A 57,671-nucleotide genomic window follows, 5' to 3' on the forward strand; every position below is an offset into this window, starting at 1 on the left:
CCCGCCGGGCGGCGGACAGGCCGCACCGGGAGCCGGGCGAAGGCGACCACAGCATCACCGGATCGTTCTCGCATTCGAGACAGGAGAGACCATGACCGCAAGCGGCGGATTCCCCTTCCTGACCACCTTGATGGTTTTGCCCCTGGCGGCGGCCCTGGCCGCGCTCCTCCTGCGGCGCGAGGCCGCCGTCAGGTGGTTCACCCTGGCGGTGGGGCTTTTGGAGATGGGCCTGGCGATCCCGCTGCTCAGCTTCCAGCCCTCCCTGCCGGGCTTCCAGTTCGTGGAACTGGCGGACTGGGTGCCCCAGTGGGGCATGCACTACCACCTGGGCCTGGACGGGCTGAGCCTGATCATGGTGCTGCTCTCGGTGTTCCTGCTGCCGCTGTGCGTGCTGTGCTCCTGGACGTACATCACCAAGCGCATCAAGGAGTTCCACATCTGCCTGCTGGTGATGACCGCGGCCTGCGTGGGCGTGTTCTCCGCCCTGGACTTCGTGCTCTTCTACGTGTTCTGGGAGGCCATGCTGGTGCCCATGTTCCTGCTCATCGCCGTGTGGGGCGGGCCGGAGCGGCGCTACGCATCGCTGAAATTCTTCCTGTACACCCTGGCGGGCAGCACGCTCCTGCTGGTGGCCATCATCGCCTTCAGGGCCGTGGGGGGCAGCTTCTCCATCCCCGACCTGCTGGGCCGCGAGTTCCCGGTCTCCTTCCAGCGCTGGGCGTTTCTGGCGATGGCCCTGGCCTTCGCCATCAAGGTGCCCATGTTCCCCTTCCACACCTGGCTGCCGGCCGCGCACGTGCAGGCCCCCAGCGCGGGCAGCGTGATCCTGGCGGCGGTGCTGCTCAAGATGGGCACCTACGGATTCATGCGCTTCTGCCTGGGCCTGACCCCCGAGGCCAGCCACTTCTTCGCCCCGCTGATGATCGGGCTCTCGGTGATCTCCATCCTCTACGGGGGCTATACGGCGCTGGGCCAGACCGACCTCAAGCGCATGGTGGCCTATTCATCCGTGGGGCACATGGGCTTCGTGACCCTGGGCATCTTCATGTTCAACCAGCAGGGCCTCACCGGGGCGCTGATGCAGATGCTCAACCACGGCATCACCACGGGCGCGCTGTTCATGATGCTGGGTGCGGCCTACGAGCGCAGCCACAGCCGCGAGATGGCCGACCACATGGGCATGGGCAAATACCTGCCCGCGTTCATGGGCCTGTGGGGGCTGTTCGCGCTGTCCTCCCTGGGCTTTCCCGGCACCAACAGCTTCGTGGGCGAACTCCTGGTGCTGACCGGGGCCTTCAAGGCCAACCTGTGGGCCGGAGCGCTCTCCATTCCCGGGGCGCTCCTGGCGGCGGCCTACATGCTGCGCGCCACGCGGAGCATGGCCTGGGGCCAGCCATCCACGGCCAAGGCCTGGGCGGACCTGAACATCCGCGAATGGACGGCCCTGGCCCCGCTGGCCGTGCTGGTTATCTGGATCGGCTTCGCGCCCGGGCTGGCCATGCGCTCCATGGAGCCCACCGTGGCCCGTCTGCTCGAGCATGTGAACACCCGCACGGCCCTGGCCCACAAGGCCGAGCAACCCGAACGACCCATCCTGGCGGAGGTGACGCCGTGAGCGCCCTGGTGCAACTGGCCCCCGAGGCGGGCATGGCGGCCCTGGCCCTGCTGTTCCTGATCGAGTCCCTGGAATTCGCCAAACTTGGCGCGCTGCGGGCCTGGGCCTCCGCCGCGGTGGCGGCGCTGGCTGTGCTGGCCCTGGGCCAGCGGGGCGCGCTCTTCGGGGGCTGCTACAGCCTGGACGCGCTCTCGCAGTTCTTCAAGGCCGCCGTGGCCGTGGGCTTCTGCGTGGTGGTGGCCATCGGCTCCCGCCCGCGCGAGGTGGAGGAGGCCAAGCAGCCCGACTATTTCATGCTCCTGGCCATATCCTCCCTGGGGCTGATGCTCCTGGCCTCGGCCACGGAGCTGGTGACCATGTACCTGGCCCTGGAGCTGGCTTCGCTGAGCCTTTACGCCGTGGCACCCCTGCGCTCCGAGAGCCGCCCCGCCGCCGAGGCCGCCGTGAAGTACATCCTCTACGGGGCCATGGTCACGGCGCTCTCGCTCTACGGCCTGTCGCTGATCATGGCGGCGCAGCACACCACCTACGTGGCCGAGCTGGCCCAGAAGCCCTGGAGCGTCGCCGCCGCGCCCCTGGCCGTGATCGGGCTCGCGCTGTACCTGACGGGCTTCCTGTTCAAGCTGGCCCTGTTCCCGTTCCACTTCTGGTGCCCGGACGTGTACCAGGGCGTTGGCAACGAGACAGCGGCCTTCGTCTCCACGCTGCCCAAGCTGGGGGCCCTGGCCGTGCTGGTGCGCCTGGTGGGCGCCATCGGGCTGGACGCCCAGACCGCCGACGCGCTGGCCGCGCTGGCCGCGCTCTCCATGACGGCGGGCAACTTCTCGGCCCTGGTCCAGAAGGACTTGAAGCGCCTTCTGGGCTTTTCCAGCGTGTCCCATGCGGGGTACGCGGCCATGGGACTGGTGGCCGGAGGGCCGGACGGGCTGACCTCGGCCGCCTTCTACGGCGTGTGCTACCTGCTGATGAACCTGGCGGCCTTTTACGTGGTCTGCCGGGTACGCCAAGACGGGCAGAACCCCACGCTGTCGGACCTGGACGGCCTGTACCGCACCTCGCCGGGCATGGCCTTCGTGCTGCTGGCGGCGGCCTTCTCGCTGGTGGGCCTGCCGCCCACGGCGGGCTTCACGGGCAAGTTCTTCCTGCTGAGCTCCCTGTGGGGCCACGGGCACGACTGGCTGGTGATCGTGGCGGTGCTGAACACGGCCATTGCCATCTATTACTACCTGAACATGGTGCGCCACGCCTACACGGCCGAACCCGCCGCCGAAGGCGCGTCCCCCACGCCGGGAGGGCTGGCGCCGTTGCTGGGCGCCTCGCTGGCCGTCTGCCTGCTGGGCGTCGGGCTCTATCCAGCGCCGCTGCTGGGCCTGGCCCAGGCGGCAGCCAAGGTCGTTCTGCCGTAGCGGCCCGCTGAATAATCCCCGTCGGCTGCGTCGTCTCGAAAAAGCCAAACCCTCGCGTAGGCAAGATACGCGTCGGGCTTGGCTTTTTCTCGCTCCTTGCCGTCGTGTTTTTTGAGCAGGCCGCCCTTGAGAATCTCTTCGCAGGTGCGAAAGCTTTCCGCCCTCGACGCGAAACGGAATGGGAGTCGAGAGGGAGGAACTCCCTCTCGCGGGGTCCAGGGGCGGCGCCCCTGGCCGCCGGAGGCCACTGCCGTTCATCCCGGCTCCCGCATTGGCAATCGCTGGCACCCGCGCTATGGTGCGCATCCTATGACCTTCACCTCCGTTCTCCACAGTGTGGTGCTGCCCCTGGGCAAGCTGCTGCTGACGCTGAGCATCTCGCTGCTCGTGGCCAACCTCATCGAAACCCTGAACTGGACGCGCTACCTGGCTCGCTTCGCCAAGCCCCTGGTGCGCCTTGGCAACATGCAGGACGTGGTGGGGGCCAGCTTCTCCCTGGCCTTCTTCTCGGGCATGGCGGCCAACACCATGCTGGCCGAGGCCCACCAGCAGGGCAAACTCTCCGACCGGGAGCTGATCCTGGCCAACCTGTTCAATTCCCTGCCCACGTACTTTCTGCACATGCCGACCATGGTGCTGGTGGCCATGCCCTTCCTGGGCTCCACCGGTGCGGTCTACGTGGGGCTGACGCTGGGCGCGGCGCTGTTGCGCTCGCTGCTCATCGTGCTGGCGGGCCGCGCGGTGCTGCCCCCGCAGGAGGAGGGCTGCCTGGAGTGCCAGCTGCCCGAGAAGGGCCCCACCTTGCGCGAGGCCTTGCACAAGAGCTGGCGGCGCTTCAAGAAGCGCATCGTGAAGATCTGCCTGATCACCGCGCCGATCTACGCGGGCATGGTGGCGCTCAACAGCTGGGGGTTCTTCGCGGCGACGGAGCGTTTCATGGGCGAACACATGGCCTCGGTGCAGTGGCTCTCGCCCAAGGCGGCCTCCATCGTGGTCTTCGGCATGGCCGCGGAGTTCACCGCCGGCCTGGCCGCTGCGGGCGCGCTGCTCAACGCCGGGGAACTGCCCGTGAAGGAGATCGTGCTGGCCCTGCTGCTGGGCAACCTGCTCTCCACGCCCATGCGGGCCTTCCGGCACCAGTTCCCGTACTACGCGGGCATCTTCCGCCCGGCCCTGGCCATGAAGCTCATCGTGCACAACCAGGCCTTCCGGGCCGCCAGCCTGGTGCTGGTGGGCCTGGCCTACGCCGTGCTGGCATAACGGGATGGACGCGGCAGACATCCTGGCCCGCCTGGAGCCGCTCGGCAGCGAGCGCAACCGGCAGGGCATGGCCCGCTTCGGCATCAATACGGCGCGGGCCCTGGGGGTCGGCATGGTCCCGCTTCGGGCCATCGCCCGCGAGACAGGGCGCGACCACGCCCTGGCCCTGGCGCTCTGGGAGACAGGCGTGCATGAGGCGCGCATCCTGGCCTGCATGACCGCCGAGCCCGCCAGGACGGACCGGCCCCTGCTGGACGCCTGGGCGGCGGAGTGCGACTCCTGGGATCTGACGGACCAGCTCTGCAACAAGCTGGCGGTGAAGTGCGCCCTGGCCTGGGAGCTGGCCGACGCGTGGAGCTTGCGGGAGGAGGAGTTCGTGCGCCGGGCCGGGTTCTCGCTCATGGCCCAGCTGGCCGTGCACGACCGCACGGCTGCGGATGATGCCTTCGAGCCCTGCCTGGAGCGGATTCTGCTTATGTCGGACGACGAGCGAAATTTCGTGAAGAAGGCCGTGAACTGGGCCTTGCGCCAGATCGGCAAGCGCAGCCCGGGCCTCAGGCTGCGGGCCGAGGCCGTGGCCGTGGCACTGGCCGGGTCAGCCTCGCGGAGCGCCCGCTGGATCGGGCGCGACGCCCTGCGCGAGTTCGCGGTGCGGCCCGTGCGTCCGGTCCTGCCAGGGCGGAAGACTCGGGGCTAGTTCAGCTCCCGCAGCATGGGCGTGCGCCTGGGCTCCAGGGTGGATTTGACCACGTTGCGCCCTCCCGCGAAGCCCAGCAGCCCGAACGAACCATAGTGCATGATCTTGTTCGCCGCCTGGACCACGGCCTGCGCGTCGGCCCCCGTTGCGGCCTGGAACGCGGCCACGCAGCCGCCCTCGCGCTCCAGGGCCGCGAATGCGGTGTCCGCGCCGGGCGCATCGGGCAGCACGTCGCGCAGGCCCGGCAGCGGGAAGCGGGGCATGCCCAGCACCAGCACGTTGCCGCCCCCCAGGCTCCTCTTCTGCTCCGGGGTGAGCTTCCCCTCCTCCAACACGGTGGCCCGAACCTGCCCCAGTCCGCCCAGCAGCACGGGCAGGGCCGCGCGCAGGGCCTGCGGTGCGTCGGCGGCCACCAGCACGCGCAGATCCTTCGCGCCCTTGACCGTGTTCACCGAGGGCGGCACCTCGGACGGGTCCAGCAGCCGGAAGCAGTCCGCGTCCGGGTCCAGGCGCAGGCGCAGGGGCTTGCCCGGCGTGCGCACCTCGAAGCCCGCGCGTTCTCCCTCCATGACGAACTCCGCGCGCCGCGTCCCTCCCTCATGGTCCACCTGGGCCGTGAGCCTGAGCAGGTAGGGCTCGCCCTTCTGCACGGCCTCGGCCCGCACGACCCACCCCCCGGCGGGGTCGGGCTCGCTCGCGACCTGACCCAGCGCAAGTTGGGGGCCGCCCGTGCGGGTGAGCCACTGGTCCATGAAGCGGCGGCTGCGCTCCAGGCTGAAATCACCCTGCCCGGCGAAGACCTGGCGGAAGTCCTCCCAGGCGGCGGGGCGGAAGAGCTTTTCCGCGTAGAGGCGGCGCAGCCCGGCCCAGAAGGCGTCGGCTCCGGTGAAGCCGCGCAGCATGTGGAACACGAACATGGCCTTGCCGTAGCCCACGGCCTGGCTGGCGGCGGAGAAGCGCGAGCCGAAGCGCTCCAGGGGCATGTCCGCCGAGGGGGTCTGCGCCGTCAGGGCGGAGAAGGCCCGCAGCGTCCGGAGGCGGTAGGCCTTGCCGTCGGCGGGGGAGGCCAGCTCCTGGGAAAGATAGTCCGCCACATAGGTGGTCAGCCCTTCGCACCAGTTGCCGGAGTCGCCGGAGACCAGCACGCCGTTGCCCCACCAGCTGTGGGCGACCTCGTGGCGCAGGCTGGTCTCCGGGATGAAGGGCAGCGTCAGCACCTGGGAGCCCAGCAGCGTGTAGGAGGGGAAGCCGTAGCCCGTGGGCAGCGGGTTCTCCACCACGGCGAACTTCTCCAGGGGGTAGGGGCCGTGCAGTTCGGAATAGAAGCGCAGGTGGCGAGCGGCGGCCTCCAGGTAGACATCCGGTGAGGCTTTGGAATCGGGCAGGAAGAAGGTCTGCACGGCCACCGCGCTCCCGCCGGGGATCGTCTCCAGGCGCTCATGGAGCACGTAGCGGGCCAGGCACAGCCCCAGCCTGCCCACCGGCTTGCGCACGCTCCAGATGGAGACGGTGTTTCCGCCCTCCTGACTGAAGCCCTCCAGCCTGCCCTGGCTCACGGCCTTGATGCCGCCCGGGGCGCTCACCCGCAGGCGGTAGACATCCTGGCCCGGCAGGCCCGCCGGGTGCCAGAGGCTGCCGGGCATGAGCATGGCCCAGTCCGGACCGGCCACGGCGTCGTCCGCCAGGGCCCCGGGGTTGTCCGTGCCACCCGGCCCGGCCTGCGGCGGCTGGTCCAGGGCGAGGCTGTAGCGCAGGGTCACGGTTGTCGCGCCCTTGGGCACGTCCAGCCGCAGCAAAGCCCCGGAGCGGACGGGCCGCAGGGTCTTGCCCCCCGCGCTGGCGGCGAGGTCCGCGGCCGAGGGCGAGAGGGTCAGGGCCAGATCGGCGGGCGGCTGCTCGGGCAGGGCGATGGCGTCGGTCACCCGCAGCCGCCTGGCGGGGAGGTCCAGCACGGCGTCGATGGAGTGGGTCAGGGGCGCGGCCGCGAAGGCGGTCGCCGCACCGCAGGACAGGGCCAGCAACAGGAAAAGGGCGCGGAGGCTCCTGGCCGGGGGTAACCCGCCCCGCCCGGTTTAGGAAGGGGCGGCCAGGACGGCTCGCCCCGGCCTGCCTGGCCCGCCTGGCCCGGCCACCCGGCGTTGGCGATTCCGGGCTCGTTAGAACAGGCTACCGGCCAGGCTGCCCAACGTGCCCATGTTGCCGTTGATGGAGCGCAGCAGCCCGTTGGGGTTGCCGGTCTCCACGAGGCCGCCCACGCCGCCGCCCAGGGAACTGCCCAGGGAAGCACCCAGGCCGATGCCCGCGCCGCCCGTAAGCACGCCGCCCAGGATGCCGCCGCCGATGCCGCCCAGCACAGAGCCCAGCCCGGACCCCAGGCCAGAGCTGGAGGACTGGTTGGCCGCGTTCTTGAGCATCTTCTTCTCCCAGTGCTCCACGTCGGGGTCCACCTGGCCCCAGGTGCCGTAGATGCGGTTCCAGGCCGCGTCGTTCTGTCGGGCGTCCCAGTACATGCCTTGGGTGTCCCAGTCCTGCCGGCTCATGCTCAGCATGTTGTCGAAGTCGATCTGGCGCTGGGCCTGGTCGTCGGTCCAGTCGCGCTGGTCCTCGCTGGAGCGGTAGGCGTAGGCGTTGGCCGCGGCGTTGTTCTGGTACTGCAGGCTGTTCATGTACTGGTTCTCGCCCATGCGGTTCTGCCAGACGTTGTAGCGCTGCTGGTTGGCGGCCTGGTTCTCGTCCATGAGGGCGTTCCATGCCTGCATCCGCTGGCCGCTGGCGAACTGCTGGTCCTGCTGCTGCAGGGCGTAGCGCTTGGCCGTGGCCTGGGCCGCGTTGTCCACGAGGGAGTTGAGGTAGGTGGTGTCGGCCTGCTGGTCCATCTGGCGGGTGAACTGGCTGGAGCCGTAGAGCCCCCGGTTGGAGTAGGCGTCCACCATGTTCCGGCGGGTGTTGTCGTAGGCTGTTCTGGCCGCGGTCTCGCCACTTGAGCGCAGGGCGTTCTCATAGCGGTTGTAGTCGCCGCCCTCGAGCCCGGCGTAGACCGGGGCCTGGACGCCGTAGGCGCGGTAGGAGGGGTCGCCGCCCGGGGCCTGGTACGTGGAGTACTGGAAGTTCTGGTAGGCCGGGGGCGTCCACTGGGTCTGGGCGGGGCGCGCGGCGTTGTTGCCCCACCACTGGCTGTCGTCCAGGTAGGGGGCGGGGCGGTAGGGGGCCACGCCGTTCTGCTCGGCCAGGAGGTGGGCCTGGGTCAGGCCGAAGGTTGTGGGTCCGTCATAGCTCATGGTTGGTTCTCCTTGGTGGGTTATCCGTTGACGCGGGCGAATTCCGCCAGGCAACGGCGGAGGCGGATGCGGCCTCCGGTGGTTGTCAGTTGGAAGGACACGGCCCAGTCCCGGAAGCGCGTGCGCGAGACGCTCTTGGTCTGCGAGGAGGCTCCCAGGATCTGCACCGCATCGGCCAGGGGGCCGGTGGAGTCGTTCACTTTGCCCAGGCCCGGGTTGGCGTTCCAGGCGATGAGCTCCACGGGGCTGATCTGATCGGAGCCAAGGGCCTGGAGCGAACCGGAGCCGGGGGAGAGGGCTTCGAAGTCGAGCTTGGCGCTGCGCAGCACCAGCGCGCCCTGGGTGGTGAACACCCTGGAGCGCACGGTGGAGGCGATGTTGGCGTGGTCGCCGGGCTGGAGTTCGTCGCGGGATTCCTCCAGCCCCAGGCGGTAGACCGAGCCCCCGCGACCGGCCAGGTAGACCGTTCCGCCGGCCTGGCAGGCACCGGACATGATCCGGCCCTGGAAGTCGAAGCGGGTCCAGGCCTGGTTGTGGGGGTGGAAGGCCAGCACCTGGGGGTCGCCCTCGATGAAGACCAGCATGGCCCCCAGGGCGGGCACGAAGCGCATGGAGGAGACGTTGCGGCCGCCGAGCAGCGGGTTCACGGGCCGCCCCGCGACCCCCACCTGGATGTCGCCGTACTGCTGGACGCCGGCCAGATCCATGATGCCGCCGTGCCCGGCGAAGAACAGGTTGTTGCCCACGAATTCCACCGCGCGCGGCCCGGAGGCGCTCTGGTTGCGGGAGAGCTCCGTGATGGACCACTGGTCCACGGTGCCGCCTGTCTGCAGGCGCAGGATGCGCCTGGCCGAGTCGCCGGACTTGAAGACCACCAGGTCCTTGCCGATGACGCCGAAGGCGTTGACGCGCAGGCCGTCGCCGTACCCGGCGCGCAGGAACACCGCGCCAACGCCTATGTCCCAGTCCGTTTCGTCGAAGGGGCCGCTGAAGGCCACGCCGTCCAGATCCTGCGCGGAGTTGGCGGCCAGGCGGCCGTTCACCTCCACCAGGGCGGTGGCCGATGGGGAGGAGGCGATCGTGGCCACGCTGGCCCCGTCCCAGGTGCGCAGGTGCGGGCCGCCGTCCGCGATGACGAGTTTGCCGTGGAAGGTGACCAGGCTCGGGGTGACGCCGGGCTGGTCCAGGTCGGTGACGTGGTTCCAGGCCGGGGGCTGCACGGAGAGGTCCAGGCTGAAGAGCTTGCCGTCGGCGGTGGCGGCCACCAGGAAGCCGGAGTCCACATCCTGGGCGTACCAGTGCAGGGCCAGGATGTCCGGGCCGCCGGGCGGAGGGGCGGCCACATGCACGAGGCCGGGCCGCGTGGTGAGCACGCTGCGGCCTTCGGCGTAGTAGAGGTTCAGGGCTTCGGCCAGCTGGTTGTCTGGCAGCCCGGCCGGGTCGTCGGCTACGTTGAGGCCGCCGTCGAAGGCGACCACGGACGAGATGATGCTGCTTTGTTTCGTGGATGCGTGGGCCACGGGTGCTCCTTGCCAGGGCAGGGAGCGATTATCCGCAGCTCGAAACGAAAGTATACCCACATAGGGCTATGTGGGGAGAAAGTTGGCGGCAGGGTGAAAAAGTTTGGCGGTAGGGCGTGAACCGATATGGGAGTCGAGAGGGAGGAACTCCCTCTCGCGGGGTCCAGGGGCGGCGCCCCTGGCCGCCGGAGGCCTCCGGTTTGTCCAGGCTCCAGCCTTGGCCTCTCCAGGGCCGAGGCTGGCCCCGCCAAGACTCTCCGCGTCTGTTAATGGCAAACACACGAGACCTTTTCGGCTATTTCTCCAGATACAGCGCGGCCACCTGGTGCGAGTAATCCCTATCCGGCGATATCTCGGGACGCGGGGCGATGTTCCAGACCCAGGTGCGCTCGGGCGCGCCGGGCAGCTCCACGCCGTGGAGCAGGTCCATCGGCTTTTCCCCGCCCAGGCGCAGCGTATCGGTTATCAGGCAGGCCGGGGCGGTGGCGTCTTGGAGTGCCTGGAGGTGTTCCCGGACAAGACGGGCCCCCAGGCTGGCGCGGTCAACGCCGGGCAACAGCCCGAACGGAGCCAGGGGAAGCTGCGAGAGGATGTTGGCCGAGACGATGAAATCAGGCCGGAGAGCGTCGAGAAAGTCCGGCAGCGCACGCCCGGCCTGGGGGTTGGGCTCCCGCCCGGCCAGCGCGTCTTCGAGTGCGCCGCTCACGTCCAGATGCGAAAGGCTCACTCCAGGCAGGCCGCGCGCCTGCCAGCGGGCCGCCAGGGGGTGGACCATGTCCGCCAGGACGACGCGCCCGAACATGGCGGCCAGTTCGCGAAGGGGCACGTCCAGCAAGGCCCCGGAGCCGAGCACCACGGCCAGCCCGTTCTGGCCGCAGCGGCGCGCGCACGCCAGCATGAAAGCCTTGCTTGCCTCAAGGTGGGGCCGCCAGGCCCGCCGCTGCCGGGCGTGCCGGGCGCGGATGGCCACGGCCTCGCGCTTGAGCCCCGCCCGCCGGGCCAGGGCCGGGCATGGGGTGAGCAGGTATTCGCAAAACTCCAGCAGCACGTGCGAAGCCTACGCGGTTATCTCCCTGCCGCGCAGCTGGCCGATGACCCGATCCAGCGTGTCACCCTGGGCGGCCAGGTCGCGCAGGGCCTGCTCCGCGCGGGACATGGCCTGGGCGATGCGCCCGGCCAGCTCGCGCACCTCGTCCACGGAGCGGTTGATCTCCTCGCTGGCGGCGGACTGCTCCTCCGAGGCGGTGGCGATGGCCCTCACCTGGTCCGAGGCGGTCTCCACCAGGGAGACGATCTCCGCCAGGGAGCCGCCGGAGGTCCTGGCCAGGGAGCTGGCCTGGGAGGCGGCCTCGGCCATGCGCTCCACCTGGGCGGCGTTGTCCAGGGTGCCGGTCTGGATGGCGGTGATGGTCTGGCCCACCTCGCGGGTGGCGGTCATGGTCTTTTCGGCCAGCTTGCGCACCTCGTCGGCCACAACGGCGAAGCCGCGCCCGTGCTCGCCGGCGCGGGCGGCCTCGATGGCGGCGTTCAAGGCCAGGAGGTTGGTCTGGTCGGCGATGTCGGAGATGACGGTCATGACCTGGTCCACCGCGCGGGTCTGCTGGGCGAGGCCGTGCATGGCCTGCCTGATCTGTGTGGCCAGGGCGTCCACGCCGGAGATGGCGTCCACGGCCTGCTCCACCAGCCGCTTGCCCTCGTTGGCGCGCTCGCTGGCCCGCCCGGTCTGGCTGGCGGCGTCCTGCGCGCTCCTGGAGACCTCCATGATGGTGGCGGTCATCTGCTCCATGGCCGTGGCGGTCTGGACGGTGCGGTCCTGCTGGGAGCCGGTGTCGCTCAAGGCGCCGTCCATCTCCGACGTGAGCGCGTCGGAGGAGGCGTTGAACCCTTCCATGACTTCCTGGAGCATGTGCGCGGCCTCCCCAAGGGCCTCCTGTCGGGACGTGGCGGCCTTGGCGGAGGCCTCCTCGGCCTGGCGCAGGGCGTCCTGGGCGCGCAAGGCCTCCTCGTTGGCGCGGCACTCTTTCTCGGCCACGGAGCTGAGGCTGGTCTTGAGCGCGCCGACCATCTCGTCCAGGCTCTGGGAAAGTTCGGCCAGCTCGACGCAGCTGGTCTCCCGCTTCAGGTGCCGGTTCAGGTCCCCTCCGGCCACAGCCTTGGCGTAGGCCAGGCAGCGGGTCAGCGGGCTGGCCACCACCTTCACGGAGAGCAGCCAGATGGCCGCCGTGAGCACCAGGGTGACGGCCAGGGCCAGCAGGGCCTGCCTGTTCAGGGAGGAGCGCACCAGGGTATGCATGTCCTCCAGGGGCGGGATGATGCAGAAGACCCAGCCGGTGAAGGCGTCGCGGACCACGACGGCCATGGAGCCGTCGGGCAGGGTGACGGTCTCGGAATTCTTGACGGCCAGGGCGGCCTGGAACAGCGGGCTCTTGGAGACTTCGTTCTTGAGCAACTGCGTTTCGTCGGGGTGGGCCACGGCCATGCCGTCCGGCTCGAAAACCACCACGTGGCCCGTGGAGCCGATACGCGTGGCCGAGACATCGCCTGTGATGGTGTGCAGGTCCACGCCCGCGGTGATCACGCCCAGCAGCTCGCCCTGGGGCGACTTCACGGCCTGGGCCACGATGATCACGGCCTTGTTGGACACGCGGCTCAGGAGCGCCTTGGAGATGGCGTGATCCTTGCCGTTCGAGACGATGGCCTTGAAATAGTCGCGGTCGGCCACGTTGGCCTTGGCCAGGGGGCCGGGCAGGCTGGAGGCCACGAGGTCACCCTTGAGGGAGTACATGTTCGTGTAGCCGATGCCCAGGCTGGGCATGCCCTTCACGGTGGACTGCATGCGGGCCTGGAAGGCGCCGTCCTTGTCCTCGCCGCGCGCGGCTGCCTGCACCACGGCGATGGCCGTCCAGGTCTTGAGGGCCTCCGTCTTGAGGCGCATGGAGTCGGAGACGTCCTTGACGATGGCGCCCGCCAGGATGGGCATGTCAGCCCGGAGCATGGTCAGGGCGGAATCCCTGGTGGCGGCGGAGCCTTGCCAGACCAGGCCGGCCAGGCCGATGGTCACCACAAGAAGAACGGGGGCCAGAAACGCAGCCTTCAGCGAAAGCCTCATAGCGCGATACTCCCTCAAGCGTTATGCGTGCGGATGCCGTAAGGCGGCACCCTGGGGCCAAAGACCACGCGGCCGGCTGGCATGCCTGGTTGCGAACCGTACCGGGGAGTCGGCGCGGCGGATATGCGAAGCAGGAGCATCATAAGGGTTTCGCCCAATGCTTTCAACCATGTGAAGGAATTAACGCCTGATGGGTATGTCTGAGCGCATCACCCCCGTCGAGCGGGGAAAGGAGCCGGGAGGGGAAGGATTGGTGAACGGGCGCAGGCGGGGATGCCCTATGGCGCGGGGCTCCGCCCCGCATCCCGCCAGGGGATGCGCCCCCCTTGGGCCAACTGGGGGGCGTCGACCTACGCGAGGCTGTCGAGGGTGCAGGGGGATCATCCACCAGCACGAGGTTCTGGACGGCGGGGTCCGGGGAGGCGGGGCCTCCCCGGTGAACACGTCGGTCGCGGTGCGAGAGGCTAAAGCATGGCCCGCAGCTTGCGGATATGCAGGCGCTCCTCGTCCACGCAGCGCTGCACGGCGTCCTTCTCGGAGTCGGGCACCAGTTCCTTGAGCTCCACGAAGAAGAGCAGGGTGTCCTTCTCGAAGGAGAGGGCCACGCGCACCCCGGATTCGGCGTCCCCGGCCCCGGCCATCAGGGCCTCGGAGTGGGAGTCGAACAGGGTGTGCGAGCTGATGAGTGCGTCGATGTATTCGCCGTACTCCTCGGTGGTGCTCCAGGCGGGCAGCTCCACGGAGCCCAGGCGGGTGAGCAGGTTGCTGAAGATCAGCTCGTGCTTGTGCTCCTCCCCGGCCAGATGGATGAACAGGTCCCGCAGTTCCTCGTCCTTGGTCTGTTCGGCCATGTGCCGGTAGAAGGCCTCGCCCTTTTTCTCGATCTCGACCGCAGCCTTGGCCACGTCGGCCGCCTTGAAGAATGTCGCCATGTGCCTATCCTTCCGCGTTGGCTAGAGTTCGTTGGGCAGTTCCTTGAGCTGGGCGTAGGTGAACACCGGCCCGTCCATGCAGACGTACTTCGTGCCGATGTTGCAACGGCCGCATATGCCCACGCCGCACTTCATGCGCTTCTCCAGCGTGGTGACGATCTGGTCGTCCTCGAAGCCGAGCTTCTTGAGCGCCTGCAAGGTGAACTTGATCATGATCGGGGGGCCGCAGGTGATGGCCACGGTCTTCTTGGGGCTGGGGTTCATCTCCAGCAGCACGTTGGGGATCAGGCCCACCTTGTGCTCCCAGCCCGGGGCCTCGCGGTCGATGGTCAGCACGGTGGTCATGTCCTTGCGGCTGGACCAGTCGGGCAGGTCGTACTTGAAGGCCATGTCCTCGGGGCTGCGCGCACCGTACAGCAGGGAGATGTTCTTGTAGTCCTTGCGGTTGTCCAGCATGAACAGCAGCAGGGTGCGCAGCGGGGCCATGCCGATGCCGCCGCCGATGAACACCACGTTCTTGCCCTTCATGGACTCGTACGGGAACCAGTTGCCAAGCGGGGCGCGCACGCCGACCTGGTCGCCGGGGGAGAGCGTGTGCAGCATGGAGGTGACCTCGCCCGTCAGCATCACGGAGAACTGCAGGTACTCCATGCGCGTCGGCGGCGAGTTGATGACGAACGTGGCTTCGCCCACGCCGAACACCGAGAGCTGGCCCACCTGGCCGGGCTCGTACTTGAACTTGGCCATGCGGTCCTTGTTGTTGAGGACCACGCGGAAGGTCTTGATGTTGGGGGTCTCCTGGATGACCTCCAGCACCGTGGCGATCTCGGGGAGATAGGGATTCATCATAGTGGTCATGGCGGCTCCCCTACGGCTTGCCCGCGGTGGCCGTGGGCAGTTCCATGGCCAGCCGGACGATTTCACGGATGTCCACGCTCACGGGGCAGAGCTTGATGCACCGGCCGCAGCCGCAGCAGGCGATGGGCCCCTTGTGGATGTCGGGGTAGTAGCTGAACTTGTGCCCCACGCGGTTCTTCAGGCGGTACGCCTTGGTGGGCCTGGGGTTGTGGCCGCTGGCCTCCAGCGTGAACTGGAAGGACATGCAGGTGTCCCAGGTGCGGATGCGCTCGCCCTTCATGCCGGAGCGCTCGTCCGTCACGGTGAAGCAGTAGCAGGTGGGGCAGAGGTAGGTGCAGGCCCCGCAGCTGATGCACTTGGCGGAGACGTTGTCCCAGAAGCCCATGTCGTCGAACTTCTCGATGAGCTTGGCCGCGGCGGGGGCCGCGTCCCAGGCGGGGGGCATGGCGGCCACGGCGGCCTCCTGGGCGGCCTTGGCCTGCTCCTGCGCGGAGGCGGGGGCGTCCTTCAGGGCGGGGGCGTCCAGCAGGGCCTTGCCGCGCTCGCTCACGGCCTCCACCAGCCAGCCGCCCTCGACCGGGGTGAGCAGCACGTCGGAGCCGTCCGCGTCCACCGGGGAGCTGCCCACGGAGTTGCAGAAGCAGGTGGTCTCCGGGGCGTCGCAGGCCAGGGTCACGAACAGGGTGCTGGCCCGGCGCTCGGCGTAGTAGGGGTCGCGGATGGCCTTGGTGTCGTAGACGCGGTCGAACACGGTGAAGCCGCGGGCGTCGCAGGGGCGGCCGCCGAAGACCACCGTGGCCGGGGCGTTGACGGTCTCCTTGATGTCCAGGGCGACCTTGCCCAGGTTTTCCGGGTCCTTGGAGTAGCTGAACTCCATGAGCCGCTCGGTGGAGGGGAACACGCTCTCCTTGGGGGGCGAATCCGCCTGGCGGGAGAGCACGGGCGCCACGCCCGGGCCGTAGGGCCTGAAGACCACGGCGCCGTTCTCCCGCACGGGCACGAGCACCCTGCGGCCCTGAGCCAGGGCGCCAAGCCACGCCGACAGATCGCCTTGGGCTAAGTATTTGGCGGACATCACCAGCCCCTCTCGTTGATTTTTTCTTCCTCGACCTTGAACGCCAGCAGCGGCGGCTTGGCCTCGGGATCGATCCCGGCGCGGTAGTCGAACAGCTCCAGGACTTCCTTGTTGTTCTTGCGCTTGAGCAGCAGGATCGGAATGCCCACAGGGCATGCGCGCTCGCATTCGCCGCACTCGGTGCAGCGCCCGGCCAGGTGGGAGGCGTGGATCATCTGGAACATGAACTTCTCTTCCACGCCGGTGCGCTGGCTGACCCAGTTGGGCTCGCGCGTCTGGGCGATGCACTGGTCGCGGCAGACGCACAGCGGGCAGGCGTTGCGGCAGGCGTAGCAGCGGATGCAGCGGCTCATCTGCTCCTGCCAGAAGGCCTGGCGCTCGGCCAGGGGCTTGGCCTCGAAGGCGGCCACGTCGGCGTAGGCGTCCTCGGCCTTGCGATCCAGGCGTTGGCCCACGAATTCGTCGCTCATGACCGCGTCGTGGTATTGGCAGCGGTTGCACTTGTCCGCCCAGAGGTCGGCCATGGGCAGGGAGCCCGCCTTGCCGCCAGTGGTCAGGGTGCAGCGTTCGCCCTGGAAGGTTGCCTCGCTCACGCGGGCGATCTCCATGCCCTGGCCCTCGAGGGCGCGCTTGACCTTCTCCAGGTCCACCACGCCTTCGCAGGGGAAGCCGAAGACCACCACGTTCTCGCGGTTGATGAGCTTCTCCTGCAGCAGCTGCACCACGGAGCGGCTGTCGCAGCCCTTGACCACCACGCCGATCTTCTTGGTCTTGGGGTAGCGGGTCAGGTAAGTGGCCAGGTTCTGGACCGACAGCGGCCCGAGTTCCAGCTTGTCCAGGTCCGCCTCGCTGGTGATGAACACCGGGGTGTGGTGCAGGGCGTCGAAGCCCTTGCCCCAGCCGATGACCACGTCCAGTTCGGGCAGCCGCTTTGCGATGGCGGCCTTGAGTTCGTCGAGAATGGGCACGTCGAACCTCCTAAGCGTGCGAGGCCGCGAGTTGGGCGGCCGTTGCCGCTGCGTCCTTGCCGAAGCGCTGGATGGGGCCAAGCGCGTGGATCTGCTCGGTGAATCCCCTGACCACGGTCTGCCAGCGCTGGCCTTCCGAGGCGGAGACCCAGGTATACTCGAAGCGGCCGGGGTCGATGCCAATGACGGGCAGGAAGCGCTTGACCATCTCCAGGCGGCGCCGGGCGTAGAAGTTGCCCTCGGAGTAGTGGCAGTCGCGCGGGTGGCAGCCCGAGACCAGCACCCCGTCCGCGCCGCCGGTCAGGGTCTTGAGCACGAACAGCGGGTCGATGCGGCCGGAGCACGGCAGGCGCACGATGCGCAGGTCCGTGGGCTGGGTGAAGCGGCCCACGCCGGCGGTGTCCGCGCCGCCGTAGGAGCACCAGTTGCACAGAAAGCCTATGATGCGGAGTTCCTTGCTCATCCCTGGGTCTCCTCAAGTTCGCTAGCGAGCAGGGCGTTGACCTCGGCCAGGATCTGGTTGTCCGTGAAGTGCTGCAGCTGGATGGCCCCCTGCGGGCAGGTGGCGGTGCACAGGCCGCAGCCCTGGCACATGGTTTCGATCACCTGGGCCTTGATCTCGCCGCGCACCTCCTGCTCCTTGATGGCGCCGAAGGGGCAGGTCATCGCGCACTTCATGCAGCCCACGCAGCGCTTGAGGTCCACGGAGGAGACCTGCGGGTCGCTCTGCAGCTGGTCCTTCGAGAACAGCGCCAGCACCTTGGCGGCAGCCGCGCTGCCCTGGGCCACGGAGGTGGGGATGTCCTTGGGGCCCTGCACGCAGCCGGCCACGTAGACGCCCGCCGTGTTGGTCTCCACGGGTTTGAGCTTGGGGTGGCTCTCCATGTAGAAACCGTAGGCGTCGTAGGAGATGCGCAGCTTCTCGGCCAGGTGCGCCGCGCCGGTCGCGCCTTCCGCGCCCACCGCCAGGACCACCAGGTCCGCCTCGACCTCGACCTGCGTGCCCGCCAGGGTGTCCACGCCGCGCACGACGTAGCGCCCGCCGCTGGGGTAGACCATGGAGACGCGGCCGCGCACGTACTTGGCCCCGTATTCCTCCATGGCCCTGCGGGTGAACTCGTCGTACATCTTGCCTGGGGCGCGGATATCCATGTAGAATACATAGGATTCGCTGTCGGGGATGTGGTCCTTGGTCAGGATGGCCTGCTTGGCCGTGTACATGCAGCAGAAGCCGGAGCAGTAGGGCCGCCCGACGGACTTGTCGCGCGAACCCACGCACTGGATGAAGACCACGGTCTTGGGCTCCTTGCCGTCGGAGGGGCGCTTGATGTGCCCGCCCGTGGGGCCGGAGGCCGAGAGCAGCCGCTCGTACTGGAGGCTGGTGATCACGTCCTTGTAGCGGCCGCCGCCGTACTGCTCGTATACGGTCCAGTCCATGAGGTCGTAGCCGGTGGCCGCGATGACCGCGCCCACCTCCTCGGTGACGATCTCGGGCTCCATCTCGTAGTTGATGGCCTTGACCGGGCAGACCTTGGCGCAGATGCCGCACTTGCCGGTCTTGAATTTGATGCAGGAGCCCGCGTCGATGGAGGCCTTCTTGGGGATGGCCTGCGGGAACGGGATGTTGATGGCCGTGGTGGTGCCCACCAGCTCGTTGAAGAGGTCAGGGCTCTTCTTGCTGGGGCACTTTTCCAGGCAGGCCCCGCAGCCGGTGCAGAGCTTCCAGTCAACGTAGGTGGGCTTCTTGCGCACCTTGACCTGGAAGTTGCCCACGTAGCCGTTGACCTCGTCCACCTCGGCGCTGGCGTAGAGCGTGATGTTGGGGTGCTGGGCCACGTCCACCATCTTGGGGCCGAGGATGCAGCAGGAGCAGTCCACGGTGGGGAAGGTCTTGTCCAGCTTGGCCATCTTGCCGCCGATGGTGGTGGTCTTCTCCACCAGCACCACCTCAAGGCCGCCGTCGGCGCAGTCCAGCGCGGCCTGGATGCCCGCCACGCCGCCGCCGAGCACCAGCACGCGCTTGTTGATGGCGAAGCTCTTGGCGAAGAGCGGCTTGTTGCGGGCAAGCTTGGCCACGGCCATGCGCACGAGGTCGAGCGCCTTGGCGGTGTTGGCTTCCTTGTCCTTGCCGATCCAGGAGACATGCTCGCGGATGTTGGCCATCTCGAACATGTAGGGGTTCAAGCCCGCCCGCGCCACCGTGCGCATGAAGGTGGGGCCGTGCATGCGCGGGGTGCAGGAGGCGACCACCGCGCCGTCGAGGCCCATTTCCTTGATGGCGCCGATGATGCCTTCCTGGCCTGGTTCGGAACAGGCGTACATGGTGTCCGAAGCGAAGGCCACCTCGGGCAGGGACTTGGCCATTTCGGCCACTTTGGCCACGTCAACGGTACCGGCGATGTTGGAACCGCAGTGGCAGATGAAGACTCCGATTTTCATGGCCTTGCACTTCTCCTGGAGACGTTTGTATGCCTCGCCCGGATCATCCGGCTGCGCCGGCGAGAAGCTCCCGGGGGCTCACGACGAGTTTTTCCAACCCCATCTGGCTCTGCGAGAAGCCCAGCGCCAGCCCGATGAGCTGCGTGAAGTAGAAGATCGGCATGACGTGGTTGGTGCTGTTGGCGACGTTGATCTGGTTCTGGCGGGCGTCCAGGTTCATCTGGCACAGCGGGCAGGCCGTGACCATGGCCTGGGCGTTGTTCTCGGCCGCCAGGTTCAGGAGCTTGCCCGAGAGCCGCTCCACGATGTCGCGCCGGGCCACGCCGAAGGAAGCGCCGCAGCACTCCACCTTGAGGTTGAAGGGAGCCACCGTGGCGCCCAGGGCCTCCAGGATGTTGTCCAGGGCCATGGGGTTCTCGTGGCTGTCGAACTCCATGATTTTGGGCGGGCGGTTCATGATGCAGCCGTAGTAGGGGGCGATGGACATGCCCTTGAGGGGGGTGCGTACGCGGTAGCGCAGCTCCTCCATGCCCACGTCCTCCACGATGGCCTGCAGCACGGACTTCACCGGCAGGATGTCGCCGTGCACGGGGCGCTCCAGCAGCTTGTTCACCTCGGCGCGGAATTCGGGCTTCTGGAGCCTGTGGCGGGCGGTCTTGAGATTGGCCAGGCAGCTGGGGCAGGGGGTGATGATGGCGTCGACGCCCTCGATGTCCCCGGCCTGGACCAGGTTGCGGGCTGAGAGCGCGCCCGCCAGGCGGTCGTCCACGGTGTGGGCCGGGGAGGAGCCGCAGCAGCTCCAGTCGGTGATGTCGATGAGCTCCATGCCCAGGGCCTCGCACACGGCCCGCGTGGACATGTCGTATTCCTTGGACGTACCCAGGCCGGAGCAGCCGGGGTAGTAAGCGTAACGAAGGGTCGTCACTGGGCGAACTCCTCTCTGAACCGCTTGAAAATCTTTGAGATGGCTTCCTTGTTCTGCACGGGGTGCGGCTTGAACCCGAGCTTGCCCTTGGCGAGCATGGCCGGGGCCAGGTCGACGTCGGTCCAGAATTTGCCGGTCTTCATGGTGTAGAGCATCATGAGCCCCAGCTCGAAGGCCCGGCCGTGACGCTCAACGGACTCAAGGAAGCTGTCCGTGAAGGACTTGACCCCGTACTCGGTGGCGTAGCCGTCGCGCCGGGCCATGTGCCTGAGCGTGTCCATGATGTGGGCCACGTCGATGGAGTTGGGGCAGCGCGTCGTGCAGGATTGGCAGCTGGCGCACAGCCAGAGGGAGTGGCAGCCGAGCACGGCGTCCTTCTGGCCCGCCTGGCACAGCCGCACGATCTGGTGCACCGGGATGTCGTAGACGAAGGTCACGGGGCAGCCCGCCGTGCAGTTGCCGCACTGGTAGCACAGGCTCAGGTTCTGCCCGGACTCCTGCTCGACGCGGGAGATGAATTCCTGGTCGCGAGTCTTGCTCAAGTTGATGACGTGCATAGAAGCCAGCCCGCCTTGCGTAAAAGGTGTGATCGGGAAGGTGCCGTGAGAGGTAACTAGTGCGCCCGGAAGTTTTAGGCAAGTCTCTGAAGAGATAAATTACGTGATTTTAACGGTTTGTGTCAAAATAACACGAGTGTATCAAAATGACACTTTGCTGTCTATGCGAAGGATTACAGAGTGTTGACGGCCCCTCGGAAACGCCTGGCACAGACGGAAGTCACCAGGGCGGACCACCCGCCTTTCGCGACATTCGCGCTCGCCCGTTCGCCTGTGCGTCGGTGCCAGGCGGTTCCGAGGGGCCGTCCCTCAGGTCAATTTAGCCAAGAAGCCTCTTGGCGATTTCCTTGGCGGCCCTGCGTCCCGCGCCCATGGCCGAGATGACGGTCGCCGCGCCGGTGACGATGTCCCCGCCCGCGTACACGTTGGGGATGGAGGTCTCGCCGGTTTCCTCGTTGACCACGATGTAGCCCCACTTGTTCAACTCAAGGCCCGGCGTGGTCTGCCCGATGAGCGGGTTGGAGCCCGTGCCCACGGCGATGACGGCCATGTCGCAGGGGATCTCGCAGAACTGCCCGTCGCAGGCCACGGGGGAGCAGCGGCCCGACTCGTCGGGCTCGCCCAGCTGCATCTTCTGGAGCACGATGGACTTGAGCCAGCCCTTCTCGTCGCCCTTGAACTCGATGGGCGCGTGCAGGCAGAGCAGCTCCAGGCCCTCGTCCTTGGCGTGGTGCAGCTCCTCCAGGCGGGCGGGCATCTCGTTCTCGGTGCGGCGGTAGGCGATGGAGACCTTGTCCGCGCCCAGGCGCATGGCCGTGCGCGCGGCGTCCATGGCCACGTTGCCCGCGCCGAAGACCACCACGTTCTTGCCCGTGTAGGCCGGGGTGTCGCTCTTGGGGAACTCGTAGGCGCGGCCCAGGTTCACGCGGGTCAGGTATTCGTTGGCCGAGAACACGCCGATCAGGTTCTCGCCCGGCACGCGCAGGAACTTGGGCAGGCCGGCGCCCACGCCGATGAAGATGGCGTTGAAGCCCTGGGCCTTGAGGTCGTCCACGGTGATGGTCTTGCCGCCAACCCAGTTGGTGTGGAACTCCACGCCGAGCGCGCGCATGGCGTCGATCTCGCGGCGGACGATGGCCTTGGGCAGGCGGAACTCGGGGATGCCGTAGACCAGCACCCCGCCCACCTCGTGCAGGGCCTCGAACACGTGCACCTTGATGCCCAGGGCGGAGAGGTAGCCCGCAACGGTCAGGCTGGAGGGGCCGCCGCCGATGCAGGCGACCTTGAGGTCCTCGCGCTCCAGGGTGCATGCCTGGGTGCCGGTGATCTCCTCGCAGGCGTCCTTGGCCATGAAGGTGTCGGCCACGAAGCGCTCCAGCCGGCCGATGGCCACGGGCTCGCCCTTCTTGCCCAGGATGCACGCGCCTTCGCACTGCGTCTCCTGGGGGCAGACCCGGCCGCACACGGCGGGCAGGGAGTTGGTGTCGCGCAGCACCTTGTAGGCCTTGTCCAGGTCGCCCTCGAGGATGGGGGCGATGAAGCCCGGGATGTCGATCTCCACGGGGCAGCCCTTGCGGCACAGGGGCTTCTTGCACTGCAGGCAGCGCTGGGCCTCGGCCAGGGCCATTTCGGGGGTGTAGCCCGTGGTCACTTCGGAGAAGTTGCGCACGCGCTGGCGCGGGTCCTGCTCCGGCATGGCCGTGCGGGGGGCCTTGCTGCCTACCTTCTTATTTGTTGGAGCATGTGCACACATGGCTTTTCTTGAACTCCTCGTAGGAAATCTGTTCCATGGTCTTGAACGCCTGGAGCCTGCTGCCCAGTTCCTTGAAGTCGACTTCCTGGCCGTCGAATTCTGGGCCGTCCACGCAGGCGAACTTGGTCTTGCCGCCCACGGAGACGCGGCAGGCGCCGCACATGCCGATGCCGTCCACCATGATGGAGTTGAGGCTCACCGTGGTCTTCACGCCGAAGGGCTTGGTCACGCGGGCCACGGCCTCCATCATGGGCACGGGGCCCACGGCCACGACCTCGGCCACGGTGGTGTCGGACTCCAGACGGTCCTTGAGCAGGTCCGTGACCATGCCCTGCACGCCGAAGGAGCCGTCGTTGGTGGAGACGAGCACCTCGTCGGCGAACTTGCTCAGTTCGTCGTAGAAGAGCAGCAGGTCCTTGGAGCGGGCGCCGATGACGGTGATCACGCGGTTGCCGGCCATGTGGTGGCCCTTGGCGATGTGGTGCATGGCCGCGATGCCCGTGCCGCCGCCCACGCAGATCACCGGGCCATCCATCTTGTGGATGTCGGTGTCCTTGCCGAGGGGGCCGCAGAGGTCGACGATCTCGTCGCCCTCCTTGAGGGTTTCGAGGTGGGCGGTGGTCTTGCCCAGCACCAGGTAGACGATGGTGATGGTTCCGGCCTGCTTGTCGGTGTCCGCGATGGTCAGCGGGATGCGTTCCCCGTTCTCGCATACGCGCAGGATGACGAAATTTCCGGGTTTGGCTTTGGCCGCGATCTGCGGCGCATCAAGGACCAGTTCGCTGGTCTGGCCTGGGATCAGGCTTCTTTTCCTGACGATTTTAGAAGGCATGGCGCAACTCCTTGGGCGGTCTCTTCTCTGGGGCCGCCGGGAAAAAACCGGCGCTGCTTTCCTGCCGCATTACTTCACGGATGTGAAGCGGCGCAGGGCGGGAACCTGCCGTGCGTCCTGCCCCCCCGCCGGGCAGGATCGGGAGAGCGTCCGATCCTGCCGGGGGTGAATCCATGGAGGCCTGGAGGGGGCCGGTTCCGGGTGGCGGTGCGGGGGGGCGTCCTCCCAAACGCTTCCCCCGCGCGCGCCGTGGAAAAGCCTGGTGTCCCGTCCTGATTCGTTCCGAAGGCGTAAGAGCCTGCCAGCCAGCCTCGGCGTTCGGATGGGGCCTGGACCTTCCCGCAAGGGCGCGAGGCTCGCGCCCTTGCGGGAAGACCGGTCCGCCGGTTGGCGGAGGCGGACCGGTCCCCGTGGGTGTGGTCGGCTACCCGGCGAGGGCGGCCTCCAGGTTGGGCTTCGCATAGAGTTCGCCGCCGTGGCAGTCGTTGATGACCAGCAGGGGGAACTTTTCGACGGTCAGTTCACGGATGGCTTCGGGGCCCAGGTCGTCGTACGCGATGACCTTGGCGCCCTTGATGGCCAGGGAGAGCAGGGCGCCAGCGCCGCCGGTGGCGCCGAAGTAGGCGGCCTTGTTGGCGATCATGGCGTCCTTGACTTCCTGGGAGCGCTTGCCCTTGCCGATGGTGCCCTTGAGGCCCAGCGCGTGCAGGCGCGGGGCGTAGGTGTCCATGCGGTAGGAGGTGGTGGGCCCGGCCGAGCCGATGGGGCGTCCCGGGGGCGCGGGGCTGGGGCCCACGTAGTAGATCAGCGCGCCCTTGAGGTCGAAGGGCAGGGCCTCTCCCTTGTCCAGGGAGTCGACCAGGCGTTTGTGCGCGGCGTCGCGGCCGGTGTAGATGGTGCCTGTGATGAACACCACGTCGCCGCTCTTGAGCTGCTCGATGTCCGCGTCGGTCAGAGGGGTGGTCAGGGTGTATTCGGCCATTACAGCACGACCTCCTTGTGCCGGGCGGAGTGGCACTGGATGTTCACGGCCAGGGGCAGGCTTGCCAGGTGGCAGGGCGCCACCATGATCTTCACGCCCAGGCAGGTGGTGTCGCCGCCCAGGCCCATGGGGCCCACGCCCAGCTTGTTGATGGAGGCGAGCAGCTCGGCCTCCAGCTTGGCGACCTCGGGGTCGGGATGGGTGTCGTCGATTTCGCGCAGCAGGGCCTTCTTGGAGTTGATGGCCGCCAGCTCGAAGTTGCCGCCGATGCCCACGCCCACCAGGATCGGGGGGCAGGGGTTGGGGCCGGCTTCGGCCACGCGGTTGATGATGAACTCGCGCAGGCCCTTCCAGCCGGCGGCGGGGGGGAACATCATCACGCGGCTCATGTTCTCGGAGCCGCCGCCCTTGGCCATCATCCAGATCTTGATCTTGTCGCCGGGGACCAGGTCGAAGTGGATGATCGCCGGGGAGTTGTCGCCCGTGTTCTTGCGGGTGAAGGCGTCGCAGGAGGACTTGCGCAGGTAGCCTTCCTGGTAGCCCTTGATCATGCCCTCGTTGATGGCATGGCGGATGCCCATGCCTTCGACGCGGGCGTCCTCGCCCATTTCCACGAAGAACACGGCGAGGCCGCAGTCCTGGCAGAGGGGGAGGCCGGTCTCCTTGGAGAGGTCGGAGTTCTCCAGCAGCTGGCGGAAGGTCTCCTTGGCCGCGGGGTTGACCTCGGCCTCCATGCGGGCCTTGAAGGTCCGCACGACGTCCTCGGGTAGCTCCCGGTTGGCCGAGATGCACATCTGGGCCACCGAGTCGATTATCGTCTGCGCTTTGATCGTACGCATTTTTTCTCCTTGAGGGGGCTTGCGGTCATGTGCCCGCAAGGGTGGGGGAGAACGTCTCCCCCTTTCCCCCGGATGTTGTCCGCTTGCGGGCGGCGGCGGGGATGGAGCCGCCACCGCCCCGCGCCGTTACAGCTTCACATCCTTCCTGAGGAAGCTGGGCAGGATGTTGTTCACCGCGGCGAAGGCCATGCGCTGGCGCAGGCGGCCCAGCACGTCCTGCAGGGGCAGGTACTTGGGGCAGACGTCTTCGCAGGCCAGCAGGCCCATGCAGCCGAAGATGCCTTCGTCGGTGCCGACGATGTCGAAGTACTCCTGCTCGGTGCGCTCGTCGCGCGGGTCGAGCATGAAGCGGGCCACGCGGTTGAGCGCCGTGGCGCCGAGGAAGTCCTCGCGCATGAGCGCCGTGCCGCAGGCCGCCACGCAGCAGCCGCATTCGATGCAGCGGTCCAGTTCGTAGATCTTCTCGGCCAGGGCGTTGTCCATGCGCTCTTCCTGGGCGTTGGGATCGAAGACCTTCTTGGTCTCGCACCAGGATTTCACGCGCTGGTACATGCCCCTGAACCAGGTGCCGGTATCCACCGAGAGGTCGCCCACCAGCTTGAACACTGGCAGGGGCATCAGGGTGACTTCCTCGGGCAGGTCCTTGGTTTTGGTGTGGCAGGCAAGGCCGGGGCGGCCGTTGACCACCATGCCGCAGGCGCCGCAGATGCCGGCCCGGCAGCAGAAGTCGAACTGCAGGGAGGGGTCCTGCTCCTCGCGCAGGCGGTTCAGCACGATGAACAGGGTCATGGACTCCGTTTCGTCTATGGTGAACGACTGCATGTGCGGGACCGATTTCGGATCCTGCGGGTTATAGCGGAAGATGTTGAACTTGAGCATTCTGGCCATTGTAATCTCCTCGCGCCTTAGGCCTTCTTGCCCGCAGGGGTGGCCTGGGGGGGATTGTCCATGGGGATGATCTTGCCGCCGCCGTAGCCGCGCTCGCCGGGCGGAATTTCGAAGACCTTGGTGGCCGCTTCGTAATTGAGGGTCGGCAGATCGTCGGACGCATTAGCCCAGGTGGCCAGGGTGCGGTTGAGCCAGTCGCGGTCGTTGCGCTCGGGGAAGTCCTCGCGGGTGTGAGCGCCGCGCGACTCGGTGCGCTGCAACGCGGCGTAGCACACGCACTGGGCCAGCTTGACCATACCCTCGATCTTGAGGGCCAGGGCCAGTTCCTGGTTGGCGCCCAGGCCGTTGGAGCGCAGGCCCACCTTGCGGGCGCGCTGCAGGATCTCCTGGAGTTTGGTGACGCTTTCGGTGAGGTCCGTGCCGTTACGGAAGATGCCCGCACCCTTCATGATGGTGTCGAACATGGCGTTTCGCACGGCGTAGACGTTCTCGTTGCCGTTCTGGCCCTTGATCAGGGCCTGGATGCGCGCGGCCTGCTTCTCGTAGGCCTCGCGGATGGCGGCGGTGTTGAAGGTGGTGTCGGTTCCGGCGAGGAACTCGACCACCTTGCCGCCCACCCACATGCCGGCCACGATGGTCTCCGCCAGGGAGTTGCCGCCCAGGCGGTTGAAGCCGTGCATGTCCCAGCAGGCGGCTTCGCCGGCCGAGAACAGGCCCTTGAGGCCGTAGGCGGCCCCGTCCTTGTTGGTGCGCACGCCGCCCATGGAGTAGTGCTGCGTGGGACGCACGGGGATGAGCTGGTGCACCGGGTCCACGCCCAGGAAGGACTCGCAGATCTCCTGCACTTCGCGCAGCTTGGTGGTGATGTGCTTCTCGCCCAGGTGGCGGATGTCCAGCCAGAGGTGGTCACCGTAGGGGCTCTTGACGCCCAGGCCCTTGCGCATGTGCTCGGTCATGCGGCGCGAAACCACGTCGCGGGAGGCCAGCTCGGCCTTTTCGGGCTCGTAGTCCGGCATGAAACGGTACTGGTTGACGTCCAGCAGGGTGCCGCCGTCGCCGCGGCAGCCTTCGGTCACCAGGATGTCTGTGGGCACGATGCCCGTGGGGTGGAACTGGATGGCCTCGGGGTTGCCGAAGGGCACCACGCCGGTATCCAGGGCCGCGATCATGCCGCCGCCGTCGCAGATGACCGCGTTGGTGGACTCGCGGTAGATGCGCCCGTAGCCGCCGGTGGCGATCAGGGTCGCGCGGGAGAGGTAGGCCTTCAGCTCGCCGGTCTTGAGGTCGCGCACGATGGCGCCCATGCAGGTCTCGCCGTCGTGGATCAGGGCGATGGCCTCGGTCTTGTCGTGCACCTGGACGCCCATCTGCGCGGCGCGGTTGTCCAGGGTGTAGAGCACGGCGTGGCCGGTGCCGTCGGAGGTGTAGCAGGTGCGCCACTTGGCGGTGCCGCCGAAGCTGCGCGAGTGGATCAGGCCCTCGTTCTCGGGCTTCTCGTAGGCGGTGAACGGCTTGCCGCCCTTGTAGTAGGTCTGCTCGCCGGGGACCACGCGGTTCCAGGGCACGCCCCAGAAGGCCATCTGGCGCATGGCGATGGGCGCGGTGTCAACGAAGATGCGCGCGCATTCCTGGTCGGCGCCCCAGTCGGAGCCCTTCACCGTGTCGGCGAAGTGCACGTCCGGGCTGTCGCCCTCGCCCATGGCCGAGTTCCCCAGCGCCGCTTGCATTCCGCCCTGGGCCGCCGAGGAGTGGGACCGCCTGGCGGGGACCAGGGAGAGGCAGATGACGGAGAAACCATTCTCGGCGGCCTCGATGGCCACGCGCTCGCCGGCGAGGCCGGCGCCGATGCACAACAGGTCGGTTTGTATGATTTGCATGGCGTTATCCTTATTTGATGGCGAGGAACCAGAAGCGCAGCAAGGTGATCACGCCGATGCCGATCATGATGGCGGTGAGCATGTTCTCCTTCTTCTTGAAGCCGAACCTGCCCTTGCTGTCGATGATGCCCCACTTGATCATGATGCGGTAGAACCCGATGCCCACGTGCAGCTCCACCATGGGCAGCAGCACCAGGTAGAAGAGCATCCACAGCCCGTTCTGAATGCGCGCTGCGCTCTTCTGGGCGGTGATGGGAAGGTCCGAGAGAACCACCCACATGTGGATGGCGCCCATGATCAGGATGATCATCGCGGTGACGGCCTGGACGACCCACAGCCAGGTGTCCTGGTGGTGCATGCGCTTGGCGTTGGCCAGCATGACGCCCTGCTGCTTGGAGGTGAAGGGGATCTTGCGCGCCGCGAGCACGAAGTGCAGCAGGAAGACCATGAAGATCACAGGGCCGCCGAAATGCACCATCTTGGTGACTTCGAAGAACTCCGCGATGGCGTTCATGACGCCGGGGCCGATGATCACGCTGGAAACCAGACACAGGTGCGCCCACATGAACATGATCAGGCAGGCCCCGGAGAGCATCTGGAGCCAGTCCAGATACGCGGCGCACTTGCAGCTGACCACTGGCTTGTGGGTTGCAATGGACGGTATGGACATTTACTTTCTCCGCTTTTCTAATCGTTAGGCTTTTTCGGTGCTCTTGTTGCTGGAGTGCGCTTCGATCAGCGCATCCTCGGGATCGTCGGCCATGTCGTCGAGCACGTTGCCGTCAAGCACCCGGAGCAGCTTGGGCTTGTCCAGCGCGCCTTCCCAGCCGGCGACCACCAGGGTGGCGACGCCGTTGCCGATCAGGTTGGTGATGGCGCGGGCTTCGGACATGAAGCGGTCGACGCCCAGGAGCAGGGTCAGCGAGGCCAGGGGGATGTTGCCCACCGCGCCCAGCGTGGCCGCCAGGGTGATGAAGCCGCCGCCGGTGACCGCGGCCGCGCCCTTGGAGGTCAGCAGGAGCACGAACAGGACGTAGAGCTGATCGGCCATGGTCAGGGGCGTGTTGGTGGCCTGGGCCAGGAACACGGTGGCCATGGTCAGGTAGATGCAGGTTCCGTCAAGGTTGAAGGAGTAGCCCATGGGCAGGCACAGGCCCACCACGGACTGGTCCGCGCCGGCGTTCTCCATCTTGGCCATCATGCGGGGCAGCGCCGCCTCGGAGGAGGAGGTGCCGAGCACCAGCAGGATTTCTTCGGAGATGTACTTGAGGTACTTCCACAGCGAGAAGCCGGCCAGCTTGCAGACCGCCCAGAGGATCACGAAGATGAACAGCAGGCAGGTGGCGTAGACGTCTATCATCAGCCTGCCCAAGGCCAGCAAAGCGTCCACCCCCTGGGTGGAGACGACCACGGCCATGGCGCCGAAGGCGCCGAAGGGCGCGAAGTACATGACGTAGTGCACGACCTTGAACATGCCTTTGGCGAACTCGTCTATGAATTGCGCCACATGTCTGGTGCGTTCGCCCAGGGCGGAGAGGCCGGTTCCGAAGAGGATGGAGAAGAAGAGCACCTGCAGGATGTCGCCCTTGGAGAAGGCGCCAACCACGGAGTCAGGCACGATGTTGGTGAGGAATTCGACGGTGGTCAGTTTCTTGGTTTCGCCCGCGTAGGCTTCGACCTTCTTCATGCCCGCGGCGTCGGCCTGCATCTTCTGGGCGTACTCGTCCATGCCCACGCCGGGCTTGGTGATGTTGACCACGGCCAGGCCGATGGCCAGGGCGAAGAGGGTCATGGTCCAGAAGTAGAGCATGGCCTTGAGGCCCACGCGGCCGACCTTGCCCATGTCGCCCATCTTGGCGATGCCGGTGACGACCGTGCAGAAGATGATGGGGGCGATGACCATCTTGACCATTTTGATGAAGGTCTTGGCCAGAGGTTCAAGTTTGCTGGCGAATGCCTTGGTCTCGGGAATGAGACCGATGATGACACCCAAGGCGATGCCGAACAAGACCCAGAAATACAATGTCTTGTATATCTTTTTGCCTGCCATTGCTCCAATCCTCCTCTCGATCGCGCTACGATGGTTGATACACTCTATGCGGACCTTGCCGCCTTGGTCCGGTGCGGCTCCGGGGTGTAACGGTGCTGGCGTCCCGTTCGCCTCCTTTTGATGCACGGCCTGGGAGGAGGCCGGGTTAAAGATGGTGAGACTGGTCGAAGTGTAGCACACTTCTCAACTTAGGCCTATGGGCAATAACCATGCCAGAAGGATTGAAAGGAGGAATTCTTCCAAAAAACCCGTGATGACAGCACGTTGACTAAAACCCGTTGCCGGGACGAAGTGGAGACGATGCGACAATTCATGTGGCGGTGTGGCGGGTGTGGCGCCACACAAGTGTGGCATGTGCCACACATTACGACGGGGTCAGAACGAATGAGGAGGCGTTACGATCAACGAGGATGGATTCAGGACCGGAGCGGACAGCTGAAAATTGCTCCAAATACTCTATTACCCATACGATAGTCGCGCGCTGAAGTCAACGATGGCTCCCCAAAGGGCGGAATGACCCCTCAGGCCAGGATGCGCAGGAGCGCATCCATGATCCCAGGCGCGGCGGCCACGATCTGTGCTTCGCCTTGCGCGCCGGGCAGCGGCTCCACTTGGCCGCCCGCCTCGCGCACCAGCAGGCTGCCGGCGGCCACGTCCCAGAGGTGCAGGTTCATCACGAAGAAGCCGTCCAGGCGGCCCGCGGCCACCGCGGCCAGGTCCAGGGCGGCTGAGCCGCTACGGCGCACCCCGCCCACGTTGCGGGCCAGGGCGCAGAAGCGGCGCAGGTAGTCCTCCAGGCCGGGCCAGCGCGGCGGGGGCACAACGGTGCCCACCAGGGCCTCCAGGAGGGCGCGGGCTTGCGAAACGCGCAGCGGGCGTCCGTTCAGGAGCGCGCCGCCGCTCTTGACCGCCGAATAGACATCCCCGCGCGTGGGGTCGCTCACAACAGCCACGCTGACCTCGCCCTCCACCTCCAGAGCCAGGGAGACCGCAAACCAGGGCAGCCCGTGCACGAAGTTCATGGTGCCGTCGAGCGGGTCCACGATCCAGCGGCAGGGGGCGTTCCCGGTCTGGCCTCCCTCCTCGCCCAGCACGGCGTGGTCCGGGTAGGCTTTCAGCAGCACGCGCCGGATCGCCTGTTCCGCCAGGGCGTCGGTGGCCGTGGCCACGTCCCCGGGGCTTTTGTGCGTGCAGGCTTCGGGAGCGGCGTGAGGCGCGGCCTCGCGGATGATGGCGGCGGCGGCCGAGGCGGCCTCCAGGGCTACGGCCAGGGCCTGGTTCAGGTCGGGCATGGGCTTCCTCCGGTGGCGAACATACCCGGAAGGAGCCGTGCATGTAAGAGGCCGGGTGAGCGGTTCCGGCGAAGCGCCTTCACCGCCGTATGGATACGGAGTCGGGCGTGGGGAGGGGGCTGCCTGGAACGCTTTGCGGCCTGGGTGGGTGGGGAGCCTCAGCGCACCTGGAAGTACGCTTTGTAGGCCAGCCTTTGAAAGTGGTAGCTCTTGATGCTGTCGAGAGCTTTGCCCCAGGCCTGCATGACCTCCTGGTTCGAGGCCACCTGGGCCGAGCGGCTGAGCTGGATGAAGGCCAGGATCTGCGAGAGGGCCAGGGTCTCCACGTCGCTTCGCGTGCGGGCCAGCTTGGTCGGGGCGATGGCCAGGAATTCGCTGGCGTGCTTGGCGAAGTAGGCGAACTTCAGCTCCGAGGCGATTTTGGAGGAGGTGCTGTAGAGGCAGGCGAAGTACTCGTAATAGGTCTCCACGTCGGGGTCGGCGGCGGCGAAGTTGGCGTCGTAGCGGCCGTGGCTGTTGGTGCCGTTCCAGTCTTTGCAGCGCGGATCGAATTTCGCGTAGTCTATATGCGGGCCGCAGCCGGAGAGCGCCAGAAGGAAGATTGCGAGCAGTGCGGGGAGGAGGCGTTTCGGCGGCATAGGGGTGCCCACGGGTTTGAAATGGTTGGCGGTTATGGGGTTGAGGGTTTTTCAGCCTGTTTTGTAATTCTGTCGTAGAATCCATTCGACACTGAGTATGCCCAAGTGTACTTATTTTTTATGTTGTCAATCGCTGTTCTCCAGGTTTTTAGCAAAAACGTATCGTTATTTATCTCGTCCTTGTGATATTTTGCTATGTCCATGAGTAAGATAGATATGTGAAAAATTTCGTTGTCGGTGCGTGGCGACATGAGTTTTCTTGGTATGAAGGTTAAAAATTCCTGCCAATTCGTAACGAAGTATTCCTCCCCTCCCCAGGAGTGGTGGTATGGCATGTTTATGCACATATAATGCTCGTAATAATCTTCCATTGATGCGTTTGTGCGGTCAAAGCTTGGAGTTATCGATTTTGAGCATCCTTTCCCAAGCCAGTCTTTGCAGCGTGAATCGAGCTTGGTGTAATCCCTCGAAGGACCACAACTTGTTATTATCAAGGTGAATAGGCAGGCAAGGGTGACCGCGGAAGGGTAAAGCTTGGCGCTCATTTTGTTGCCCTGTGGTTATTGAATGGTTATGTATAATATTGTATATGTTACATGTTAATATTTCTGTAGCGTATGTTATTGATGGATGGCATGGCAAGTAAAAAGGCCAGAAGCCGGTAAGCTTCTGGCCTCCTTCATACGAGGCGGATCAGGCGCGGCTGTTAGCGCCGCTCCCAATCCTCACGTGCGGTGGCCCTCAATTGTTCTGTCCGAGTTTGTTGGTCCCTGAGACGGCCGTATAGTATTCCGTAGAGCGTTGGCGCGTCCAGTTGTGCCCCATTTTGCTGATAGCTTTTGCCCACGCTGAGAGAAGGGCGTCATTGTTTGAAATCATGTGTGGATTTGATTCGTGTATGCTAAGAAGGATATGGGAGATAAGCAGCGTTTCCTTGTCGCTTCGAGATGACAGCATTTTTCCGACGACAATGTGAGTGAATTTGTTTGGATTGTTCAAAAAATAGTCAATCCCGACTAATATTGCCGCGTGCTGGTATGACAGATTTATGCACATAAAGTACTCATAGTAGGTGTCAATGTCAGGGTTTGTTTTCATGAAGTCGCTCTTCGAGGGCATGATGCCTTTTTCCCCATTCCACTCACGGCACTTTGGGTCAAACTTGGTGTAGTCGATCCCCCTGTGGCATGCTGCCGGCGCAGCCATGAGGAATAATAGGCAGATTGTGAGAGATATTGGCGGCGAGGAGGGCATCGGGAAAAATCCTTTGGGTGAGGGCCATCTCGTGGTCATGACTCGTTCATGGGGCCTGATCCGTTCTCTAGTGCGAATGTGCCTTGTTTGTTTTTATATGAACATCAGGGCGCTGGTGGTGATGATGGATCTAGTTGCTTGGTGATGTGCGTGTAGTATCAGTTGGATACAGCATATGCAAAACTGTTTTTGTGCTTCATATTGTCTATTGCTGTTTTCCAGGATTTAAGCAAAAATGTATCTTTTCTAATTTCATCCCTGTGATAATTAGCTATATCATAGATTAGTATCGATATGTACAAAGTTTCATTGTCAGCACGTGGGGCCATTAGTTTCTTTGGTATGAATGCTAGAAATTCATTCCAATGTTCCATGAAGTATTTTTCGCCTCCAATTGCGTGTTGATATGGTATCATAATACAAATATAATGTTCATAATTATCCTCGAGAGACGCCTTGTCACTGTCAAATTTCAAGTTGGATGACTTTGAGTCGCTTGCATCAACCCATTCTTTGCATCTTGGGTCAAGTTTGGTGTAATCCCTGGTGGGGCCGCAACCTACGATTGTTAGCAGAGCGGTTGCGAGCAATGCTGTGAGCGTGTGCTTTAAATTCATGAAATATTCCAGTTGAGTAAAAGCGTCGAAATCGCAGTGTCAACTGTTTTTGATGGTTGCGAGTTCGCCAGTTACGGAAGCCTGGTGATGGCGTTGTAGATGCCGTAAGATACGGAGTACGGCCAGCCGTCCTTTCGCTTCATGTTGTCGATGGCGGATTTCCAAGTGCTGAGAAGTTGCGGATTGTTTCGAATGTCATCACGATGAGTTTTGGACATTTCGTTGAAGATTATTGATATCAGAAGGATTTCCTTATCTGCCCTCGGTGCCGCTAGTTTTGCTGGTACGAACGCCAGGAATGATTTTGAGTTGGCTGAAAAATAGTCCGTGTTGCCAGCGACATGTTGATACGGAATGTTGATGCACATGAAAAATTCGTAGTAGGATTCAATTGTAGGGTTTGTGTTGATGAAATCCCACTGGATATGCCCGTTGTTGTCGATGCCGAGCCATTCCCTGCAGCGCGGGTCGAATTTGCTGTAATCGACGCGGAGGCCGCAACCAGCTGTTAGTAGTAAAAGCAGGCCAATAATGGCGGCACCTGGGTTGGCATATAATTTTTGCATTATTCGTTGCCCCCTTCAGGCATGGGCAGAAATGCTGTTGGCGTATGTATTTTACGAATTGAATATAGCGTATCGTGTCACGTGGTGGCAAGGAAAAAGGCCAGAAGCCCTTAGGCTTCTGGCCTCCCATATACGAGTTCGGTCGGGCGCGGATGTTAGCGTCGCTCCCAATCCTCACGTGGCGGCGGCGTGGGCCGGGCTGGTTCCGGGTCAGGCGGGTTGTAGCCCGGGTAGGCGATCTTCCATGCCTCCTGTTCATATTTGCTGCCTTCATAGCCGTTGCGCAGCGCTTCCCAAAGGTAGCCGGGCCGGGTCATCCCCAACTGGAACTGGCCAGCATGGACCGCCTCCTCCGTGAGCACGTTGTAGTCGCTACTCCTAGTTGGGTCGAATACTTCTCCTTCAAATTCTTTGGGGTTAATGTAGATGTGGTTCTCAAGCGTAATGCCGCGCTTATCGGACGGCATGTACCACGGTGTTTCCCCAACGTGGATCTTCAGCGAATCCAGGTCCATGCCCTCGAATCGCGTTCCTTGCAGCCGCTCCCTGAGTCGATCCTTTAAATCAGGTGAGAGCGGAGCCCAGTTCCTGCCACGCACAGCGTCGCTCTCCGGGTCGTAGGGCTGGTTCATGGGGCCGGGTTCGTTTTCCGGCACGAACGGGCCTTGCTGGCGGCCCTGCAACCCGCCCGGGCGCATTCCCGCATCAGTAAGCAGCCCGGAGAGCGCACCCACCGGGCCTTCGCCGGTCCTCTGCCCATCATCTCCAAGGCCGCGCTTGAGCGTCATCCCCACGGGATCGATCATTGCCGGATCGACGCCCAGCATTCGGGCGTAGCCGCGTTGCGTCTGGGCCTGCGTCAGGGGCGGCCTGCCCATAGGGTAGGCGTCGAGAGAAGGCGGATCGTCCGGGTGGCGAGCCGGATACGAGTCGACGAAATCGATATCCGTTCGATGGAAACCCGGGTCCGGGTTGTGGTCATCGGGAAACAATGGCGCAAAGCGCGGGTCGGGGGCCTTGGGCGAATACGGCCGTAATAGGTCGAGGAAGCCCAGGCCGGGGGTGTCGAAAAGCATGAGTGAATCCTCCTTTGGATTTTCGGAGGATTGTATTCAGGCGTCGGAACATTGCACCCCACATAGGGCTATGTGGGAAGATTCCTGAAAAAAGTCGTCGGGGTGGCGAGCCGATCAAACGATCCCGTGCTTGTCCATGTTCCTGTACAGCGTGCGCCTGTCCACGCCGAGCAGTCTCGCGGCTTTGGCGCGGTTGCCACCGGCGCGGGCCAGGGCGGACTCGATGTCCTCCCGGCTGAGGCCGCGCTGTGGCCGGGCGAAGGTTGCGGCGGGGTAGGGCGGGGCGGCTTGGCCGCCAGGAAGCTGGGCGCCGTTCGGGGGCAGGGGCTGGGCGTAGTGGTTGCTGCCGGGCGCGGTGAGCTCGCGCGGCAGGTGCGAGGGCAGTATCTCCCCGCCGGGGCAGAGGATGCAGGCGTGCTCCAGGGCGTAGCGCAGCTCGCGCACGTTGCCCGGCCAGGGGTGGGTCATGAAGATGCGCATCACCTCCTCGCTGGGCTTGGAGATGTGCTTGCCGAAGCTGTTGCGGAACAGCCCCAGGAAGTGCTCGCAGAGCAGGGGGATGTCCTCGGTGCGGTCGCGCAGCGGGGGCAGGTGGATGACCATGACCTTGAGTCGGTAGTAGAGGTCCTCCCGGAAGAGGCCCTGGCGTATCTTCTCCTGCATGTTCACGTTGGTGGCCGCGATCACGCGCACGTTGGCCCGCCGGGTGCGGGAATCGCCCACGCGCTCGTATTCCTTGCGCTCCAGCACCCGCAGCAGGTTCAGCTGGATGCGCGGGGAGATGTCGCCGATTTCGTCCAGGAAGATCGTCCCGCCTTCGGCGGCCTCGAAGCGGCCCAGCTTGTCGCGGATGGCCCCGGTGAAGGCCCCGCGCACGTGGCCGAACAGCTCGCTCTCCAGCAGGCTCTCGGAGAGGGCGGAGCAGTTCACCTTGATGAGCGGCCCCTTGGCCCTTGGCCCGCCGTAGTGCAGGGCCTCGGCCACCAGCTCCTTGCCGGTGCCGGATTCGCCGGTGACCAGCACCGTGGACTCCACCTCGGAGAGCTGGTCCAGCACGGAGTAGATGGAGCGCATCAGCTTGGACTTGCCGATCAGCCCCCGGTGGCCGTGCAGGTCCGTGAGGCGCTTCTCCAGGTCGGCCAGGCGGGTGATGTCGCGGATGACCAGCACCGCGCCCACGAAGTTGTTGTTGGGGTCGAGCAGCGGGGAGGAGTTGATGACCACGGTCTGGCCCGGGCGGTGGCCCTTGCACTCCACGCGGTATTCCAGCACGGGCTCGCGGGTCTTGAGCGTGGTGGAGATGACCTCGAAGCAGCCCCGCTGGCAGTGCCCCGCCACCAGGTGCAGGTGCATGCCGTGGGTGGTCTCGCCGCCGATGCAGCAGATCTCGTTCAGGGCGCGGTTGGTCTGGATGACCTCCATCTCGGTGTTGACCACGATGATGGCGTCCGGGATGGAGCGGAACACGGCCTCCAGGTTCAGGCGCAGCCGCTCCTTCTCGTCCATCACGGTCTTGAGCGCCCGGTCGGAGAGGATGCGCTCCGTGATGTCGCGCCCCACGGCCTGGTACTCCACCAGCCTGCCCTGCTGGTCGAACAGGGCGTGGTCGTGGCGCTGGAGCCAGCGCTCCTCCCCGTCGGCCATGACCAGGCGGTACTCGATGGCCCCGGTGGGTTCCTCCCGGGTGAGGGCGGCCAGGTGGGCCTCCACGCGCACGCGCTCCTCGGTGGGCATGGAGGTCTTCAGGTGCGCGCCCAGCAGTTCGTCCTTGGGCTTGCCGAAATAGCGGGCCACGGCCGCGTTGGCGAAGGTGACGGCCCCGTCGGGGCGGAAGCGCCAGACCAGCTCGGTCTGGTCCTCGACGATGGCGCGGTAGCGGGCCTCGCTGCTCTCCAGGGCCTCCTTGATCAGGCGGCGGGCCGTGACGTCGGTGAGGTAGCCCACGATCTCCTGGGGGCGGCCGAAGGGGTCGAGCACCAGGCGGAACTGGTCGCGTATCCAGCGGGTCAGCCCCTGGGCGTTGGTGAAGCGGTACTCCCGGGTGCCCTGGCCCAGGGCCATCTGCATGCGCAGCTCGGTCTCCAGGGCCGGCACGTCGTCGGGGTCCATGCGGGTGAGCCAGAAATTGGGGTCGCCCAGGAAAGAGTCCGGGGTGAAGCCGGTGAGGTCCTCGATGTTGTCGGAGATGAAGGTGAACTGCAGGTTGCCCAGGGGACGGCGGGAATAGATGACCGCCGGGGAGCTGGTGAGCAGCGCCTTGAGCCGGGCCTCGGTGCGGGCCAGGGCCTCCTCGCTGGCCTTGCGCTCGGTGATGTCCTGCACCATGGGCAGGTAGTAGAGGGGCTTGCCCTGGGCGTCGCGCACCAGCGCGGCCGAGAGGTGCACCCAGATGATGTAGCCTTCCTTGTGGATGTAGCGCTTCTCCAACTCGTAGCTGTCGATCTCGCCGGTGCGCAGCTTGGCGGAGCGGCCCTGGGCGGCTTCAACGTCCTCGGGGTGGGTGAGCCGGATGATGTTGGTGCCCAGCAGCTCCCGCTCGTCGTAGCCGGTGATCTGGCAGAAGGCCTCGTTGACGCGCAGGAACTTCCAGTCCAGGTCCAGCAGGGCCGCACCGATGGGCGACTGGTCGAAGGTGCGGCGGAAGCGCTCCTCGGATTCGCCCAGGGACTGCTCGATCATCCGTACGGCGGCTTCGGCGTTCTTGCGCTCCGTGATGTCGATGTTCAGGCCTTCGATGTAGAGGACGGTGCCCGTCTCGTCGCGCACCTGCCTGGCCGCGGTGTTGATCCAGCGTATGCCGCCGTCCTTGCGGCGGAAGCGTGTCTCGAAGCCGGTGACGCGGCCTCGCTCGCGCAGTTCGGTGAGCAGGTGGTCGCGGTCCTGCGGATCGACGTAGAGCTGGGTGCGCAGGTCCGTGAGTTCGCTGATGAGCTCGTCTGTGCTGTCGTAACCCAGGATGTCCGCCAGGGCCGGGTTCACGGCGATGAAGCGGCCGTCCGGCGTGGACTGGAACACGCCCTCCACCGCGTTCTGGAAGAAGGACTGGTATTTGCGCTCGGCCTGCTTGAGCGGGGAGAGGTCCGTGATGGTCAGCACGCTCACCGGGCCGCGGGCCATGGCCAGGGGGTGGGCGGTGATGAGCACGGGCAGCTGGCGGCCGCCCTCGGATTGGAGCGTGCGCTCCTGGGGCGGCAGCGCGATGGTGAGGTCCAGGGGCAGGGCCTGGCCCGGGGCGCAGAGGCACTCCAGGCCGTGACACTGGCGGCCGACCACGGCGTCGACGGACTTGCCGAGCAGTTCCAGAGCCTTGGGGTTGGCATGCAGGATGACGTTCGTGGCCGCGTCGATGAGCAGAATGCCCGCGTCCACGGCTTCGAGCAGGTCAAGGTGGTTGGTCAACGGCATGTCCCGGCCTCCGCGGGTTGGGTACGATGTGTGCCCGGCCCTGTCAAAGGCTCTTGCTTTGGAAGGCGTGCTTTGTCACACCTCTAGGAGCGGGCGGCCAAGCGCCCGCACACCCGGAGGTTTCGATGCGCGCATTGGCTGCAATCTTGCTGGCCCTGTGGACGATGGTCCCCGCCGCACAGGCGGGAGCCCTGGACGGCGAGGCCTGGAAGGAGATGCTCGCGGGCATCGACGCGGACCTCCAGCGCAGGTCCGGGGAGGTCGCGGCCATGAACGCGGCCCTGCCGGAGATCTCCGCCAAGGCCCAGGCCTCCCTGGCCGACTGCGACAACATGCTCACGCAGACGCTCTTGCTGCGCGGCCTGGCGGGCGAGAACCCCTGGACCATGCGCACGCTGATGTTCCGCTTCAGCGGGCTGAGCCAGCGCCTGGACGACGCCTCCCGCAGGATCAAGCTGCTCAAGGACCATCTCACCCGGGTCAAGGAGGAGAACGCGATCCTGCGCGAGATCAGGCGCAAGGGCATGGACGTGGCCTACGACGACGCCACCGTGAACGACCTGGCCGAGCACACCCGCAAGCTCGCGCCCATCAAGGCCCAGGTGGACGTGCTCCAGGCCAGGGTGAACCAGATACTGGTCCAATTCGAGACGCTCGCCGGCCAGGTGGCGGGCGCTCGCAACGAGCTGGTCAAGGACTACCGCAACGTCTTCAGGGACCATTTCTTCGTGCGCACCCACCCCGTGATGGACACCTACGGGGCCGTGCTGCTGGCCAGCGTCACCCGGGACTGGCTCTCCGACTTCCCCCGCTTCGCCGTGCCGATCCTGGCGGGGACCCGCTGGATCCCGCTGCTGCTGTTCGGGGTGGCGGCCTGGGCCGCGCTGCTGCTTCTTGGCGCGGCCGTCGCGCGGAGGTTCTCCCTGCTCGCCGACTCGGACCTGCGCCATGGCTGGGCCCTGTTCAGCCTGGGCCTGGCCTTCTTTATGGGCGCCAGGACCATTCCGCTCACATCCAGCCACATCCTGAACATCCTTCTGGTCACCGCGGCCTTCGCCGGGGGCTGTCTCATGCTGCGCAGGCATTACCCCGAGGGGGCGCTGGGCTTCTTCTTCGCGGTTTATGGGGCGGGCATGCTCACGCAGATGCTGAACCTGCCCCCCGAACTCATCGGCGTGACCTGGCCGCCGGTCATGGCCCTTGCGGGCTGGATGCGCTGGCGGGCCGGGGAGCGCTCCGTGGCCGCGCGGCTGTGGGCGGCGGGCCTGGCCGCATTGGCCGGGTTCGCCCCGCTGGCCGTGGCCGCGGTGCAGGCATGGTTCATCCTGCGCCTGATGGTGGCGGCGGCACGGGGGCTCAAGAAGCTGCTGGCCGATGCGGGGGGGATGTGGTTCAATTACGTCTATCCCCTGGCCGTCACCTTCCTCGTGGTGCTCTACATGTGCTGGGTGCTGGTGTTCATGGGCGGCCCGGGCTTCGTGGACTACGTGTTCGAGCAGCAGTGGGAGCTGGGGCCAGTGAAGCTCTCCCTGGAGGCCCTGTCCTCCATGGCGCTCCTGTTCTTCGCGGTGCGCCTGCTCCTGGCCTGGGTCGGCGCCTTCCTTGAGGAATCCAGTTTCGGCGGCAAGCCCCTGGACCCTGCCCTCTCCCACACCCTGACGACCCTGTGCTCCTACGTGCTCTGGCTGTCGTTCTTCCTGGTGGGCCTGCACCAGCTTGGGCTGCCCCTCTCCGGGCTGACCTGGATCGCCTCGGGCCTCTCCGTGGGCGTGGGCTTCGGGCTCAAGGACATCATCAACAACTTCGTCTCCGGCCTGATCATCCTCTTCGGCGGCTCCATCAAGAAGGGCGACGTGGTGCAGACGGGCAAGCTCATCGGCGAGGTGACCAGCGTCTCGGTGCGCAACACCACCGTGCGCACCATGGACAACTCCATGGTCATCATCCCCAACTCCAGCTTCCTGCGCGGCGAGATCATCAACTGGAGCTTCCAGGACAAGCGCATCCGCCTGACCATCCCCGTGAGCGTGATCCCGGGCACCAAGGTCAAGAAGGTGCGCAAGATCCTGCTCGAGACGGCCAGGGAGAACCCGAAGGTGCTCAAGGACCCCTCGCCCTCGGTGGTGCTTCGCCAGTTGGGCAAGATGGGACTGGATTTCGAGCTGTACGTGTGGATTGAGGACTTCCGCGCCAAGTACGACGTGGAGTCCGAGCTGGCGGCCAGCATCGACCAGGCCCTGCAGGACGCCAAGGTCACCGTGGCCTTCCAGGGCGCCAAGGTGAAGTACAAGCCCAAGGGGTCGGAGGAGGCCCAGCGCCAGGCCGCGCGCGAGGCCCTGCGGGAGAAGCGCCACAAGGTGTTCTCCCTGGTGCGCCCCCTCAGGCGGGTGCACATGCGCGCCAAGTGGGGTGTGCCCGCCGCCGTGCCCGCCGAGGAGGAATCCTGAGGCCATCCGTCGCCGCAGTGTAACCTGAGCCGGGCCGGGAGCGACATGAAAGGCGGAGGCCGGGTGGCAAGGACAGGACCAGACGATTCGCAGGCTGTCAGGCGCGTGTTGGACGGAGACACGGAGGCTTTCACCGTGCTCGTGAAGGCGCACGAGCAGCATCTTTTCCGCCTGCTGTCGCGCCACCTGCCCGCCAGCGAGGTGCCGGAGGCCGCACAGGAGGCCTTCCTGGACGCCTATCAGCACCTCTCCAAGCTGCGCGAACCGGAACGCTTCCGCTCCTGGCTTTCCGCCATCGCCCTGCGCCGCTCGGCCGACTTCTGGCGCGAGAACGCACGCAGGGCCGAGAGGGGGGTGGACTTCTCCAGCCCCGTGGAGCTCGCCTGGCTGGAGAGCGTCATGCTGGAGGACTCGTCGGAGCGGTTCGAACAGCAGATCGAGCGCGGCGAGGCGGCCCGGCTTGTGGAGACGCTGCTCAAGGAAATAAGCCCTGAAGACCGCATCGCCGTGGAGCTCTACTACGCCGAGGAATATTCCGTGGCGGAGATCGGCGAGATGCTGGGATGGGGGGAATCGAAAGTGAAGGTGCGGCTGCATCGCGCCAGACAGAAGATGGCCCGCAAATGCGAAGGCCTGACCGGACGGGGGGGTACGACATGATCGACAACGTGAAATTGGAGCGCATCTGCGCCAAGGTGGTGGCCGGCCGCCCCGCGGTGGACGTGCCCCCGGGGTTCGCCGGACGGGTGATGGCACACGTTCGCGAGCGGGCCGAGGCCGCGCTGGAGGGCTGGTTCGTGCGCCGGGTGGCCTTTCCGCTCATGGCTGGCGGCGGGGTCGCCTCGCTGGGCCTGGGCATCGCCTGGATGTGGCTGTGGCAGGCCGGATACATGACCGAGCTTTCGATCCTGCTTTCGGGCAACGTGGTGGGGGGGTTCTAGATGGCGCTGACGAGCAAGAGCAAGATGGCGCTCGCCGGAGCTGGCATCTTCCTGGCTGGCCTGATGGTCGGCGCGGTGGGCACCGCCCTGGTGGCCAAGTACCACATCGCCCCCCTGGCCCGCATGGACAGGCCCGGAGCCGCCGGGTTCTTCATGGATCGCCTGAGCATGGCCCTCAAGCTCGACGACGAGCAGCGGCGCGGCATCCTGCCCATCGTGGAGGAAACCCTTGGCAGGGTCGGCCAGGCGCGCATCCCCTGCCTCCAGGCCGAGGACCAGGCTGTGACCGCCGGCGCGGCCCGCATCCGCGAGCAACTGCGCCCTGAGCAGCAGAGCCGCTTCGATGAATTCCTGGCCAAGACCAAGGAGCGCCGCCGCAAGATATTCGGATACTGAGCGAACCTCTCCGCCCAAGCCATTTGACGCCGGAGGGCTTTTTGTTCACCATGAACAAAAGGCCCTTTCCATTTTCCGGCGGTCACCATGATCAAGCTCTCCTGCCTGTCGTTGTTCAAGGCATCGTTGGCCCTAACCGGCCTGCACTTCGGCACGTTCTGCCGCTGGCTGATAGCGCCGCTGCTGCTGAGCGCCGCCGCGCTGCTGGCGGCCTTCGGCCTGCACTCCTGGAAGGGCGTCTGGGCGCTCTACATCCCCGCCGGTTTGTTCGCGCTGTTCTGCTGGATGCCCTACTGCCTGCGCGTGAACCAGATGGCCATCCTCGGCGACGTGGAGCCGGGGGGCTACGTTGAGAAGATCTTCAGCCGCAGGAGCCTGCGCTACGTGCTCTACGCGGTGCTGCTCACCGTCATCGTGTCCGTGGGGATCGGCCTGTCCCTGGCTCCGGTGCTGATCGCGGGCCAAGGCGGCGCGGATGGCCGCATCGGGCTTATCGTTGGGTCTGTGGCCGCCACGCTGGTGCTGCTCACTGCGCTTCTGACGCTCACGGCCCCGCTGCATTTGATCTATCCCGCCGTGGCCGTGGAGGAGGAGCCCTCCCTCTCCCAGGCCTACCACCTCGGCGCGGGTCACAAGTTCTCCCTGCTCATGACCATGGGGCTGCCCCCGCTGGTCTTCGGGCTGCTGAACGGGCTGGTGGAGGGGCTGTCCTGGCTCCTTCTGCCGGAATCCTCAGGCGCCGCGAAGCTGATCACGATGCCCCTCACCGTGACGATATCCTGGCTCAACTCCATCACGTCCATGTCCGTGATGGCCATCGCCTACCGCACCCTGCGCGGCCTGCCCGACCCGGACGCGCCCGGGGAATCCGAACAAACCGAAGGAGCCCAGACGTGACCTCAGACGACGGCGAAAGCTGGCGTTTTTCCCCCCTGGCCGTGGCCGGGGGGGCGCTCGCCTTCGTGATCTCCAACGGGAGCCTGCTCGCCAAGTGGGCCCTGGCCCCCGTGGCCTTCGGCATGTTTTTCCATCTGTTCATGCCCTCGAAACCGGCCTCCCCCGATGCGGGCGGCCCGCCGGTCCTGGTGATGCTGGCCATCAGCTTCCTGCTGCTCTGGGTGCGCGTGCCCCTCGACGTGCGGCTGTACCGCAAGGCCTTGCTCTCCGAGACGCCGTCCTCATTCTATGGGATGCAACTGCTGGAGCCGGGCACCTGGCGCTACATCGGGACCTACATCAAAATCACAGGCGCTTATCTGGCCGCCGCGGCCCTGCCCGGAACGGTGCTGGCCCTTGCGTACATCGTCAGCGGCGCTGGCGCGGGCGCAAAGGCGGCGGCCGGATGGGAGCAGGCGGTCGGCCCCGTGGCCTACGGGCTGCTGATCTGCGCGGCGGGGTACCTCTGGCTCTCCCCGCGGGCCACCATGCTCTTCGCGGACACCGCGGCGGGCGGCTCCATGCGGCTGTTCGGAAGGAATCCCGGCATGCTCGCGGCCTGCAAGGCCCGCTGGCGCATCGTGGCGGTCATGGTCATGATCTGGCTCCCGGAGTATGCCGGCATCGGATTGAACCTCCTTGGCGACGCCCTGGGCTGGTGGGAGAACACGGCGCTGGCCCTGGCCTTCGCACTGGTCAGCTACCTCCTGGGCTTCGCCACGGCGCTGGTCTCCATGGCAGCCGGAGCGCTCATCTACTCCCAGCTCCAGGGCAGGCCGGAACCCGCCCCGCTCGATCCGGAAGAGGCGTGAGCCGCGGCCCCCTGAGCGTGCCGCAGGCCGTCATGGGCGTATTCGCCCTGATGGGCGGCCACTCCAGGGCGCTGCTGCTGCTCTCCTGGCCGATGGCCGCTTGCGGGGGGCTCTTTCTGGCCGCGGCCGCACTGGGCCTGGTGCCTTATTGGGCCGTGCTCCCAGCGCTTGGGGCCACGGTATTCGCCCTGCTGTTGCTGGCGGCGTCCTTCAACGTCCATGCTTTGCGCCTGCTGCTGGCTCCCTGGGAGCCGCCCGCGGGTTTCCTGGCCAGGCTGGCCCGGGGCGCCACCTGGCGGCAGCTCGGCGCGCTGGCCCTGCTCATAGGCCTGGCCATCGTTCCCGGCACCCTGGGGCACTGGCTGGCCTCCTTCACGGAGGACATCGGGCTGCCGGAGCAGGCCGAAGCCGTCCTGGCCGTAGCGCTGCCCGTGCTCGCGGTCCAGGCCGCCACGCCCAGGCTCCAATTGCTCTGGCTGCCGGGGCTGGCCCTGGGCGTCCCGGCCCCCTGGCGTGCGGCACGGCGCGCGGCCAGCGGCAACCTGGTCCGCCTGGCCGCCCTGAACGTGCTGCTGGGCGTGTTCTGGCTGGGCGTGAACCTGTTCGCGGGCTGGCTTGTGGGGGCCTTTTCCCTTGAGGGCACCCAGTCCCAGCTCGAACTGCTCACGGAATTCTGCTGTCTGCCCGTGCAACTCGGCGCCTGGGTCTGCCTCCAGGCCATCTGCCACGTTCGTCTGGATCGTTCCCCCGAAATCTGACTTTTTTTCGTTCCGGCCAAGTTTTTCCCCACATAGCCCTATATGGGGTGCAATTCGCGCGCTCCTGCATATCATGCCTCTCCACCTGGCAAGGAGAACGCATGACATTTACGAGAACAACGCTCATCGACGCGAGCCCCTCGGGGGATTCCGTCAAGCAGGCCGTCCTGGACCTGGACGCCGACCTCACCGGGGCCTTCGCCGGCCTCAACCAACTCCTGGCGTCGCTCGGCGGCAAGATCAGCCAGGGGGACTACAACCAGCCCCAGGGCGTGCCCCGTCTGGACGCCTCGGCCAAGATCCCCGCCGGACTGCTCCCCAGCCTGCTGGCGGAAGGCCCCGTCGGCATGATCGCAGCCTTCGGCGTCCAAACGTTGCCCTCCGGGAGCAACTGGCTGGAGTGCAACGGCGCGGAGCTGGCCCTGGCTGAGTATCCCGCGCTCTACGCCGCTATCGGCACATCCTTCGGTTTCGCCTCGGACCCGGCCAAGTTCAGGCTCCCGGACCTGCGCGGCACGTTCCTGCGCGGCTGGGACCACAACGCACACGTGGACCCCGACGCAGCCAGCAGGACGCGTGGGGACACCGTGGGCTCTTCGCAGGCGGACTGCATGCAGAAGCACTGCCATCCCGCCGGATGGGAGCGTGGAGAGGTCGGGGGCGGCCTTGAGCGGGGGTTGGATCCTGGAACCAGGACCGCCGGGGTCGGATGGACCCACGACTTTGACCAAGCCCAGATCACCACGGCTGAACTGCAGGCGGGCAACATCTGGGGCGGCTTCGCCCCCACCGGCCTGGAGACGCGTCCGAAAAACACCGCAGTCATGTTCTGCATCAAGTGGAGGTAGCCCCATGATCCTGTATTCCTACGACATATCCGGCCTCTACGTGGGGCCTGTGGCTGCGGCCCTCTCTCCCGCCCGCCCCTTCATCGAGGGGGAGCCCAACTATCTGCGGCCCGCCCGCTCCACCGAACTGGCCCCGCCGGACTGCGAACCCGGCTTCGTGTCGGTGTTCGACGGCGAATGCTGGCAGACCGTGGAGGACCACCGTGGGCAGGCCCTCCACAACACCGCAAACGGCGTCGCCCGCACCGTGACCGAGGTAGGCCCCATCCCCGAAGGCTGGACCACCCAGCCACGCCCGGACGACCGCTTCGTCTGGGACGGGCAGGCCTGGGCGCTCGACGAAGGGCTGGCCCTGGCCGGTGCCCGCCGCGCCCGCAACGCCCTGCTGGACGCTTGCGACTGGACGCAGCTCCCTGATTCGCCCCTGAGCACAGGCGCGAGGGATGCCTGGGCGGCTTACCGCCAGGCCCTGCGGGATTACCCCTCGGACTGGACCCTGGACAAACCCTGGCCCGAAGCCCCTCAGGAGTGATCATGGCCCACAGACACGACATCATCGTCGAGCAGGGCGCGACCCTGCTCCTGGAAGTGGATTGTCAGGACGAGAACGGCGCACCCTGCGACCTCACGGGCTGCTCGGCGGCCGCGCAGGTGCGCGTGCGCCACGCCGACCCGGACCCGGCGGCTGTGTTCGCCGCGGAAGTGTCGCCCCTGTTCGGGCGCGTGACCCTGACCCTGAGCGCCGAACAGACCCGCGAGCTCACCAAGCCCTACGGGGTCTGGGATCTGAGGCTCAACTGGCCCGACGCCATGGTGCAGCGGCTGGTGGAAGGAAAAGTGACCGTGAAACCGGAGGTGACGCGCTGATGGCCGCCGTTGTCCACAGAATCGTGCTGCGCACCCCGGAGACCGTGGGCTCCATGGCCCAGTTCACAACCCTGGAGCAATGCCGCAGGGAATCGGCGGAGGCCGCTTCCCAGGCGCAGAACGCGCAGGGGTTCATGGGGCAGGCTTCGGCCAGCGCCCAGGCCGCGGCGCTGTCGGCCACGCAGGCCTCGGCCAGCGCGGCTGCATTCCCCAAAGGGGTCGCGCCGGGCCAGCTGCCCCCGGCCTGGTGCCTGGGGTCGGCGGCGTTCCAGGACATGCGTTTTATCGACGTTTCCAAAGTGTGGACGCCGCCTTCCCTGAACCCCGGCGCGCAGGCCACGACGTGGGTTGCGATACCTGGAGGGGGAACATTCAGCGGGGATTTCGTCCTCTGCGGCTGTGACGGCCAACTGTACGACCTCATCTTGACGGCTCAGGTAAGCGGCCAGCGCGTGAACTTCGTCCTGACAAACCTCTCCAGCTCTACCGTGAACGTTGGGAGCGCCACCTTCCACGCACGTGTTTTCAAGAGGATACCCTAATGGCCATCATCAGACCGATCTTCAACTGGGTGGCCCAGCCGGGCGTCACGCCTCCCGCGGTAAGCTTCACGCGCGGCTCCACGGCCACCTACACGGACGCCCTCGGCGTCATCCGCACGGCCCAGGCCGGAGTTCTGCGCGACAGCTTCGACCCCCTGACAGGGGCCTACCTGGGCAAGCTCATCGAGGAGCAGCGCACCAACCTGCTGCTCTACTCCTCGGTGTTCGACAACGCGGCCTGGACCCAGCTCAACAGCCCGTCCATCGCCGCCGGGGCGGCTGTCTCGCCGGACGGAAGCCAGAACGCATACTCCGTGGGGGACACCTCCACGGCCCAAATGCGAGCCATCAAACAAGACCTGACCGTTCCAGCCAACACCAGCACCTACTGCGCCTCGCTTTACGCGCAGAAAACGCCTGGAGTCAGCACGATCACCAACTTCAACCTGTACTTCTTCAACGGCACCCAGGCCGACTACAGGCTGGATGTCAACACGGCCACCGGCGAGTGCCGCCCCAACACGACCTACCCGGGGGCGGCCAGCCCGGCGGCCTACGGCGTCATCGACTGCGGCCTGTACTGGAGGCTGTGGGTCTCGGGTGCGAACAAGGGGGACAGCACGTCGCTGCGGTTCGGCCTGACCCCGGCGTACGGCCTCGGCTGGAGTCAGACGCAGCCCGATGTCTCACAGACCAAGACTCTCGTAATCTGGGGGGCGCAATTGGAGAATGGGGCGTTCCCGACCTCCTACATGCCCACCACGGGGGATGCGTTCACCCGTAGCGCGGACCAGTGCACGCTGCCTTTGGCCAGCCTGGTGGACACAGGCGGGAATCCGGCGTTCGGCATGGCCTGCGGCACGATGTTCGCCGACTTCGCGTTCAACGGGATGCGCACCGACGCCGTCGGCCAGGCCGTTATCGGCCTGGATGACGGCACCGCGGCCAACAGGATCAACATCAGCAGGACACTGGCGTCTGGACTGTTCGCCTGGGACAAGGTCTCCGGGGCGCAAGTGGGGGCGTTGCAGATCCTTCATCCGTCCCCTGCCGCTGGAACCCGCTACCGGGCCGCCAACGGATTTGACGGCACCGGGCGTTCCTCCTGCCTCAATGGTGCGGGCGTGCTCACCGATGCCACCCCTATCGCTCCGGTGGCTACGACCCTCAACATAGGCTCTCTGGCCAACGGGTCGTTCCTCAACGGCGTGGTCAGGCATGCGGCGCTGTTCAACCGCAGGTTATCCGACGCGGATCTCCAGGCCCTGACCGCATGACGACAACGGCGGCCCCCGGCGGGGCCGCCTCGACATAGAGGGCGTTCCGCCGGCGGAACGTCACACGGCGCGCGCCAGGCCCTGGACCTTCTCCGCGAGGAGGGGGGCCAGGGCCATCGAGCAGGTGAAGGCGGGCGAGATGGCCCCCAGCACGTGCAGCTGGCCCGGGGCCTCCTCGGTGACGAAGTCCATGACCAGGGAATTTGTCCGCGTATCCACGAGCTGCGGGCGGATGCCCACCTTGGAGCTCGGGAGGACATGCTCCCTGCGCAGCTCGGGCACCAGGCGGGCCGCGTCGGCGAAGAAGTGGCGGAACAGATACTTGCGCGGCTCGGAGAGGGCCACGCGGCGAAAGACCGGGCTTCTGGCCAGGAGCAGGGCGTCCTGCCAGAGGAATTTGGGCGCTTCGGCGTCCAGGCCGCCCAGCAGGCCGTAGTTCTCACGGCCGAAGGCGGGGATGGCCGTGGGCCCCAGGTGGACCCGGCCTGAGACCGCCCGGGTGAAGTGCACGCCCAGGAAGGGGGTGTCCGGGTCCGGCACGGGATAGATGCTGCCCCGGCACAGCCGCGCGGCCTCGGGGGCCAGGCTGCGGTACAGCCCCTTGAAGGGCACCAGCATGTAGCGCAGGCCCAGCCCGTGGGCGTGGGCCAGGGTGTCGGCGTGGGCCCCGGCGGCGTTGACCAGCACGCCGTACTCCACGCGCCCGGTGGTGGTCAGCAGGGCGCGGCCCGGCGCGGGGCCTTCCACGCGCACCCCGAAGCGCACGCGGGCCCGCGGGCTGGCGGCCAGGTCGTCCAGCAGGCTTTGCAGGATGGCCTTGGGCTCCACCACGGCCGTCAGCGGGGAGTGGATGGCCTGCTCCACGGTGCGGGCGTGGGGTTCGATGTCGCGCAGGGCGGCCTCGTCCACCAGGCTCACCTCGGCCCCGGCGTCCAGGGCGCGGCGGTGCAGGGCGCGCAGGATGTCGAGCTGGGCAAGGTCGGAGGCAACGATCACCTTGCCGGATTCCAGCAGGGGCAGGCCGCGCTCCTTGCAGTAGGCGCGCATCAGCCGGTTGCCTGCCAGGCAGGTGGCGGCCCGCGCCGTGCCAGGCGCGTAGTAGATGCCCGCGTGCAGTACGCCGGAATTGCGCCCCGAGGCGTGCAGCCCGGCGGCGTCCTCCTTCTCGATCACCAGAACGCTCGCTCCTGTGGGGAGCAGCTCCCTGGCTAGGGTCAGCCCGATGATGCCCGCCCCGACGATGACCACATCCGCGTGTTCCATGCGCAGGATGTGCCCGGGGGGGAGGAAAAATGCAAGAGCGCCCCCCGGAGCATTCCCGCCGACCGGGGACGTGTGCTACATGGAGGCCATGAACGACGAACCGACGCCCTCCGACGCGCCCGAGTCCGACGTCCGGCCTTCGCCTTCATCCCCGGAGCCGCCGCTGCCGGGGCTCGGCCCCGAGTTCTACGGGGTGGCCCGGGCCCTGGGCGTGGCCGCGCTGTGGTGCGCCTACGCCGTGGTGCTGGTGCTCTTCCTGGGGTCCGTGGCGCTGCCCCTGGTGTTCAAGGGCTATCTGGAGCGGGAGGCTTCCGCCGCCCTGGGCCGCGACATCAGGCTGGCCAGCATCTCCGTGAACCCCTTCACCGGCAGGGTCCGGCTCGGCGGGTTCAGCCTGGCCTCCAAAAAGGGCGGCGACCCCCTGGCCTCCTTCGAGCTGCTGGACGTTCAGGTGGGGCCGTTGAGCCTGGCGCGCGGCAGGCTCCTGGTGCGCGGCCTGCACCTGGAGAAACCCAGCGTGCGCGTGGGCCGCGACGCCGGGGGCGAGCTGAACATCGCGGACCTGCTGCCCGAGGCGCGCGGGGGCGAGCCGGCGCGCGGCAACCCCCTGGAGTTCACCATCCCGGAGTTGTCGTTCTCCGTGAGCGACGTCTCCATCACCGGGGGGTCGCTGGTCTTCGAGGACGAGCTCAAGGGCACTCGCCACCAGGTGGACGACCTGCGCTTCAACCTCGAATCCTACAGCAGCGGGCAGAGCGGCCTGCGCGAGGCCTTCAGCACCGAGGGGCTGGTCAACGGCTCCGACGTGCTGCTCACGGTGCGCGCCGACCTCTACGCGGATCCGCCCCAGGCCGAGGCCAAACTCAGCGTCAAGAACCTCTCCTTGAAGCGCTACTCGCCCTACCTGCCCCTCAAGCGGCCCATGGACCTCGCCGTGACGGACGCGGGCCTGCGGGTCAGGGCGGTGTTCGGCGCGGCCGGACGCCTGGAGGGCGAAGCCAAGCTTACCGGCGTGGGCCTCAGCGCGGACGCCGAGAACTTCCTGCGCCTGGACACCATCGAGGTGCAGGGCGCCTCCCTGGACCCCGCCGTGGGCAGCGTGGAGGTGGAGCGCCTGGTGCTGGCCTCACCGGTGCTGGGCCTCTCGCGTGACGAGCAGGGCCGCGTGGGCCTGCTGGGAGCCCTGGAGCTGGTCCGCCAGGAGGACGAGAAGGCCGAGGCCGCCCGCGAGGCGGGGAGCGCCCCCCCGGGCTTCAAGCTCGCCGGGGCGGAGCTGCGCGACGGCAGGGTGGAGATCCGCGACGCGGGGCTCGGCCTCACCGCCACGCTGCAGGACCTCCGCATCGGGCTCACCGGGTTCGACGCCCAAGCCGGGCGCGTGGAGTCGGTCCGGCTGGAGGCGGGGAGCAACCTGTTCGAGCGGCTGCAGGCCCGGCTCGCGGGGGCGTACCTGCCTCTGGACCTCAGCGGCGAGCTGACCCTGGAAGGCCTCGACTTCGGCAAGCAGCTGCCCACGCTCAAGCGGCTCCTGCCCAAGCTGACCCTGGCCGGGGTGGCCGGGAACAAGACAAGCTTCACGCTCAAGGACGCGGCCGGACAGCTGGCGGGGACGGTCTCGGCTTCGCTGGACGTGTCAGGGCTGCGCGCGCAGGCCGAAGGGCAGGGCGCGCCGCTGCTGCAGGCCAAGACCCTGAAGGTCACGGGGCTGGACGTGGACCTCGCCGCCAGGCGCGTGGCCGTGGGCCAGGTGGCGCTCGGCGGGGGGACGGCCGCGCTGACCCGCGCGGCGGACGGGCGCTTCCCGGCGCTGGCGGCCCTGGCCGTGCAGGCCCCCGCCCAGAACGCACCGCAGCCCGCGACGCAGCCCACCCCGCATGCCCCGGCACAGCCCTGGCGCGTCTCGGCGGGCCTGCTGCACGTCACGGACATGGCCGCCGCCTGGCAGGACGACCAGGCCAAGACCTCCCTGGCCGTGAACCTGGCCGACCTCACCCTGAAGGATGTGGGGGCGGCCGCGGACAAGCCCGTGGGCTTCGCGGTCAAGGGCACCTTCGACACGAAGGCGGCCTTCGACGTCTCGGGCGAGCTCACCGGAGTGGGCACCGGCGGCGTCTCGGACACGCTCGGCCTGGCCGCGAAGCTCGCGCTCTCCGGCGTGGACCTGGCCCAGGCCGTGCGCTTCGCTCCGGGCCTGCCAGTGATCGTGCAGGCCGGGCAGGCAGGCGCCGAGGGCACTCTCAAGGCCTCGCTGGGCAAGGGCGGGGTCACGGCCTCCTACGCGGGCGGGGCATCCGTCACCGGTTTGAGCCTGGCACAGCCCGGGCAGGCCTCCCCCTGGCTGACCCTGGCCGGGTTGAGCGCGGCCGGGATCGCCTTCCAGCTCTCACCGCCGGATTTCAAGGCCGAGTCCGTCATCCTGGACACTCCGGTGCTGCAACTGGCCCTGGACAAGGACGGCAAACCCGTCCTGCCCTTCGCGGTTCAGGCGCAGGCCCAGGGCCAGACCCCGGCTCAGGCCCCCGAGAAGGGCGCGGCCCCCAAGGCCTCCGGCGCGCTGCCCGGTTACGACGTGGCCAGCTTCCTGCTGCGCGGCGGCAGCGTCACCGTGAACCCGCAGGGCTTCGACCAGCCCCTGAGCCTCACCGTGAAGGACATCCAGGTGGGGCTCAAGGGCCTCAAACCCGGTGCACGAGCCGCCGTGGACGCCAGCGCCCAGGTGGGGCATTCGGGCAAGCTGCGCGCCCAGGGCAACGCGGGCTGGAGCGGCTCGGGCCCGCCGGTCCTCGATATGAAGTCCACCCTGGACGGGCTGGACCTGGGCGAGCTCTCCCCGGTGAGCCGCAAGTACACGGGGTTCCCCATCACGCGCGGCAAGCTCGGCCTGAACCTGGACTACAAGATCGACGGCAAGACCCTGGACCTGAAGAACAAGATCGTGGTCAGCGGGCTGCAGCTCGGGCGCAAGACGACGGAGCCCGGGCAGAAGGACATCCCGCTGGACCTGGCCGTGAGCCTGCTCACGGACAGCAAGGGCGTGATCGACCTGGACATCCCGGTGAAGGGCGCGCCCGAAACCGCCAAGGCGGACCTGCGCGACGTGATCTCAACGGCCATGGCGGGTGCGTTCGCCAAGGTGCTGTTCTCGCCCCTGGCCTTCCTCAACGTGGCCGGGAGCAGCGGCAGCACGGCCTACGCGCCCTTCTTGCCCGGCACGGACCAGCTCACGCCCGAGGCCCGCAAGACGCTCGCCTCCCTGGGCGGGGCGTTGGTTGGCAGGCCCAGGCTCAACGTGGAGATCATGACCTACGTGGACCCGTCCACGGAGGCGGCGGCCTACGGCGAGGCTCTGGCGGCCCAGGCTCAAGCCCAGGCCAAGAGCCAGGCACCCCAGCCTGCCGCCGAGAAGGGCGGCAAGCTCGCCAAGGGCGCGAAGGCGCAGGCTCAAGTTCCTGCCCCGCAGCCCGCGACGGAGGCGGAGCAGGCTGCACAGCCCGCGCGCGCCCCCAGCGCGGAGGACTGGGCCAATCTGGCCCGCAAGCGCATGGAGGTGGTCTGGCTGCTGCTGACCACCGAGGCCAAGCTGCCCGGCGAACGGATCTTCCCTGTAACCGGCGAGGCCACGAAACCGCCCAAGGTTCAGGGCCAGCCGGGGAGCAGGGCGGAGGTGCGGCTGCGCAACTGAGGAAGAACTAGGCTGCGGCTGTGGTTCTGCGGGCCCAAGTGCGTAGCGGCGCGGGAGTGCGGAGGGCATAGCCCTTTGCCCGCCGGAGGCTTCCCTGCGCGGCATGATATCGATAACCCGGCCGTTTGCCGGTGATTGCCCAGCTTCGCCGCTCGCCCGGAGCCAGATGCCCGGCCAGACAACCAGGGAGTTCCACGCTTGTCCGTTTATTCATTCGCCATCTTCGACACCTGCCTGGCGCGCATCCACGCCCGTCCCACGGACCTGCTCTACGCGCTGGCCGCGCGGGTGCTGCCCGGCAGCCCCTCCCGCGAGGACATGCACGAGTTCGTGCGCCTGCGCCTTGCCGCCGAGCAGGAGGCCCGCCAGGGCCCCGGCCTGGAGGCCGCCGGGCTGGGCATGGTCTACGAGCGGTTCCCCAAGGCCAACCCATGGGAGTTGGACCCCGAGGCCCTCTACGCCTCGGAGCTGGAGCTGGCCCTGGCCTCGGTGCGCCCGGTGCCGCCCGTGCTGGAGCGGGTGCGGGCCCACATCCGGCGGGGGGAGCGCGTGGTCTACGTCACGGACAGCCTGCTGCCCGGGGCCGCGCTGCGCCGCCTGCTGGAGTCCCACGGGTTCGCGGGGGAGGTCTACGCCGCCGGGGACCTGGGCAAGACCAAGGCCAAAGGCTCGCTCTTCAGCCACGCCCTTGGGGCGCTGGGCTTCGCCGCGCAGGATCTGCTGCACGTGGGCGCCGACAAGGCGGCGGACGCGAGCGTGCCCCGTTCCCTGGGCATCGCCGTGGAGCCCTTCGCACCTGGGCGGCTCACCCCGCACGAACAGCGCCTGCTGAGCCTCCAGCGCGACTGCGCCCCCGACGCCTCCCGCGTGGTCGCGGCCTGCCGCCTGGCCCGGCTGCGCGACGATCCCGCCAAGGGGCTGGCCGCGTTGCGCTCCTTCGCCTGCGGCGTGGTGGGTCCGGCGCTTACGGCGTATGTGGCCTGGGTCATGGACGACGCAGGGCGGCGCGGGATGGAGCGGCTGTATTTCCTGGCCCGCGAGGGCGAGGTGCTCTGGCGCATCGCCAAGGCCCTGCACCCGGTCACGGGCGGGCCGGAGCCGCGCTACCTGATGGGCTCGCTGGCGGCCTGGACGGCCCCGCTGCTGGCGGCCATCGGCCGGGCGGACCTGGGCTGGCTGGCCGCCGAGGGGCAGTCGAGACGCCCGGCGGACCTGCTGGCCAGGCTCTCGCTCACGCCCGAGGAGCTGCTGCAGGCCTCTGGCCTGAGCATGCCGGCCCTGCTCTCCGACGCGCCCCTGGACGACGAGGGCATCGACGCGCTCTGGCGGCTGCTGGACACGCCCGACGCGCGGGGGCTGCTGCGCCGCAAGGCCGAGGCGGCCCACGCCGTGCTGCTGGCCTACCTGGAGGGGCAGGGCGCGCTGGAGGAACCCACGCTGGCCGTGGCGGACATGGGTTGGACGCTCTACACCCAGCGCGCGCTCAAGGCGGTGCTGGCCGAGCGCGGCGTGGACGTGGCGGGCTGGTACTTCGGCTTGGCCGGGCGCAGGCTCGGCCGGGTGGAGGCGGGGGCGCACCGGGCCTTGTTCATCGAGCACGCGGGGCAGGCCGCGCCGGGCGGGCTGGAGGCCATGCTCTTCCGCAACCAGGCGCTCATGGAGCGGGCTTTCACGCCCGCCAGCCACGGCAGGGTGCTGGGCTACAGCCTGGCGGGGGGCGGCAAGGCCGTGCCCCTGCTGGCGGAGCCGCCCCAGGGGCAGGACGCGATCCGTGAGATTCAGGAGGGCGCGCTGGCCTTCGCCAGGGCTTTCGCCGACGGCGGCTGGAGCGAGGCTGGGTTCCAGGCCTTGATGGAGACGGCCCGCCAGAGCCTGGCCGCCTTCCTGGCCGAGCCGGACACGCAGACGGCCAGGGCCGTGGCCGCGCTGCCCGGGCTGCGGGAGGGCAAAACCGGCCCCATGCGGCCTGTCACGGGGCGCGACGCCCTGCGCGCCTGGATGCACGGCCACGGGCTGGCGCGCAAGAGCCGCAAGGGTCCGCAGTGGATCGAGGGCTCAGTGGCCATCAGCGCCGCGTGGCTGCGTCCCTACCTGCGACGGCCCAGGTTCATGGCCCTGCTGCGGGCCTACTTCTCCTAGGGGAAGCGTTTGCGAAATTCGTACAGGTGGCGCCATTGGGCAACACCAGAAATCCATTGAATTTGCCATTGAAAAACATGCGAATGTTTTCCACTGGCATGGAGCTGGCGGCAACCGTGCGGGACTAGGCAATTTTACCCTCTTGGGCTATAGTGGCGGCCATGAACCGCCAGCCAGCCCTTGGCCGCCGCGTCCTTGTCACCGGAGCAGCCGGGAGCATCGGCTCCAGGCTCTGCAGTGCCTTGCTGGCGGCCGGGTGCCGCGTGGCAGGGGTGGATGATTTCTTCTCCGGCCTGCGCGGCAACATCGAGCCCTTCGCGGGCGACCCCCGCTTCTTCTTCCACGAGCGCGACGTGTGCGAATCCGGCCTTTTGGCCGAGTTGAGCGCCCTGCACGGGCCTTTCGACGCGGTGCTGCACATGGCCGCCGTGGTCAGCGCGCCGTGGTCCGTGGAGAACCCAGAGTACACCGACGCCGTGAATCGCGCGGCCACGCTGGCCCTGCACGAAGAGGCGAGGCGGCTCGGCGTGGGCGCGTTCGTGTTCGCGGGTTCGGCGGCCGAATACGGCCTGCCCCTGGACGGCCCCGCCCGGGAGGACATGGCCGGGGAGCCGCAAAGCCCCTATGGGCTCTCCAAGCTCCTGTCCACGAAGGCCATCGAGGAGTCGGGCTACGGCTGCGCGCTGCGGCTGTTCAACATCTACGGAACCACCGAAGGCAATCCGGGCCCATACGACGGAGTGGTACGGCGCTTCCTGGACGCGGCCCTGCGCGGGGAGCCCTTCACCGTGTGCGGCGACGGGGGCCAGACCCGCGACTTCGTGTATGTGGATGATGTGGTGCGGGCCCTGTTGCATGCATCGGGAGCATCGGGGGGCGAACCCCTGAGCGGGGTGTTCAATTACGGCACGGGCAGGGCCACGTCAGTGGCCGAGCTGGCCGGGATCGTGGCGGCGGTATCCGGGCGCAGGCTGGAGATCATCAGTTTGCCCGAGCGGCCGGGCGACCTGCGCCACTCCCGGGCGGACATGAGCCGCTCCAGAATCACCAGTCTGCCCATGCCGGAGACCAGGCTGGAGGATGGCCTGCGCGCCGCATGGGAAAGGCTTCGTGAAAAGGACGGCCGCTCCGGCTAGGCCTCCAGGGCCTCTCGCAGAACTTCGCTGGCGAAATCCACCTCGTCATCCCCCAAATACGGGTGCATGGGCAGGCTGAGCACCCTTTCGCACAATCCTTCCGCCACGGGGAAATCCCCCGGCTTGTACCCCAGGCGCTCGAACGCGGGCTGCAGGTGCAGGGGGCGCGGGTAGTAGACCGCCGTGGGTACGCCCTTGGCCTTGAGGGCCTGGGCCACGGCGTCCCGATCATGCGGCGGCACCTCCACGGTGTACTGCGCCCAGGCGTTGCGCGCTCCGGGGAGCGACGGTGGCAGCCCGAGGCCCGGTACGCCCCCCAGATTGCGGGCGTAGCGTGTGGCCACAGCCTCGCGCAGGGCCAGCTCCTCCTCGAAGATGTCCAGCTTCACCAGCAGGATCGCGGCCTGGAGCGTGTCCAGCCGGGCGTTCAGCCCGATGCGCGCGTTGTCGTACTTGTGGCCGCCCTTGCCGTGCACGCGCAGGGACTCCACCAATTCGGCCAGGGTTGGGTCATTCGTGAACACGGCTCCGCCGTCGCCGCAGCACCCCAGGGGCTTGGCCGGGAAGAAGCTGGTGGCGGCGACATGCCCGAAGGCCCCGGCGCGCACGCCGCCAAGCTCCGCCCCGAAGCTCTGGGCCGCGTCCTCGATCAGGCGCAGGCCGGTGCCCTCCAGTGCGGCCTCCAGGGCCGGGTAGTCGCAGGGCAGGCCGAAAATATCCACGGCGATGACAGCAGCCGGATTCAGGCCCGGCTTCAGGGCGTCCAGGGCCTCGCGCAGGCGCACCGGGTCCAGGTTGCGGGTGGCGGGGTCCACGTCGGCGAACACCGGGGTGCCCCCGGCCAGGGCGATGGCTTCCGCGCTGGCCACGAAGGTGAAGGGCGTGGTGAGCACGGCGTCGCCAGGACCCACGCCCAGGG

50 protein-coding genes (1 of these 50 running past the window's edge) are annotated in these 57,671 nt (G+C 67.1%); 19 read left to right on the forward strand and 31 right to left on the reverse strand.

Annotation, left to right across the window (positions count from 1 at the left end; genetic code table 11):
• The first annotated feature begins 91 nt into the window (after positions 1-91).
• The 4 genes from MLE18_RS10230 to MLE18_RS10245 all read left to right on the forward strand — a co-directional run bounded on the left by MLE18_RS10230 (position 92) and on the right by MLE18_RS10245 (position 4,978).
• Positions 92-1,615 carry a complex I subunit 4 family protein gene (locus MLE18_RS10230; protein WP_243438700.1) on the forward strand — a complete coding sequence of 508 codons (1,524 nt, stop codon included), beginning with the start codon at positions 92-94 and terminating at the stop codon, positions 1,613-1,615.
• Positions 1,616-1,647: 32 nt separating this feature from the next.
• Positions 1,648-3,021 (forward strand): NADH-quinone oxidoreductase subunit N, encoded by a 1,374-nt coding sequence (locus MLE18_RS10235; protein WP_336605572.1) that lies wholly within the window; start codon positions 1,648-1,650, stop codon positions 3,019-3,021.
• Positions 3,022-3,330: 309 nt separating this feature from the next.
• Positions 3,331-4,281, forward strand: a complete 951-nt coding sequence (locus MLE18_RS10240; protein ID WP_243438701.1) for a hypothetical protein — start codon at positions 3,331-3,333, stop codon at positions 4,279-4,281.
• Positions 4,282-4,285: 4 nt separating this feature from the next.
• A complete protein-coding gene (locus MLE18_RS10245; RefSeq protein WP_243438702.1) occupies positions 4,286-4,978 on the forward strand; it encodes a DNA alkylation repair protein in 693 nt (230 codons plus the stop codon).
• Here MLE18_RS10245 and MLE18_RS10250 read toward each other — a convergent pair.
• From MLE18_RS10250 to MLE18_RS10390, 29 genes are all read right to left on the reverse strand, one after another.
• Positions 4,975-6,999 (reverse strand): M1 family metallopeptidase, encoded by a 2,025-nt coding sequence (locus MLE18_RS10250; protein WP_243438703.1) that lies wholly within the window; start codon positions 6,997-6,999, stop codon positions 4,975-4,977. The genes MLE18_RS10245 and MLE18_RS10250 overlap by 4 nt on opposite strands.
• 135 nt (positions 7,000-7,134) lie before the next feature.
• Entirely contained in the window at positions 7,135-8,256 is a 1,122-nt protein-coding gene (locus MLE18_RS10255) for a hypothetical protein (protein WP_243438704.1), read from the reverse strand.
• 20 nt (positions 8,257-8,276) lie between these two features.
• Entirely contained in the window at positions 8,277-9,776 is a 1,500-nt protein-coding gene (locus MLE18_RS10260) for a hypothetical protein (protein WP_243438705.1), read from the reverse strand.
• Positions 9,777-10,071: 295 nt separating this feature from the next.
• Complete coding sequence (locus MLE18_RS10265) at positions 10,072-10,824, reverse strand: hypothetical protein (protein ID WP_243438706.1); 753 nt, start codon at positions 10,822-10,824, stop codon at positions 10,072-10,074.
• A gap of 9 nt (positions 10,825-10,833) precedes the next feature.
• On the reverse strand, positions 10,834-12,885 hold the full coding sequence (locus tag MLE18_RS10270; RefSeq protein ID WP_243438707.1) for a methyl-accepting chemotaxis protein: 2,052 nt from the start codon (positions 12,883-12,885) through the stop codon (positions 10,834-10,836).
• Between the two features lie 464 nt (positions 12,886-13,349).
• A complete protein-coding gene (locus tag MLE18_RS10275; protein WP_243438708.1) occupies positions 13,350-13,817 on the reverse strand; it encodes a ferritin-like domain-containing protein in 468 nt (155 codons plus the stop codon).
• Between the two features lie 21 nt (positions 13,818-13,838).
• Entirely contained in the window at positions 13,839-14,675 is an 837-nt protein-coding gene (locus MLE18_RS10280; protein WP_243438709.1) for an FAD/NAD(P)-binding protein, read from the reverse strand.
• Between the two features lie 10 nt (positions 14,676-14,685).
• Positions 14,686-15,753, reverse strand: coding sequence for a 4Fe-4S dicluster domain-containing protein (locus MLE18_RS10285; protein WP_243438710.1), 1,068 nt, complete (start codon positions 15,751-15,753; stop codon positions 14,686-14,688).
• Positions 15,750-16,718 carry a Coenzyme F420 hydrogenase/dehydrogenase, beta subunit C-terminal domain gene (locus MLE18_RS10290; RefSeq protein ID WP_243438711.1) on the reverse strand — a complete coding sequence of 323 codons (969 nt, stop codon included), beginning with the start codon at positions 16,716-16,718 and terminating at the stop codon, positions 15,750-15,752. Before MLE18_RS10290 ends, MLE18_RS10285 begins: the two co-directional genes overlap by 4 nt.
• Before the next feature lie 10 nt (positions 16,719-16,728).
• Complete coding sequence (locus MLE18_RS10295; protein ID WP_243438712.1) at positions 16,729-17,181, reverse strand: hydrogenase iron-sulfur subunit; 453 nt, start codon at positions 17,179-17,181, stop codon at positions 16,729-16,731.
• The gene (locus MLE18_RS10300; protein ID WP_243438713.1) at positions 17,178-19,157 is read right to left on the reverse strand and encodes a CoB--CoM heterodisulfide reductase iron-sulfur subunit A family protein; all 1,980 of its coding nucleotides are present in this window, start codon (positions 19,155-19,157) and stop codon (positions 17,178-17,180) included. The genes MLE18_RS10295 and MLE18_RS10300 overlap by 4 nt, the downstream gene beginning before the upstream one ends.
• 43 nt (positions 19,158-19,200) lie before the next feature.
• Positions 19,201-20,082: a CoB--CoM heterodisulfide reductase iron-sulfur subunit B family protein gene (locus tag MLE18_RS10305; protein WP_243438714.1), complete on the reverse strand. Its 882-nt coding sequence runs from the start codon at positions 20,080-20,082 to the stop codon at positions 19,201-19,203.
• Positions 20,079-20,639, reverse strand: a complete 561-nt coding sequence (locus tag MLE18_RS10310; RefSeq protein ID WP_243438715.1) for a 4Fe-4S dicluster domain-containing protein — start codon at positions 20,637-20,639, stop codon at positions 20,079-20,081. The genes MLE18_RS10305 and MLE18_RS10310 overlap by 4 nt, the downstream gene beginning before the upstream one ends.
• 319 nt (positions 20,640-20,958) lie before the next feature.
• Complete coding sequence (gene gltA / locus MLE18_RS10315; RefSeq protein WP_243438716.1) at positions 20,959-22,392, reverse strand: NADPH-dependent glutamate synthase; 1,434 nt, start codon at positions 22,390-22,392, stop codon at positions 20,959-20,961.
• A complete protein-coding gene (locus MLE18_RS10320; RefSeq protein WP_243438717.1) occupies positions 22,367-23,224 on the reverse strand; it encodes a sulfide/dihydroorotate dehydrogenase-like FAD/NAD-binding protein in 858 nt (285 codons plus the stop codon). Before MLE18_RS10320 ends, gltA begins: the two co-directional genes overlap by 26 nt.
• Before the next feature lie 424 nt (positions 23,225-23,648).
• Positions 23,649-24,206 (reverse strand): Fe-S-containing hydro-lyase, encoded by a 558-nt coding sequence (locus tag MLE18_RS10325; RefSeq protein ID WP_243438718.1) that lies wholly within the window; start codon positions 24,204-24,206, stop codon positions 23,649-23,651.
• Complete coding sequence (locus tag MLE18_RS10330; RefSeq protein WP_243438719.1) at positions 24,206-25,045, reverse strand: fumarate hydratase; 840 nt, start codon at positions 25,043-25,045, stop codon at positions 24,206-24,208. The genes MLE18_RS10325 and MLE18_RS10330 overlap by 1 nt, the downstream gene beginning before the upstream one ends.
• 126 nt (positions 25,046-25,171) lie before the next feature.
• Complete coding sequence (locus MLE18_RS10335; protein WP_243438720.1) at positions 25,172-25,933, reverse strand: fumarate reductase iron-sulfur subunit; 762 nt, start codon at positions 25,931-25,933, stop codon at positions 25,172-25,174.
• 17 nt (positions 25,934-25,950) lie between these two features.
• Positions 25,951-27,810, reverse strand: a complete 1,860-nt coding sequence (locus MLE18_RS10340) for a fumarate reductase flavoprotein subunit (RefSeq protein ID WP_243438721.1) — start codon at positions 27,808-27,810, stop codon at positions 25,951-25,953.
• A gap of 10 nt (positions 27,811-27,820) precedes the next feature.
• Positions 27,821-28,480, reverse strand: coding sequence for a succinate dehydrogenase/fumarate reductase transmembrane subunit (locus tag MLE18_RS10345; RefSeq protein WP_243438722.1), 660 nt, complete (start codon positions 28,478-28,480; stop codon positions 27,821-27,823).
• A gap of 24 nt (positions 28,481-28,504) precedes the next feature.
• Positions 28,505-29,860: a C4-dicarboxylate transporter DctA gene (gene dctA, locus MLE18_RS10350; RefSeq protein ID WP_243438723.1), complete on the reverse strand. Its 1,356-nt coding sequence runs from the start codon at positions 29,858-29,860 to the stop codon at positions 28,505-28,507.
• 521 nt (positions 29,861-30,381) lie between these two features.
• Positions 30,382-31,152, reverse strand: coding sequence for an inositol monophosphatase family protein (locus MLE18_RS10355; protein WP_243438724.1), 771 nt, complete (start codon positions 31,150-31,152; stop codon positions 30,382-30,384).
• Between the two features lie 158 nt (positions 31,153-31,310).
• Entirely contained in the window at positions 31,311-31,790 is a 480-nt protein-coding gene (locus MLE18_RS10360) for a hypothetical protein (RefSeq protein WP_243438725.1), read from the reverse strand.
• 32 nt (positions 31,791-31,822) lie between these two features.
• Positions 31,823-32,335, reverse strand: a complete 513-nt coding sequence (locus MLE18_RS10365) for a hypothetical protein (RefSeq protein WP_243438726.1) — start codon at positions 32,333-32,335, stop codon at positions 31,823-31,825.
• Between the two features lie 196 nt (positions 32,336-32,531).
• The gene (locus MLE18_RS10370) at positions 32,532-33,083 is read right to left on the reverse strand and encodes a hypothetical protein (RefSeq protein WP_243438727.1); all 552 of its coding nucleotides are present in this window, start codon (positions 33,081-33,083) and stop codon (positions 32,532-32,534) included.
• Positions 33,084-33,202: 119 nt separating this feature from the next.
• Positions 33,203-33,661, reverse strand: coding sequence for a hypothetical protein (locus MLE18_RS10375; protein ID WP_243438728.1), 459 nt, complete (start codon positions 33,659-33,661; stop codon positions 33,203-33,205).
• Positions 33,662-33,732: 71 nt separating this feature from the next.
• Entirely contained in the window at positions 33,733-34,227 is a 495-nt protein-coding gene (locus MLE18_RS10380) for a hypothetical protein (RefSeq protein WP_243438729.1), read from the reverse strand.
• A 155-nt stretch (positions 34,228-34,382) separates the two neighbouring features.
• On the reverse strand, positions 34,383-35,303 hold the full coding sequence (locus MLE18_RS10385; RefSeq protein ID WP_243438730.1) for a hypothetical protein: 921 nt from the start codon (positions 35,301-35,303) through the stop codon (positions 34,383-34,385).
• Positions 35,304-35,417: 114 nt separating this feature from the next.
• A complete protein-coding gene (locus MLE18_RS10390; RefSeq protein ID WP_243438731.1) occupies positions 35,418-38,708 on the reverse strand; it encodes a PAS domain S-box protein in 3,291 nt (1,096 codons plus the stop codon).
• 125 nt (positions 38,709-38,833) lie between these two features.
• On the opposite strand from MLE18_RS10390, the gene MLE18_RS10395 reads away from it, so the two are divergent.
• The 12 genes from MLE18_RS10395 (at position 38,834) to MLE18_RS10450 (ending at position 48,532) form a co-directional block, all read left to right on the forward strand.
• Complete coding sequence (locus MLE18_RS10395) at positions 38,834-41,155, forward strand: mechanosensitive ion channel family protein (protein ID WP_243438732.1); 2,322 nt, start codon at positions 38,834-38,836, stop codon at positions 41,153-41,155.
• A gap of 45 nt (positions 41,156-41,200) precedes the next feature.
• Positions 41,201-41,815: an RNA polymerase sigma factor gene (locus MLE18_RS10400; protein ID WP_272881595.1), complete on the forward strand. Its 615-nt coding sequence runs from the start codon at positions 41,201-41,203 to the stop codon at positions 41,813-41,815.
• Entirely contained in the window at positions 41,812-42,096 is a 285-nt protein-coding gene (locus MLE18_RS10405) for a hypothetical protein (protein WP_243438734.1), read from the forward strand. Before MLE18_RS10400 ends, MLE18_RS10405 begins: the two co-directional genes overlap by 4 nt.
• The gene (locus MLE18_RS10410; protein ID WP_243438735.1) at positions 42,097-42,492 is read left to right on the forward strand and encodes a hypothetical protein; all 396 of its coding nucleotides are present in this window, start codon (positions 42,097-42,099) and stop codon (positions 42,490-42,492) included. It abuts the gene before it with no gap.
• Positions 42,493-42,579: 87 nt separating this feature from the next.
• Complete coding sequence (locus MLE18_RS10415; protein ID WP_243438736.1) at positions 42,580-43,389, forward strand: hypothetical protein; 810 nt, start codon at positions 42,580-42,582, stop codon at positions 43,387-43,389.
• Complete coding sequence (locus tag MLE18_RS10420) at positions 43,386-44,240, forward strand: hypothetical protein (protein WP_243438737.1); 855 nt, start codon at positions 43,386-43,388, stop codon at positions 44,238-44,240. The genes MLE18_RS10415 and MLE18_RS10420 overlap by 4 nt, the downstream gene beginning before the upstream one ends.
• Complete coding sequence (locus tag MLE18_RS10425) at positions 44,237-44,998, forward strand: hypothetical protein (protein ID WP_243438738.1); 762 nt, start codon at positions 44,237-44,239, stop codon at positions 44,996-44,998. Before MLE18_RS10420 ends, MLE18_RS10425 begins: the two co-directional genes overlap by 4 nt.
• 101 nt (positions 44,999-45,099) lie before the next feature.
• Positions 45,100-45,846 (forward strand): phage tail protein, encoded by a 747-nt coding sequence (locus MLE18_RS10430; RefSeq protein WP_243438739.1) that lies wholly within the window; start codon positions 45,100-45,102, stop codon positions 45,844-45,846.
• Positions 45,847-45,850: 4 nt separating this feature from the next.
• Positions 45,851-46,378, forward strand: a complete 528-nt coding sequence (locus MLE18_RS10435) for a tail fiber assembly protein (protein ID WP_243438740.1) — start codon at positions 45,851-45,853, stop codon at positions 46,376-46,378.
• A gap of 2 nt (positions 46,379-46,380) precedes the next feature.
• Positions 46,381-46,713, forward strand: coding sequence for a hypothetical protein (locus MLE18_RS10440; RefSeq protein WP_243438741.1), 333 nt, complete (start codon positions 46,381-46,383; stop codon positions 46,711-46,713).
• Positions 46,713-47,255 (forward strand): hypothetical protein, encoded by a 543-nt coding sequence (locus MLE18_RS10445; protein WP_243438742.1) that lies wholly within the window; start codon positions 46,713-46,715, stop codon positions 47,253-47,255. Before MLE18_RS10440 ends, MLE18_RS10445 begins: the two co-directional genes overlap by 1 nt.
• Positions 47,255-48,532, forward strand: a complete 1,278-nt coding sequence (locus MLE18_RS10450) for a phage head spike fiber domain-containing protein (RefSeq protein ID WP_243438743.1) — start codon at positions 47,255-47,257, stop codon at positions 48,530-48,532. The genes MLE18_RS10445 and MLE18_RS10450 overlap by 1 nt, the downstream gene beginning before the upstream one ends.
• A 60-nt stretch (positions 48,533-48,592) precedes the next feature.
• On the opposite strand, the gene MLE18_RS10455 is transcribed toward MLE18_RS10450, so the two are convergent.
• Positions 48,593-49,795, reverse strand: a complete 1,203-nt coding sequence (locus MLE18_RS10455; RefSeq protein WP_243438744.1) for an NAD(P)/FAD-dependent oxidoreductase — start codon at positions 49,793-49,795, stop codon at positions 48,593-48,595.
• A gap of 88 nt (positions 49,796-49,883) precedes the next feature.
• Here MLE18_RS10455 and MLE18_RS10460 point away from each other — a divergent pair, with 88 nt between their 5' ends.
• From MLE18_RS10460 to MLE18_RS10470, 3 genes are all read left to right on the forward strand, one after another.
• Positions 49,884-53,477 carry a DUF748 domain-containing protein gene (locus MLE18_RS10460; protein ID WP_243438745.1) on the forward strand — a complete coding sequence of 1,198 codons (3,594 nt, stop codon included), beginning with the start codon at positions 49,884-49,886 and terminating at the stop codon, positions 53,475-53,477.
• A gap of 198 nt (positions 53,478-53,675) precedes the next feature.
• Positions 53,676-55,616, forward strand: coding sequence for a hypothetical protein (locus MLE18_RS10465; protein ID WP_243438746.1), 1,941 nt, complete (start codon positions 53,676-53,678; stop codon positions 55,614-55,616).
• A gap of 161 nt (positions 55,617-55,777) precedes the next feature.
• Positions 55,778-56,752: an NAD-dependent epimerase/dehydratase family protein gene (locus tag MLE18_RS10470; protein ID WP_243438747.1), complete on the forward strand. Its 975-nt coding sequence runs from the start codon at positions 55,778-55,780 to the stop codon at positions 56,750-56,752.
• Here MLE18_RS10470 and MLE18_RS10475 read toward each other — a convergent pair.
• A protein-coding gene (locus tag MLE18_RS10475; protein ID WP_243438748.1) for a DegT/DnrJ/EryC1/StrS family aminotransferase crosses the window boundary here: on the reverse strand, positions 56,749-57,671 show its 3' portion. 205 nt of this gene lie beyond the right edge of the window; 923 of the gene's 1,128 nt are visible here — the last part of the coding sequence; the start codon falls outside the window, past its right edge — the gene reads right to left on this strand; its stop codon occupies positions 56,749-56,751. The two genes, MLE18_RS10470 and MLE18_RS10475, sit on opposite strands and share 4 nt — an antisense overlap.

This window comes from Fundidesulfovibrio soli (assembly GCF_022808695.1).
Lineage (GTDB): Bacteria > Desulfobacterota > Desulfovibrionia > Desulfovibrionales > Desulfovibrionaceae > Fundidesulfovibrio > Fundidesulfovibrio soli.

Coding starts and splice junctions, on each gene's coding strand:
- MLE18_RS10255 (WP_243438704.1), bottom strand. CDS start 8,256: ATGAGCTATGACGGACCCACAACCTTCGGCCTGACCCAGGCCCACCTC.
- MLE18_RS10345 (WP_243438722.1), bottom strand. CDS start 28,480: ATGTCCATACCGTCCATTGCAACCCACAAGCCAGTGGTCAGCTGCAAG.
- MLE18_RS10430 (WP_243438739.1), top strand. CDS start 45,100: ATGACATTTACGAGAACAACGCTCATCGACGCGAGCCCCTCGGGGGAT.
- MLE18_RS10450 (WP_243438743.1), top strand. CDS start 47,255: ATGGCCATCATCAGACCGATCTTCAACTGGGTGGCCCAGCCGGGCGTC.
- MLE18_RS10280 (WP_243438709.1), bottom strand. CDS start 14,675: ATGACCACTATGATGAATCCCTATCTCCCCGAGATCGCCACGGTGCTG.
- MLE18_RS10410 (WP_243438735.1), top strand. CDS start 42,097: ATGGCGCTGACGAGCAAGAGCAAGATGGCGCTCGCCGGAGCTGGCATC.
- MLE18_RS10380 (WP_243438729.1), bottom strand. CDS start 34,227: ATGCAAAAATTATATGCCAACCCAGGTGCCGCCATTATTGGCCTGCTT.
- MLE18_RS10390 (WP_243438731.1), bottom strand. CDS start 38,708: ATGCCGTTGACCAACCACCTTGACCTGCTCGAAGCCGTGGACGCGGGC.
- MLE18_RS10435 (WP_243438740.1), top strand. CDS start 45,851: ATGATCCTGTATTCCTACGACATATCCGGCCTCTACGTGGGGCCTGTG.
- MLE18_RS10340 (WP_243438721.1), bottom strand. CDS start 27,810: ATGCAAATCATACAAACCGACCTGTTGTGCATCGGCGCCGGCCTCGCC.
- MLE18_RS10415 (WP_243438736.1), top strand. CDS start 42,580: ATGATCAAGCTCTCCTGCCTGTCGTTGTTCAAGGCATCGTTGGCCCTA.
- MLE18_RS10395 (WP_243438732.1), top strand. CDS start 38,834: ATGCGCGCATTGGCTGCAATCTTGCTGGCCCTGTGGACGATGGTCCCC.
- MLE18_RS10240 (WP_243438701.1), top strand. CDS start 3,331: ATGACCTTCACCTCCGTTCTCCACAGTGTGGTGCTGCCCCTGGGCAAG.
- MLE18_RS10385 (WP_243438730.1), bottom strand. CDS start 35,303: ATGCTTTTCGACACCCCCGGCCTGGGCTTCCTCGACCTATTACGGCCG.
- MLE18_RS10440 (WP_243438741.1), top strand. CDS start 46,381: ATGGCCCACAGACACGACATCATCGTCGAGCAGGGCGCGACCCTGCTC.
- MLE18_RS10235 (WP_336605572.1), top strand. CDS start 1,648: ATGGCGGCCCTGGCCCTGCTGTTCCTGATCGAGTCCCTGGAATTCGCC.
- MLE18_RS10470 (WP_243438747.1), top strand. CDS start 55,778: ATGAACCGCCAGCCAGCCCTTGGCCGCCGCGTCCTTGTCACCGGAGCA.
- gltA (WP_243438716.1), bottom strand. CDS start 22,392: ATGTGTGCACATGCTCCAACAAATAAGAAGGTAGGCAGCAAGGCCCCC.
- MLE18_RS10370 (WP_243438727.1), bottom strand. CDS start 33,083: ATGACCACGAGATGGCCCTCACCCAAAGGATTTTTCCCGATGCCCTCC.
- MLE18_RS10245 (WP_243438702.1), top strand. CDS start 4,286: ATGGACGCGGCAGACATCCTGGCCCGCCTGGAGCCGCTCGGCAGCGAG.
- MLE18_RS10330 (WP_243438719.1), bottom strand. CDS start 25,045: ATGCGTACGATCAAAGCGCAGACGATAATCGACTCGGTGGCCCAGATG.
- MLE18_RS10445 (WP_243438742.1), top strand. CDS start 46,713: ATGGCCGCCGTTGTCCACAGAATCGTGCTGCGCACCCCGGAGACCGTG.
- MLE18_RS10230 (WP_243438700.1), top strand. CDS start 92: ATGACCGCAAGCGGCGGATTCCCCTTCCTGACCACCTTGATGGTTTTG.
- MLE18_RS10335 (WP_243438720.1), bottom strand. CDS start 25,933: ATGGCCAGAATGCTCAAGTTCAACATCTTCCGCTATAACCCGCAGGAT.
- MLE18_RS10275 (WP_243438708.1), bottom strand. CDS start 13,817: ATGGCGACATTCTTCAAGGCGGCCGACGTGGCCAAGGCTGCGGTCGAG.
- MLE18_RS10460 (WP_243438745.1), top strand. CDS start 49,884: ATGAACGACGAACCGACGCCCTCCGACGCGCCCGAGTCCGACGTCCGG.
- dctA (WP_243438723.1), bottom strand. CDS start 29,860: ATGGCAGGCAAAAAGATATACAAGACATTGTATTTCTGGGTCTTGTTC.
- MLE18_RS10295 (WP_243438712.1), bottom strand. CDS start 17,181: ATGAGCAAGGAACTCCGCATCATAGGCTTTCTGTGCAACTGGTGCTCC.
- MLE18_RS10320 (WP_243438717.1), bottom strand. CDS start 23,224: ATGCCTTCTAAAATCGTCAGGAAAAGAAGCCTGATCCCAGGCCAGACC.
- MLE18_RS10310 (WP_243438715.1), bottom strand. CDS start 20,639: ATGCACGTCATCAACTTGAGCAAGACTCGCGACCAGGAATTCATCTCC.
- MLE18_RS10455 (WP_243438744.1), bottom strand. CDS start 49,795: ATGGAACACGCGGATGTGGTCATCGTCGGGGCGGGCATCATCGGGCTG.
- MLE18_RS10300 (WP_243438713.1), bottom strand. CDS start 19,157: ATGAAAATCGGAGTCTTCATCTGCCACTGCGGTTCCAACATCGCCGGT.
- MLE18_RS10365 (WP_243438726.1), bottom strand. CDS start 32,335: ATGAGCGCCAAGCTTTACCCTTCCGCGGTCACCCTTGCCTGCCTATTC.
- MLE18_RS10405 (WP_243438734.1), top strand. CDS start 41,812: ATGATCGACAACGTGAAATTGGAGCGCATCTGCGCCAAGGTGGTGGCC.
- MLE18_RS10325 (WP_243438718.1), bottom strand. CDS start 24,206: ATGGCCGAATACACCCTGACCACCCCTCTGACCGACGCGGACATCGAG.
- MLE18_RS10360 (WP_243438725.1), bottom strand. CDS start 31,790: ATGCCGCCGAAACGCCTCCTCCCCGCACTGCTCGCAATCTTCCTTCTG.
- MLE18_RS10375 (WP_243438728.1), bottom strand. CDS start 33,661: ATGAATTTAAAGCACACGCTCACAGCATTGCTCGCAACCGCTCTGCTA.
- MLE18_RS10270 (WP_243438707.1), bottom strand. CDS start 12,885: ATGAGGCTTTCGCTGAAGGCTGCGTTTCTGGCCCCCGTTCTTCTTGTG.
- MLE18_RS10355 (WP_243438724.1), bottom strand. CDS start 31,152: ATGCCCGACCTGAACCAGGCCCTGGCCGTAGCCCTGGAGGCCGCCTCG.
- MLE18_RS10400 (WP_272881595.1), top strand. CDS start 41,201: ATGAAAGGCGGAGGCCGGGTGGCAAGGACAGGACCAGACGATTCGCAG.